We start from the raw sequence: 56,290 nt of genomic DNA, 5'->3' as shown, positions 1-56,290 counted from the left end.
CCGCGAAAGCCGCTTCAGAAGCACCGCCGAAGCCACCGGCCGCGCCCCCGCCTTGGCGATCCCGTCGGCCACCTCGCGGTCGGTCGACACGACGACCACGGGCCTGCCCGGCGGCTCCGCGCGCACCAGCTGACGGATCAGCTCATCGGCGGTCACACCCGGTTTGGAGAAGAGCACCCGCACCCCGCGCGGTGGCGCGAGCAGCACCGGAGCGGCCAGCTCCGCCCCGTCGAAGACGCAGGTGACCTCGGCCCCCGACTGGAGGGCGAGCTGCGAGAGCGAGCCGAGCAGCCGCAGCCGCTGCTTCTCCAGCGGCATGGTCGGATAGCCGGTCTTGGTGACGTTGTAGCCGTCGACGACGAGATGGGCCTGCGGCAGGGCCAGCAACTGGTCCAGGATCGCCGGGTCGTTCTCGGAGAGCGCGCGGGCGGCGATGTCCTTGGGCGACATCCGGCCGGGCTCGACCGCGTCGACGGTCTCCGCGGGCCGTACGGACACGGGCGGCAGGGCCAGTTCGCGCCGCAGCCCCTGGGCCGACTCCAGGACCGTGTCGAGCAGCAGCCGCAGCCGCATGTCCTCGACGCTGCGTCCCTCGCGCGCCGCCCTGCGGCTGGCCTCCAGAGCGGCCTCGGTCTCGCCGAGCCGCGCCTTGAGCCGGCGCGCCTCGCTCTCCGCGGCGGAGAGCTGGGCCTGCCCCTCGGCGCGGACCGCCTCGGTCTCGGCGGTGGCCTTGCGCAGCGCCGCCTCCCCGCGCTTGACGTCACTGAGCGCACCGCGCAGCTTGCGGTGCATCGATTCGGCTTCCCTGCGCGCCGATTCCAGCTCCGCGCGCAGCCGCTCGGTCTCCGCCTTGGTCTGGCCGCGGGCGGCGGCCAGCTCCGCGCGCAGCCGGTCCAGCTCGGCCCTGGTCTCCTCGTCGGCACGCTCGGCGTCGGCGCGCTGAGCCTCCTCACCGGCGGCGGTGACGAGCTTCACCCAACCGGGGGGACGCAGCACATAGGCCGCGGCGGCCACGTCCAGCGGGTCGGCGGCCGGGGGCGGGGAACCGGCGGCCAGGGCACCGGCCAGCTCGGGCTGCGCCTCCCTGAGGCGTTCGCCGATGCGCTGGCGGAAGAGGGTGTCGCCCTCCAGCGCCGCCGCCATGGCGTTGCCCGCGAACTTCGCGCGCCGGGTCGGCGTGAAGCGGGCGTACTGCCGCAGCTGGGCGGGCAATTCGGCCAGGGTCAGCCCACCGAAGCCGTCCGAGACGATCTGTACGACCCTTCGGCGCACCCCGTCGGGCAGCGGGCGGTCGAGCACCTCAGCGGTGCCGTCGTCCGGCTCCCCGCCTGCGCTCTCCACCATCCGTCACCCCACTAGCTGTGCGGGCCCGCTCCCTCAGGAGTCGGCGCCCGGCCTGTCGACGAGTTCCACCTGATCCACCGCGTTGCACCAGCGGCAGCGCACCGACTCGATGGTCTCACTGACCACCTCGCGTTCTTCGATGTTCGACTCACCGGCCAGGTCAAGATGCACATACTCGACGACCTTCGATGTCCGGGTCACGTCGAAACGCGTGAGATTGCCGCAGAGAGTGCAGCGCCACCGGGTGGTGTCCGTCGGCAGGGGAACCGTCATCGTGGCTGTTCGCTTTCGTCGGTGGCCGTGGTACGTACGCGGTCTTCCGTGATGCGCATTGCCCGTAACCCTAAGGCCTGTAAGGGGCGCCATGCGGCGGCGTCCGTCGCGGCATGGCGGTCTGTACGAGTACCGTCCGTTACGTCATGCTCTGTCCATGATCAAAGCATGGGGTCCGAAGGCGGCCCGGCTGCTCAGGGGCCGGTCCGCCCCGGTGACGTACGGACTGATCGCCGTCTGCTGTCTGGTCTTCGTGATCTCGCCGGTCTCCGGGTTCAATCCCGCCTACGGCACCGGTGACCGGCTGCTCGCCGCGCAACAGGCCTACTTCGAGCGCTGGGGCGTGGTGCCCACCGAGCTGTTCAGCGGCGCCCCGCGCGCCGCGCTCGGCCCGTTCACCGCGCTGTTCGTGCACGGCAGCTGGGTGCATCTGCTGGGGAACATGCTGTTCCTGTACGTCTTCGGGGCGATGGTCGAGGAACGGATGGGGCACCTCCCGTACGCGCTCTTCTACGTCAGCTGCGGGTATCTCGCCCTCCTCGCCTACGCCGCGGCGCACGCGGGGTCCGGTCAGACGCTCGTCGGGGCCTCGGGGGCGATCTCCGCCGTCCTCGGCGCCTTCCTCTATCTCTTCCCGAAGGCACGCGTCACCAGCCTCTTCCCGTTCCTCTTCTTCCTGCCGCTGCGCTTTCCCGCCTGGGTGGTGCTGCCGTTCTGGGTGACGCTCCAGTGGCTCGCGGCGGGGCAGGGCGGCAAGGGGACCGGGGTGGCGTATCTGGCGCACCTGGTGGGCTTCTCGCTCGGGTTCCTCTACGCCTGGGGATGGTCCGTACGGAGGACTAGAGTGAAGGCCACAGCAGTACCGGCCACCGAGGGAGACAGCCAGCCGTGATCACCGCGATCGTGCTCATCAAGACCAGCGTGGACCGGATTCCGGAGATCGCCGAGTCGATCGCCGCGCTCGACTCGGTCAGCGAGGTCTTCTCCGTGACCGGCACCTACGACCTGATCGCGATGGTCCGCGTGCCGCGCCACGACGACCTCGCGGACGTCATCCCCGGGAAGATCAGCAAGATCCCCGGCGTGGAGGCGACCGACACGCACGTCGCGTTCCGCACGTACTCGCAGCACGACCTGGAGGCCGCGTTCGCGATCGGCCTCGACTCGTAGCCGCGCGGACTCTCCGAGGGTCCGCGAGCGGCTACGAGCCGCCCGGGCTCAGACGGCGGCGTCGGTGTCCGGTACGCAACGCCCGTCCTCGGTGCGGTAGTTCCAGCGCGCGCCGTCCGCCACCAGCTCCTTGACGGCGCGTACGAAACGCTCGACGTGCTCGTCGGGGGTGCCCGCGCCGAAGCTCACGCGGATCGCGTTGAGCGACTTCTCGCCGGGCGCGGCCTCGGGGGCGCCGCACTCGCCGGGCTCGCCGGACTCGCTGCCGAGCAGGGTGCGCACGAGCGGGTGGGCGCAGAACAGGCCGTCGCGTACGCCGATGCCGTACTCGGCGGAGAGCGCCGCCGCGAAGTGCGAGCTGTTCCAGCCGTCCACGACGAAGGAGATGACGCCCACGCGCGGCGCGTCGTCGCCGAACAGCGAGAGCACCCGGACGGCGGGCACCTCGGCGAGCCCCTCGCGCACCGTGCGGATCAGGTACTGCTCGCGGGCCACCAGCTCGTCGAAGCCCGCCTCGGTGAGCGCCTTGCAGGCCGAGGCGATGGAGTAGACGCCGATGACGTTCGGCGAACCGGCCTCGTGCCGGGCCGCGCTGTCGTGCCACTCCACGTCCACGCCGCCGCCCGCTTCCCTGGGGCGTCGCGTCACCTTCCGCGAGGCGCCGCCGCCCGCGAGGTAGGGCTCGGCCGCGCGCAACCAGTCAAAGCGGCCCGCGAGGACGCCCGAGCCGAAGGGCGCGTACAGCTTGTGCCCGGAGAACGCGACCCAGTCGACGTCCAACTCCCTTACGGAGACGGGGTGGTGGGGGGCGAGCTGCGCGGCGTCGAGCACGATCCGGGCGCCGTGGGCGTGCGCGGCGGCGGCCAGCTCGCGCACCGGCCACAACTCACCGGTGACGTTGGAGGCGCCGGTGACGCACACGAGGGCGGGCCCGTGGGGGTCGCGGTCGGCCAGGGCGCGCTCCAGGGTCTGGACGGCCTCGCCGGGGGTGCGCGGCGCGTCGAGGTAGGTGACGCGGGCGCCCCGCCACGGCAGCAGCGAGGCGTGGTGCTCGGTCTCGAAGACGAAGACCTGGCAGTCGGCGGGCAGGGCGGATGCCAGCAGGTTCAGCGAATCGGTGGTGGAGCGGGTGAAGACGACCTGGTCGTCCTCGCGGCAGTCGAGGAACTCGGCGACGGCGGTACGGGAGTTCTCGAAGAGGTCGGTCGACAGCTGCGAGAGGTACCCGGCGCCGCGGTGCACGCTGCCGTAGTACGGCGCGTACGCGGCCACGTCGTCCCACACCCGCTGGAGCGCCGGCGCGCTCGCCGCGTAGTCGAGCGCGGCGTACGTCACCTCGCCGCCGGTGACCAGCGGCACGGTGACGTCCCGGCCGAGGACGGCCAGCGGGGCGCAGACGGACGAATCGGCGGCGGCGACGACGGAAACAGACATGGCGAACTCCCGTGAGAGGCAGGCGAATTCACCGCGCCGGAGCTGCTTCAGAGCTGCGTCGGAGCTGCGTCGGAGCTGCGTCGACGGCGCGGGAGAAAAATGGAGAAGGGTGTGCGGAGGCGGGGCTGAAGAGCCCTGTCACATTCGCTTGCTCACGAGACTGCTCCCTTGAGGACCAGGACCCCCAGGGCTGTGACATCCACCGATGTCCAGGGGTCCGCGCTTGCCATACGCCTTGCTGCGTACGACCTGGTCTTCACCCGGGGCACCCCGCCACGGACGGAGGGTTGCCGGACAGCGGGCCGGGGCCGTAGTCGCTGTCACTCATGACCTGTCCAGCATCCTGCCACACGATCTTCGACGCGCAAGGCGCAGTCCAGAATCCGGACTGCGCCTTGCGTCACACGGGTGAGCGGGAAGCGGGCGGGAGGGTCAGCGGTTGCTGGCCGCCACCCACCGTTCCAGGGCCTTCTTCGCGGCCCCGGAGTCGATCCCCGCGGCCGCCTTCTCCATGCCGGCGCGGATCTGCTCCGCCAGTGGGGCGTCGGTCGGTTCGAGGGCGACCAGCGCCGCCGCCGAGTTCAGCAGCACGGCGTCCCGCACCGGCCCCCTCTCGCCGTCGAGCAGCCGCCGGGCGACCTCCGCGTTGTACGAGGCGTCCGCGCCGCGCAGCGCCTCGACGGGCACCAGGTCGATGCCGACGTCGCGGGGGTCGAAGGCCTCCTCGCGCACCGCCCCGTCCCGTACGACCCACACCCGTGAGGTGGCCGTCGTCGTCAGCTCGTCGAGTCCGTCGTCACCGCGGAAGACCAGCGCCGACGAGCCGCGCTCGGCGAGCACCCCGGCGACGATCGGCGCGACGCGCGCGTCGGCGACCCCGGTGGCCTGGGCCCGCACCTTGGCGGGGTTGGTGAGCGGACCGAGGAAGTTGAAGGTCGTGCGGATCCCCAGCTCCCTGCGGGCGGGGGCCACATGGCGCAGCGCCGGATGGAACTTCACCGCGAAGCAGAACGTGATGCCCGCTTCCTCGGCCACCTCGACGACCCGCTGGGGCGAGAGGTCCAGGTTGACGCCGAGCTTCTCCAGTACGTCGGAGGCGCCGGACGCGCTGGAGGCGGCGCGGTTGCCGTGCTTGACGACCTTCGCGCCCGCGCCCGCGACGACGATCGCGGACATGGTCGAGATGTTGACGGTCTTCGCGCCGTCGCCGCCCGTGCCGACGATGTCGACGCTGGGCCCCGGCACGTCGATGACCCGGGCGTGCGCGTACATCGCGCGTACGAGACCGGAGATCTCCTCGACGGTCTCCCCCTTGGCCCGCAGCGCGACCGCGAACCCGGCGATCTGCGCGTCGGTGGCCTCGCCGCGCATGATGCGGTCCATGGCCCAGGCCGTGTCGTCGGCGCTCTGGTCGCGCCCGTCGAGCAGGCCGTTCAGCACGTCGGGCCAGGAACGGCCCGCCGCGGTAGTGCCTCCTGCGGGGGTCACAGCGCTCATGGCCGCTCCTGGTGTTCGTCCGTCGGACAGGGAAGAGAGGAACCCGACACGTCGGGTGGGTCCACCCTATCCAGCCGCCGGGACGGCAAAGAGCCCCGTCCATGAACTGGACGGGGCTCTCGCCGTGGCGACCTGGTCAGAGCTTCAGGTGATCAGTGGTGGCCGTGGCCGCTGGTGATCTCCTTGTACTCCTCGGCGGTGGGCTTGGGGATCTGGTTGTCCTCCCCGTAGTAGCCCTTGGAGAGCTTGGCCCGGAGCTTCTGCGTACCGGACACCTTGCGCTCGACACCGTTCTCGTCGACCGTCGGGCCGATCTCGACCGGCGCGTACTGCTCGTGCGCGGTGAGCGTGTGCAGCTGCCCCTGGTCGAGCGGCTCGTGGACCTCGATGAACTCACCGTGCGGCAGGCGCTTGATGATGCCCGACTCGCGGCCGTGCAGCACCTTGTCCTTGTCGCGGCGCTGGAGACCCAGGCAGATCCGCTTGGTGGCGATGAAGGCGATGACCGGTCCGACGAAGAAGAAGATCCGGACGAACCAGGTGATCGCGTTCAGCGACAGGTGGAAGTGCGTGGCCCACAGGTCGTTGCCGCCACCGACGAGCATGACCATGTACGCGGTGATCCAGGCGACACCGAAGGCCGTACGGGTCGGGGCGTTGCGCGGGCGGTCCAGGATGTGGTGCTCGCGCTTGTCCCCGGTGACCCAGGACTCGATGAACGGGTAGACCGCGATCGCCGCGAGGACCAGCGGGAAGATGACCAGCGGGATGAAGACGCCCAGGACGAGCGTGTGACCCCAGAGGTTGATCTCCCAGCCCGGCATGACACGGATCAGGCCCTCGGCGAAGCCCATGTACCAGTCGGGCTGGGCGCCGGTCGACACCTGGTCCGGGCGGTACGGGCCGATGGCCCAGATCGGGTTGATCGAGGCGATCGCCGCGATGGCCGCGATGACACCGAAGACCAGGAAGAAGAAGCCTCCGGCCTTGGCCATGTACACGGGCAGCAGCGGCATGCCGACGACGTTCTTGTTGCTCTTGCCGGGGCCCGCGAACTGCGTGTGCTTGTGGTAGAAGACCAGGATCAGGTGCGCCACCATCAGGCCGAGCATGATGCCGGGCAGCAGCAGGATGTGGACCGAGTAGAACCGGGCCACGAAGTCGCCGCCGGGGAACTCGCCGCCGAACAGGAACATCGACAGGTACGTGCCGACGACCGGGACGGACAGGATCGCGCCCTGCATGAAGCGGACACCGGTGCCGGAGAGCAGGTCGTCCGGGAGCGAGTAACCGGTGAAGCCGGTGAACATGCCGAGGACGAACAGCAGGAAGCCGAACAGCCAGTTGACCTCACGCGGCTTGCGGAAGGCGCCCGTGAAGAACACGCGCATCATGTGCACGAACATGCCGGCGAGGAAGATCAGCGCCGCCCAGTGGTGGATCTGCCGGATCAGCAGACCACCGCGCACATCGAAGGAGATGTGCATGGTCGAGTTGAACGCCTCGGACATCAGCTGTCCCTGGAGCGGGACGTAGCTGCCGTGGTACTCCACCTCGTTCATCGACGGGTGGAAGAACAGCGTCAGGTACACACCCGTGAGGATGATGATGATGAAGCTGTACATGCAGATCTCACCGAGCATGAAGGACCAGTGGTCCGGGAAGATCTTGCGCATGTTGGCCTTGGCCAGGGAGTAGATCCCAAGGCGGCCGTCGGCCCAGTCGGCCACCCGCTCGCCGGCGGGTGCCTTCTTCTTGTTGTCGCTGCTCATCAGGTCAGCCCCTCTCGAAGAAGGCAGGACCGACGGGCTCTTCGAAGTCGCCGAGCGCCTGAAGATAGCCCTCCTCGTTCACGCCGATCCGCAGCTGCGGCAGGGCGTGACCAGCGGGGCCGAAGATCACTCGGGCGCCGTCGGAGAGGTCGAAGGTGGACTGGTGGCACGGGCAGAGGACGTGGTGCGTCTGCTGCTCGTACAGGGAGATCGGGCAGCCCACGTGGGTGCAGATCTTGGAGTACGCGACGACGCCCTCGTGCGACCACTCCAGCTCGCGCTTGTCCTTGATGTTCTCCGGCTGGATCCGGACGATCATCAGGGCGGCCTTGGCGATCTGGGTCTGGAAGTCGTGGTCGTGCTCCGACATGCCCTCGGGCATGGCGAACGTCAGCGAACCGACCTGCACGTCCGAGGGGCGCAGCGGCTCGTGCGTGTTCATGTTGACGAGCTTCTTGCCCTTGGCCCACTTGGTGTGCCGGAGCTTGTCCTCGGGCAGCGGACCGAGGTCGCGCAGGAGGACGACGCCGGAGAGCGGAACCAGCGCGAGCGCGCCGAACATCGTGTTGCGGATCAGCTTGCGCCGGCCGAACTGCGACTCCTCGGCACCGGCCTTGAAGTCGGCCATGACCTTGGCCCTGACCTCGGGCTCGGCCTCGATCGGGTGACGCTCGTCGGCGACCTCCACGTCGGACATCAGGGTGCGGGCCCAGTGGACCGCGCCCGCGCCGATGCAGAAGAGCGCCAGGCCGAGGGTGAGCCCCAGGGCGAAGTTCAGGCCGCTGATGTGCCCGATCGGCCAGACGAAGATGCTCTTGTCCGCCGGGATGGTGACGAACGAGGCGATGAAGCCGACCGTGGCGAGCATGGACAGCGTGAACATGAACGCGATCGCACGCTCGGAGCGCTTCGCGGCCCGCTCGTCGATGTCCTGGATGCGGTGCTGGTGGGGCGGAAGGCCCGGGTCGGCGAACGGGTTCTCGTCCGCGACCGCGACCGAACCGTGCTCGGGCTCGGTCACCTGCTTGCTGGGCAGGTTCTCTTCTGGAATCTCTTGGCTACTCATGACTTCTTGGCCTTTGCGGTCCGAGCGGCGACCCACACGGCGACCGCGATCAGCGAGCCGAGACCGAAGATCCAGCCGAAGAGGCCTTCACTGACCGGGCCCAGTCCACCCAGCTTGAGACCCCCAGGGCTCTGGGTCTTCTCGCCGTTGACCGCGTCGAGGTACGCGATGATCTCCTTCTTCTCCTTCTCCGGCATCGTGGTGTCGGGGAAGGACGGCATGTTCTGCGGGCCGGTCTGCATGGCCTCGTAGATGTGCTTCGGAGAGACACCTTCGAGCGACGGCGCGAACTTGCCGTGCGTCAGCGCGCCACCTTCACCGGTGAAGTTGTGGCACTGGGCGCAGTTGGTGCGGAACAGCTCGCCACCCTTGGCGATGTCCGCCCCGTCCGGGCTGTACTGCTTCTCGGTGGGGACCGAGGGACCGGCACCCAGCGACGAGATGTACGCCGCCAGCTGGTCGATCTGGGCCTGGTTGTAGATGACCTTCTTCTTGGGCGCCTGGGCGCCCTGCTGCTGGAGCGGCATGCGCCCGGTGCCGACCTGGAAGTCGACCGCCGCGGCGCCCACGCCCACCAGGCTCGGACCGTCGGAGGAGCCCTGACCGCCGGTTCCGTGGCAGCTGGAGCAGCCCACGGCGTAGAGCTTCTTGCCCTCGTCGATGGCGAGGGACTGGGCGGTTTCGTCGGCTTGCGCCTTGTCCGCCGGCGCGAACGCGGCGTACAGCCCCCCGGTGGCCGCCAGCGCGAGGAGTAGGACGACGACCGCCGCCAGCGGATGGCGTCGTCGTGCGGAGAGCTTTTTCACGGATTACCCCGGTGTCAGGATCTTCTGCGTCGATGCTTCTGGAATGTGTCGGTACGTCGCGTGAGCGACCCCCGCCGATTACTTGATCATGTAGATCGTGGCGAAGAGGCCGATCCAGACCACATCGACGAAGTGCCAGTAGTAGGACACGACGATGGCTGCGGTCGCCTGTTCATGGGTGAACTTCCTGGCCGCGTAGGTGCGGCCGAGGACCAGCAGGAAGGCGATCAGGCCGCCTGTCACATGCAGTCCGTGGAAGCCGGTGGTCAGGTAGAAGACCGAGCCGTACGGGTCGGAGGAGAGCGAGAGCCCGTCCTTCTTGACCAGCTCGGTGTACTCGTACACCTGACCGCCGATGAAGATCGCACCCATGATGAAGGTGACGATGAACCACATCCGGAGCTTCTTCACGTCGCCACGCTCAGCGGCGAAGACGCCGAGCTGACACGTGAGGGAGGAGAGCACCAGGATGGTGGTGTTCGTCGCCGAGAACGGGAAGTTAAGGGCCGAGGCCATTTCCTTCCAGTGATCAGGACCTGTCACCGATCGCAGGGTGAAGTACATCGCGAAGAGGGCCGCGAAGAACATCAGCTCGGAACTCAGCCAGATGATGGTTCCGACGCTGGTGAGGTTCGGTCGATTGACCGGCGGGTGCGCGTGCCCGGTATCTACTGTCGTTGCTGTCGCCACGACCGACATTATGTCGGTCGCTTATCCCGCCCTCACCCCGGGGGGTGCCGTTCGGAGTGTCTGCGGGGTGTGTCCTGCCCGTATGGCCCATCGGAGGCCTGTCCGAAGCGCTGTTGACGGGGTGTCGGGAGGAGTAGCATCCGCGCATCGGTTCCCGATCCCATGACGGCACAGCTCAGCTCAGCCCAGCTCGATGATCTGGAGGAACAATGCAGCCGACCGCCACGGTGCTGGTCTACAGCGACAACGCGAGCACCCGCGAGCAAGTCCGGTTGGCCACCGGGCGCAGGCCGGCGACGGACGTTCCCGAGGTCGAGTTCATCGAGTGCGCCACGCTGCCCGCCGTGCTCAAGCACCTGGACCAGGGCGGCGTCGACGTCTGTGTGCTCGACGGCGAGGCGAAGCCCGCGGGCGGTATGGGGGTGTGCCGGCAGATCAAGGACGAGATCTTCCAGGCGCCGCCCGTGCTGCTGCTCATCGGGCGCCCTCAGGACGCCTGGCTGGCCACCTGGAGCCGCGCGGAAGCGGCGGTGACCCTTCCGGTCGAGCCGGTGGAGTTCGCGGACGCGCTGGCCGCTCTGCTGCGCAGCAGGCGGGCCGTGGAGGCCTGACAGGCCCCCGCTCGGCCCCGCTCGCTCGGCGAAGGGTCTCGCGCCTCGGCGTGGGGCCCTCTGTGCTGTCTCCTGCGCCGCCGCTAGACCTGCGGGCGCAGTCGGGCCGCGTCGACCGCCGAGGGGCCTTCCTTGGTGCCGGAGAGCAGCGCGCTGCCCTTGCGCCAGTTCTGCCAGCTCATGTTCCAGTCGCCGAGGCCGTTGCCGAACGTCGGCATGTCCTCGCCGTAGCTGTTGACGACCTTCACGAGGTCGCCCTGGCGCACGGTCTCGTAGAACCAGGCGGCGTTCCCCGTGCTCATGCCGGTGCAGCCGTGGCTGGTGTTGGCGTTGCCCTGGGAGCCGGTCGACCAGGGCGCGGCGTGCACGTACTCACCGGAGTCGGTGACCCGCGTCGCGTAGTAGACCTGCTTGTCGTAGAAGTCCGAGGCGCCGATGCTGGCGCTGGTCATGCGTACGGAGTACTCCTTGCCGAGCACGACCTTGACGCCGTTGCGGGTGGAGTAGCCGGGTTTGCCCGTGGTCACCGGGATCGAGTTGATCTGCTCGCCGTTGCGGTAGACCGTCATCCAGTGGGACGAGGCGTCCGTCACGGCCTCGATCCGGTCCCCGGTGGTGAGCTTCAGCGGCTTGGTCTCGGTGCCCCACAGCCGGTCCCCCACCTTGATGCCTTCGAGGTTGCTGGAGACGTTGATGGTGGCGTGGGCGGGCCAGTACTCCTTGGGGCGGTAGTGCAGCGTCTCGCTGTCCACCCAGTGCCAGGCACCCTCGGCCGCGGGCACCGATCTCACCTTCAGGGCGCGTTCGACGGTGGCCCTGGCCGCCTTGTCCTTCACCGGGGTACTGAGCGTGGCCGTGACGGGCTGTCCGACGCCGTACTTGCCCGCCTCGGGGCCGAAGGTGACCTGTAGTCGCTTCTTCTCGGCGGGGACTTCGGTGTCGAAGGTCAGCACCTTGCGGCCGGGCGAGCCATCCTCGTCCTCGGTGCTCACCCGCACCGTGTACTGGGCGCCGGCCGCCAGTGGCGCGGTGCTGTGCCAGCGGGCGCCGTCGGCGGACAGCTCGCCCGCCACGTACCGCCCCAGCGCGTCGGTGGCCGTGACGTCGGTGATACGTCCGTCCTTGCCCTGGGCGGTCACTTCCAGGGGCTTGTCCGGGTCCGCCTTCTTGCTGCCCGCAGGGCTGTTGAAGGCGATCTGGCCGGCCGCGTCGTACGGCTTCGCCGAGAGCGGGTGGCCGTCGGGGCTGCCGCACGCCGTGGCGCCCGCACCGAGGGCGGCCACCAGCGTCGTGCAGCTCAGTACCGTGCGCATTCGCGGTGAGTGGCTCATGAACACACGGTATGGAGGTTCATTCCGTCCGGCGCGGTGAGTGACCCGTCCGGGGGCCGAGCGCGACACGCCGAGAGGCCCGGACACTCCGTCAGGAGCGCCCGGGCCTCTCGGCGCGGTGTCGGAACTACAGACTCACTGGGTCTGGTTCTCGCCGCGGTAGTACTCGAAGACCCAGCCCCACAGGCCGATGAGCAGAAGGGGGGCCGAGAAGTACAGCAGCCACCAGCCGATGGCGATGCTCATGAAGGCGAGCGCGCCACCGACGGCGAGCGAGAGCGGCTGCCAGCTGTGCGGGCTGAAGAAGCCCACCTCGCCGGCCTCGTCCGCGACGTCGGCCTCCTTGTTGTCCTGTGCGGAGGCGTCGACCCGCCGGGCCGTGAAGGCCAGGTAGTAGCCGATCATGATGCACAGGCCGAAGGCCAGGAAGAGCGCCGTGGTGCCGGCGGGCTCCTTCGACCACACGCCATAGACGATCGCCATGGCGAGGACGAAGACGCTCAGCCAGATGAACATCTTGCCCTGGATCTTCACTTCGCGGCCTCCTTGTCGCCACCGAACATCTTGGTGTCCTTCTGCCCGGCGTTCTCGAGCTGGCCGAGCGCGGCGATGTCCGGGTGGTGCAGGTCGAAGGCCGGCGATTCACTGCGGATGCGCGGCAGGGTGAGGAAGTTGTGCCGCGGCGGCGGGCAGGACGTCGCCCACTCCAGCGAACGGCCGTAGCCCCACGGGTCGTCGACCTCGATCTTCTTGCCGTACTTGGCCGTCTTCCAGATGTTGTAGAAGAACGGCAGGATCGACAGGCCGAGCAGGAACGAGCAGATCGTCGAGATCGTGTTCAGCGCGGTGAAGCCGTCGGCGTGCAGGTAATCCGCGTACCGGCGCGGCATGCCCTCGGCGCCCAGCCAGTGCTGCACCAGGAACGTGCCGTGGAAGCCCACGAAGAGCGTCCAGAACGTGATCTTGCCGAGGCGCTCGTCCAGCATCTTGCCGGTGAACTTCGGCCACCAGAAGTGGAAGCCGGAGAACATCGCGAAGACCACGGTGCCGAAGACGACGTAGTGGAAGTGCGCGACCACGAAGTACGAGTCCGAGACGTGGAAGTCCATCGGCGGCGAGGCCAGGATGACGCCCGTCAGACCACCGAAGGTGAAGGTGATCAGGAAGCCGACGGCCCACAGCATCGGGGTCTCGAAACTCAAGGACCCCTTCCACATCGTGCCGATCCAGTTGAAGAACTTCACACCGGTTGGCACCGCGATGAGGAATGTCATGAACGAGAAGAACGGCAGGAGGACGCCGCCCGTGACGTACATGTGGTGCGCCCACACCGTCACGGAGAGACCCGCGATGGCGATCGTCGCGCCGATCAGGCCCATGTAGCCGAACATCGGCTTGCGGGAGAAGACCGGGATGACCTCGGAAATGATTCCGAAGAATGGCAGCGCGATGATGTACACCTCTGGATGGCCGAAGAACCAGAAGAGGTGTTGCCAGAGCAATGCGCCGCCATTGGCCGCGTCGAAGATATGGGCACCGAATTTACGGTCCGCCTCCAGGGCGAACAGCGCGGCGGCCAGAACCGGGAAGGCGAGCAGCACCAGCACCGCGGTCAGCAGCACGTTCCACACGAAGATCGGCATGCGGAACATGGTCATGCCGGGCGCGCGCATGCAGATGATCGTGGTGATGAAGTTGACCGAGCCGAGGATCGTGCCGAAGCCGGAGAAGGCCAGACCCATGATCCACATGTCGGCGCCGATGCCCGGGGAGCGGACGGCGTCCGAGAGCGGGCTGTAGGCGAACCAGCCGAAGTCGGCCGCGCCGTTCGGCGTGAGGAAACCGCCGACCGCGATGAGCGAGCCGAACAGGTAGAGCCAGTAGGCGAACATGTTCAGCCGCGGGAAGGCGACGTCGGGCGCGCCGATCTGGAGCGGCATGATCCAGTTCGCGAAACCGGCGAACAGCGGCGTCGCGAACATCAGCAGCATGATCGTGCCGTGCATCGTGAACGCCTGGTTGAACTGCTCGTTCGACATGATCTGCGTACCCGGGCGGGCGAGTTCGGCGCGCATGAAGAGCGCCATCACTCCGCCGATGCAGAAGAACGCGAACGACGTGACCAGATAGAGCGTGCCGATCGTCTTGTGGTCAGTGGTGGTCAGCCACTTGATGACGACGTTTCCCGGCTGCTTGCGCCTGACCGGCAGCTCGTTCTCGTACGAGTCTTCTGCTGCCGCGGCACCCTGGGGTTCGTTGAGGATGCTCACAGGTTGTTCGTCTCCCGGTTCTTCTCGTGGGGCGTCTGCTCGATGCCGGCCGGGATGTAACCGGTCTGGTTCTTCTTCGCCAGGTCCTCGAGGTGCTGCTTGTAGCGCTCGGGGGAGACGACCTTGACGTTGAAGAGCATCCGGGAGTGGTCGACGCCGCACAGCTCGGCGCACTTGCCCATGAAGGTGCCCTCCTTGTTCGGAGTCACCTCGAAGGCGTTGGTGTGGCCCGGGATGACGTCCTGCTTCATGAGGAACGGCACCACCCAGAAGGAGTGGATGACGTCACGCGAAGTCAGTACGAAGCGGACCTTCTCGCCCTTGGGGAGCCAGAGGGTCGGACCGGGGTTGCCGTTCTGGGGGTTCCGGTCGCCGGGCGTGCCGACCTCGTAGACGCCGTTGGCCTTGGCCGGGAAGTCCTCGCGGAACCTCTCCGGGATGGCCTCCAGGTCCTTGGAGGTCCTGGCGTTCTCCTTGCCGGCGCCCCGGACGTTCTCGACGTAGTTGAAGCCCCAGCTCCACTGGTAGCCGACCACGTTGATGGTGTGGGCCGGCTTGTCCTCGAGCTTCAGGAGCTTGGACTCGTCACGTGCCGTGAAGTAGAAGAGCACCGAGACGATGATGAGGGGGACTACCGTGTACAGCGCCTCGATGGGCATGTTGTACCGGGTCTGAAGAGGTACTTCCACCTTGGTGCGGCTGCGCCGGTGGAAGATGACGCTCCACAGGATCAGACCCCAGACCAGCACGCCCGTGGCGAGCGCTGCCGCCCACGAGCCCTGCCAGAGGGAGAGAATCCGCGGAGCCTCTTCCGTTACCGGGGTGGGCATTCCAAGGCGGGGGAAATCCTTGTATGTGCAACCGGTGGCGGTCGCCAGGATCAGGCCCGCAGTCAGCACCTGCGGCAGCTTCCGCCGCATCGGGCGCCGCGACGAGCGGTCGGAGCCGTTGGGACTCACGTAGCGCCTTCCCGAGAGTCTCGCCCGCGCGGTCGGCTGCGGCCTCCACGCTGGTCGGTCGCCGCCCTGCGTCGGGCAGGGGTTTGGATGTTTATGCGGACCAAACCCTACTGGACGCATTTTGGGGTCGCGCGGGGAGGGTGCCTAACGCGCCGCGGGTCACTCCGAAGGGTGGGGTGGGCGCCCCTTGCCGCTTTCTGACGGGGGGTCGGGGCGCCTACGGGGGTGGTGGAATCTGTCGGTCCGCGGGTGCGGGTCCGGTGGGGGCTGGTGGCGCAGTTCCCCGCGCCCCTTCAGGGCGCTTAGCGTTGACCTGTGTCCTACTTCGATACCGCCTCCTCCGCTCCCCTTCATCCCGTTGCCCGGCAGGCCCTGGTGGCCTCGCTCGATGAGGGGTGGGCCGATCCCGCGCGGCTCTATCGGGAGGGGCGGCGGGCCCGGTTGCTGCTCGACGCGGCGCGGGAGGCCGCCGCCGATGCCGTGGGGTGCCGGGCCGACGAGCTGGTCTTCACCCCGTCCGGCACCCGCGCCGTGCACGCGGGGATCGCGGGCGCGCTGGCCGGGCGCCGCCGCGCCGGACGCCACCTGATCGTGTCAGCGGTCGAACACTCGTCAGTGCTCCATTCGGCCGCGGCCCACGAGGCCGGGGGCGGGACCGTGACCGAGGTGCCGGTGGACCGGGGCGGGGCGGTCGACCCGGAGGCGTACGCCGCGGCGCTCCGGGAGGACACCGCGCTCGCCTGTCTCCAGTCCGCCAACCACGAGGTGGGCACCGAGCAGCCGGTGGCCGAGGTGGCGGCCGCCTGCCGTGCAGCGGGGGTGCCGCTCCTCGTGGACGCGGCGCAGTCGCTGCCGTGGGGGCCGGTCGACGGGGACTGGTCGCTGCTCACCGGGAGTGCCCATAAATGGGGTGGCCCGGCGGGCGTCGGGCTGCTCGCCGTACGCAAGGGGGTCCGCTTCGCGCCGCAAGGGCCCGTCGACGAGCGGGAGTCCGGGCGTGGCGCCGGGTTCGAGAACATTCCGGCGATCGTCGCGGCGGCGGCCTCGCTGCGGGCGGTGCGGGCCGAGGCCGCGCGGGAAGGGGCACGGCTGCGGGAGCTGACCGAGCGGATCAGGGCGCGGGTGCCGGGGTGTGTGCCGGACGTGGAGGTGGTGGGCGATCCGGTGCGGCGGCTTCCGCACCTCGTCACCTTCTCCTGTCTCTATGTCGACGGGGAGACATTGCTGCACGAGCTGGACCGGGCGGGTTTCTCCGTGTCGTCGGGGTCGTCGTGCACCAGTTCGACGCTGACGCCGAGCCATGTCCTCAAGGCGATGGGCGTGCTGAGTGAGGGGAACGTCCGGGTCTCGCTGCCGGTCGGCACGGAGGCCGCCGAGGTGGAGCGGTTCCTCGACGTGCTGCCCGGCGCGGTCGCCGAGGTACGGGAGAAGCTGGGCGCCCCGGTCGCGGCCACGGCGCGCGCGGACGGGGAGTCGCTCGTCGTCGACGCGGTCGGCAAGCGGTGCCCGATCCCCGTCATCGAGCTGGCGAAGGTCATCGGGGACGTCCCGGTCGGCGGGACGGTGACCGTCCTCGCGGACGACGAGGCGGCACGCCTCGACATCCCGGCGTGGTGCGAGATGCGCGGTCAGGAGTACGTGGGTGAGCGGCCGGCGGACCACGGCTCGGCCTATGTGGTCCGCCGGAACTCGTAACCCCTAGACGAGGTGCGTGCGGACCTCGTTGGCGGCCTCGTGGCCGTACGCCTTGGTGAAGCGGTCCATGAAGTTGCTGCGCTGGAGTTCGTACTCCTGGGTGCCGACGGTCTCGATGACGAGGGTGGCGAGCATGCAGCCCACCTGCGCGGCGCGCTCGTGGGAGACGCCCCAGGCGAGGCCGGACAGGAAGCCCGCGCGGAACGCGTCGCCGACGCCGGTCGGCTCGACCTTCGCCTCCTCCTCCGGGACGCCGACCTCGATCGGGTCCTGGCCGACGGACTCGATGCGCACGCCGTTCGCGCCGAGGGTGGTCACGCGGTGGCCGACGCGGGAGAGGATCTCGGCGTCGGTCCAGCCGGTCTTGGACTCGATGAGGCCCTTCTCGTACTCGTTCGAGAAGAGGTACGTGGCGCCGTCCAGGAGGGTGCGGATCTCGTCGCCCCCCATGCGGGCGATCTGCTGCGAGAAGTCCGCGGCGAAGGGGATCTCGCGGGTGCGGCACTCCTCGGTGTGCCGGAGCATCGCCTCGGGGTCGTCGGCGCCGATCAGGACGAGGTCGAGCCCGCCCACGCGGTCCGCGACCGTCTTCAGCTCGATGAGGCGGGCCTCGCTCATCGCGCCCGTGTAGAAGGAGCCGATCTGGTTGTGGTCGGCGTCCGTGGTGCAGACGAAGCGGGCGGTGTGCAGGGTCTCGGAGATCCGCACCGACGCGGTGTCCACGCCGTGTCGGTCGAGCCAGGCGCGGTACTCGTCGAAGTCGGAGCCGGCGGCGCCGACCAGGATCGGGTGGGTGCCGAGCTGCCCCATGCCGAAGGTGATGTTGGCGGCCACACCTCCCCTGCGGACGTCGAGGGCATCGACCAGGAAGGAGAGGGAGACCGTGTGCAGCTGATCGGCGACCAGCTGGTCGGCGAAGCGGCCGGGGAAGGTCATCAGGTGGTCGGTGGCGATGGAGCCGGTGACTGCGATACGCACGGCTGGGTGCTCCTGTGGAGGAGAGGCGAGGGGTTGACAGTTCACGTTACCGGGTCGAACACCCACACTGAAGAGGCAAAACTACCCGATAGTAGGGCTTTGTTCCTCGCCGGTCACATGCTTACGGTGCCGTTATGACCCTTATCTCGAAGGATGTCGTCATGAAGCGCCCCGCCGGTCTGCTCGCCGAGCGCCCGGACTCCCCGGAGACCCTGGCAAGCCTGCGCGGCGACTGCGCCCGCATGGCTCCGCATTGGACGGCGCCCGCCAAGGCCGCCGCCACCCCCGTGCCGCCGTCCCTGATCCACGGCGTCACCGTGCCCTCCTCCTCCGCCCGGCTCATCGACGGAATGTCCGAGTACGGCGACTGAGGGAGACTGACCGCGGGCGCGGGCGCGCGTCGAGGGAACCGTGCGCTCCCCCGCTGCGTCCCATCGCCGTCCCCCGTAAAGGGGAACTGGGATACGACGAAGCCCGCCTGTGGGTTTCCAGGGACAGCAGTGCAGTCGAAGGAGCGATGCGGTGAGCACCGAGCGATCCGTTCATGAGGCGGCCGAGCCGCAGCGACGGCGTGCCCGCCTCGCCGTCGCCTCGGTCGCGGCCACCGTGCTGTTGGTCGGCGGCGGAGGCGCGTACTTCGCCGCGACCGCGGCCGGCGGTGGCGGCGGCCAGGGCAGCGACGGGGCCCCGGCGGGAGACGGCGGCGATCCGCCGCCGCTCGCGCTGGACGGCTATCCGGGCGGCGACCGGCAGGGCGAGGGCACCGACAAGGGTACGGACGGCACGGGCGGCACGAGTGGTATCGCGCCGGGCGAGCCCGACCCGAGCGGCGCCACGTACAAGGCGACCGGCAAGCTGCCCGAGGGCCCGGCGTCGGCCTCCGTCTACCACGCGCGCGGCGAGGTCACCCGTGGCGAGGTCGCCGCGCTGGCCAAGGCGCTCGGCCTCTCGGGGACGCCGACGTCCCGGGACGGCGCCTGGCGGGTGGACGAGGGCAAGGACGGTTCGGGCCCCTCGCTCCAGGTGACCAAGCAGGCGCCCGGCACCTGGACGTACGCCAGGCACGGCGTGGGCGGCACGGACAACTGCCCCAAGGGCAAGCCCTGTTCGAGCACGTCCACCGCGCCGAACGGCGACGCGGACGACGCCGTCGGCGAGAAGGCGGCCAAGGAGGCGGCGGCGCCGCTCCTCAAGGCGCTCGGCCAGGACGACGCGAAGCTGGACGCCCGCCAGCTCATGGGCGCCGTACGGGTGGTGAACGCCGACCCGAAGGTGGACGGCCTGCCGACCTACGGCCGGTCGACCGGCATCCAGGTCGGCTCGGACGGCCAAGTGGTGGGCGGCAGCGGCCAGTTGAAGGCGCCGGACAAGGGTGCCAAGTATCCGGTGATCAGCGCCCGGGAAGCCCTGGACCGGCTGAACTCGACCGGTAGCGGAAGTGTTGGCGTCGGCGGCTGCGCGACCCCGGTGCCGCACGTCGACGACAGCACGAGGACGGAGGGCGGCGGTACGAAGGCGGAGGGTGGCGGCGACGCGAAGCAGGCGCCCTGTGAGCCGTCCGGCAAGGCTCCGAAGCCGCGGACGGTGGCCGTCAGCGGCGCCACGTTCGGGCTCGCGACGCACTTCGTGGGCGGCAAGCAGATCCTCGTACCCTCCTGGCTGTTCGAGGTGAGGCCGGAGGGGGCGCGGGACACCTTCACGGTGACGCACCCGGCGGTCGCCCCCAAGTATCTGACCTCACCGGGCACGCCCACGCCCACCGAGAAGCCGGAGAAGCCCCGCGGCAAGGGTTCGGTGCCCATCGAGTCCTACAGCGCCGACGGGAAGAAGCTGACGGTGCACTTCTGGGGCGGCGTGTGCAGCGAGTACTCCGCGTCCGCGCGTGAGGACGACGACCGCGTGACGGTGACCGTCACGGAGACCAAGCAGAAGGACAAGGTCTGCGTCATGGTGGCCAAGAGGCTCTCGGAGACGGTCGGCCTGGACAAGCCGCTGGGTGAGCGCGAGGTCGTGGACGCCGGCGGCGGGACGGTGAAGCGGAAGTAGCGCCCGGGCGTACGAACACGACGGCGGCGGCTCCCCGAACTCTCGGGGAACCGCCGCCGTCGTACGCGTGTGCCTACAGGCTTACGTGCGCCTACAGGCTTAGCTGAAGGAGTCGCCGCAGGCGCAGGAGCCGGTGGCGTTCGGGTTGTCGATCGTGAAGCCCTGCTTCTCGATGGTGTCGACGAAGTCGATGGAGGCGCCGCCCAGGTAGGGAGCGCTCATCCGGTCGGTGACGACCTTCACGCCGTCGAAGTCCTTGACGACGTCGCCGTCGAGCGTGCGCTCGTCGAAGAACAGCTGGTAGCGCAGGCCCGAGCAGCCGCCGGGCTGGACGGCCACGCGCAGCGCCAGGTCGTCCCGGCCTTCCTGCTCCAGCAGGCCCTTCACCTTGGCCGCGGCGGCGTCCGACAGGAGGATGCCGTCGCTCACGGTGGTGGTCTCGTCCGATACGGACATCTGCTTCTCTCCCGGGTTGTACGGAGACTGCTTGCCGACGGTTGCAACCGGCGGGGCCGCGGATTCATTCCGGGCCGAGCGCTTACGTCTTACCCCTTCATGCTCGCACATGGTTTTCCGTGCGGCGCCGGGCCGGGGCGTCCGCGAATTCGTCACATCGACACTATGGCCATCGTCAAACTGACGTGAAGCGGTTATGATAGATAGCGTCAATTAGACGAAAAGACTCGTCTGCTGAAAAGAAAGGGTGCGTGTCGTGACCACCGCCCAGTCCCCCGTGGACCTCGTTGACCTTGAGGTTCAGCCCACGCCGCTCGCCCTGCTGCTGCTCGGCCGCGAGGCCGACCCCACGAGCGAGCGTGGCGTGGAGTGCCCCGGTGACCTGCCGTCCCCCTCCGACCCGGATCTGGTGGAGCGCGCCCGGGCCGCCAAGGAGAAGCTTGGGGACAAGGTCTTCGTGCTCGGCCACCACTACCAGCGCGACGAGGTCATCCAGTTCGCGGATGTGACCGGTGACTCCTTCAAGCTGGCGCGCGACGCCGCCGCACGGCCCGACGCCGAGTACATCGTGTTCTGCGGTGTGCACTTCATGGCCGAGTCCGCCGACATCCTGACCACCGACGACCAGAAGGTCGTGCTCCCCGACCTGGCCGCCGGCTGCTCGATGGCCGACATGGCCACCGCCGAGCAGGTCGCCGAGTGCTGGGACGTGCTGACCGAGGCGGGCATCGCCGAGCAGGTCGTCCCCGTCTCGTACATGAACTCCTCGGCCGACATCAAGGCGTTCACCGGCAAGCACGGCGGCACGATCTGCACGTCGTCGAACGCCAAGCGCGCGCTGGAGTGGGCCTTCGAGCAGGGCGGTCCCGGCGCGACGAAGGTGCTCTTCCTGCCCGACCAGCACCTGGGCCGCAACACCGCCGTGCGCGACATGGGCTTCTCGCTCGACGACTGCGTGGTCTACAACCCGCACAAGCCGAACGGCGGCCTGACCGTCGAGCAGCTGCGCGACGCGAAGATGATCCTGTGGCGCGGGCACTGCTCGGTGCACGGCCGCTTCTCGCTGGAGTCGGTCGAGGACGTGCGCGCGCGGATACCGGGTGTGAACGTCCTGGTGCACCCGGAGTGCAAGCACGAGGTCGTGGCCGCCGCCGACTACGTGGGCTCCACGGAGCACATCATCAAGACCCTGGAGGCGGCGCCCGCCGGCTCGAAGTGGGCCATCGGCACGGAGCTGAACCTCGTACGCCGTCTGGCGAACCGCTTCGCCGCCGAGGACAAGCAGATCGTCTTCCTCGACAAGACGGTCTGCTTCTGCTCGACCATGAACCGCATCGACCTGCCGCACCTGGTCTGGACGCTGGAGTCGCTGGCCGAGGGCAACCTCGTCAACCAGATCGAGGTGGACCGCGAGACCGAGCAGTTCGCGAAGCTGGCGCTGGAGCGGATGCTGGCGCTTCCGTAGCCTCCTAGGAAGCCTCATAGGGCATGTGCAAGGGGCGCTCGCCATTGGCGGGCGCCCCTTACGGCTTTTCACGTGGTGCGGGTCTGGCCTGCGGTCAGGCCCGCGTGGCCGGTTCCGGGGCGCTCGCGTCGGTGCCCTGCGGCGGGATCCCCGCCTTCTTCGCCCGCTTCGCCTCGCGCTTGGCCCGCCTGCGCTCCTTGCGCAGCTCCACCATCGCGTACAGCGTCGGTACGAGCAGCAGGGTGAGCAGCGTCGAGGTGATCAGTCCGCCTATCACCACCACCGCGAGCGGCTGGGCGATGAAGCCGCCCTGGCCCGTGATGCCGAGGGCCATCGGGAGCAGCGCGAAGATCGTCGCCAGGGCCGTCATGAGGATCGGCCGCAGTCGGTGGCGGCCGCCCTCGATGACCGCCTCGACCGTGCCGTAACCCTGCCTGCGGTACTGGTTGATGAGGTCGATCAGCACGATCGCGTTGGTGACGACGATGCCGATGAGCATCAGCATGCCGATCATCGCGGGGACGCCCATCGGGGTGTCCGTGGCGATCAGCAGGCCGATCGCGCCCGTCGCCGCGAACGGGATGGAGACCAGCAGGATCAGCGGCTGGATCAGCGAGCGGAACGTGGCGACCAGCAGCATGAAGACGATCGCGATCGCCGCCAGCATCGCCAGACCCAGCGACGCGAACGCCTCGTCCTGGTCCTCGGAGACACCGCCGATCGAGGCCGTGGCGCCTGCGGGGAGCTTCAGCGCGTCCAGCTTCTTGGTGAGGTCCGCGCTGACCGCGCCCGTGTTGTCGCCGGTCGGCCTCGCGGTGATCGTCGCGGCGCGCGCGCCGTCGATGCGGGTCATCGAGACCGGGCTGTCGGCCAGCTCGACGTCGGCGATGGCGCCGAGCTTCACGCCGGGGCCGAGCGGCAGCTCCTTCAGCTCGTCCAGCGTCTTCGCCGGCTTCGCCGACTTGATCACGATGTCGCGTTCGGTGTCGTCGAGGACGGCCTTGCCGCTGGTGGTGCCGCGTACCGCCTGGGTGACGGCCTGGCCGAGGGTCGTCGCGTCGAACCCGGCCTCGGCCGTTCTGGCATTGGCCTTGACCGAGATCCTCGGGATGCTCTGCGCCAGGTCGCTCTGCACGTCGGTGACGTCGTCGAGCTTCGCGACCTCGTCGCGCACCTGGTCGGACGCCTTGCGCAGCACCTCGCTGTCGGCGGCCTTCACCACGACGCTCAGATCCTGGTTGCCGAAGCCGTCACCGGCGGCGACGGTGGTCCTGCCGATGCCGGAGAGCTTGCCCAGCTCCTTCTCGACCAGGTCCTGCGTCTCTTCGTACGACGCCTTGTCCTTGAGGGTGAGGGTGTACGAGGCCTGGTTGGTGTCCGTGCCGCCGCCGAAGGCGGCCAGGAAACCGGAGGAGCCGATGGTGACCTGGTAGTCCTTGATCTCGTCGATGCCGGACAGCATCTTCTCGACCTTCTTCGCCGCGGCGTCGGACGCGGCGAGGCTGGTGCCGGGCTTCAACTCCTGCTTGATGCTCAGGACTTCCTGCTCGCCCTGGTCGAAGAAGTTGGTCTTCAGCAGCGGCGTCATGCCGAACGTGCCGACCAGGATGACGATCGCGATGCCGACGCTGGTGAACCGGCGGCGGGTCGCGAAGCGCAGCACCGGGACGTAGGTCCGCTGGAGCCTGCTGCGGCTCTCCTTCTCCTCGGCCTTGCGGCGGGCCTCCTCCGGGTCGACCCCGCGGATCGCCTTGGGGGGACGCAGGAACCAGTACGAGAGGACCGGCACGACGGTGAGCGAGACGAGCAGCGAGGCGAGGAGCGCCGCCGCGATCGTCAGCGAGAACGCCCCGAACAGCTCGCCCACCATGCCGCCGACCAGGCCGATCGGCAGGAAGACGGCGACCGTGGTGAGCGTCGAGGAGGTCACCGCGCCGGCGACCTCGCGCACGGCCCTGAGGATCGCCTGTTCGCGCTCCTCGCCGTAGTCGAGGTGGCGCTTGATGTTCTCCAGGACCACGATCGAGTCGTCGACGACCCGGCCGATGGCGATGGTCAGCGCGCCCAGTGTGAGCAGGTTGAGCGACAGGTCGCGGGTCCACAGGACGATCAGGGCGAGGACCACCGACAGCGGGATGGAGACCGCCGTGACCAGGGTCGAGCGGAGCGACGCCAGGAAGACCAGGATGACGATGACCGCGAAGACCAGGCCGAGCGCGCCCTCGGTGGTGAGGCCCTCGATGGACTTGGAGACGGCCGGGCCCTGGTCGCTCGCGACCGTGAGGTCGGCGCCGGAACCGAGGTCCTCGCGCAGGTCGGGCAGCTTGTTCCTGACCGCGTCCGAGATGGCGACGGCGCTGCCGTCCTGGTCCATGGTGACGGAGACGGCGAGGCTGGGCTCGCCGTTCGTGCGCGTGATGGAGGCCGCCGTGGACGGCTCCTGCTTGACCTCGGCGACATCGCCGAGGCGCACCGGTTTGCCCGGCCGCTTGCCGGAGTCGGCCTCGGGCGTGACCCTCAGGTCCTCGATCTGCCGGAGCGAGGTGAAGCCGCCGCCGACCTGGACGGTGCGGTTCTTGCCGCCCTCGTCGAAGGAGCCGGCGGGGAGCGTGGCGCCGCCCGCCTGGAGCGCCTTGCCGAGCGCGGCCGGGGTCAGGCCCGCCTTCGTCAGCTTCTTGTCGTCGGGGGTGACGTTGACCTGGAGGTCGCGCACGCCGTCGACGGTGACCTGGCCGACGCCGTCGATGTCCTTCAGGGACGGCACGACGGTGCGGTCGAGCTGGTCGGCGAGGGCCTGCTGGTCCTTGTCGGAGGTGACGGAGAGGACGACGGTCGGGATGTCGTCGGTGGAGCCTGCGACGACCTGCGGGTCGACGTCGTCGGGGAGTTCGGCCCGCGCGCGGTTCACGGCCTGCTGGACATCGGCGACGAGCTGCTCGGAGCCGTCTCCGTAGTCGAACTGGGCCATGATCACGGCGTTGCCCTCGCTCGCCGTGGAGGTGATGCCGGTGATGCCGTCGACCGTGTCGATGCTGTTCTCGAGCGGCTCGACGACCTGCTTCTCGACCACATCGGGGGACGCGCCCTGGTAGGGGGCGATCACGGACACCATGGGTAATTCGATGGTGGGCAACAGCTGCTGTTTGAGCTGCGGGATAGCGATCGCTCCGAAGACGAGCGCGATGATCGACATCAGTCCGATCAGCGCCCGTTGGGCGAGGCTGAACCTGGACAGCCAGGACATGGTGGTCTCTCTCTGTGGCGTGAGCGGCGGGGAGCAGTCCTGGGCCGGGCCCGGAGCCCGGCCGGACTGGCCGGGGAATTGGGGGTCCCCGGCAAGCGGTGGTACGCCCCTCTCACCCTGAGCCATGCGCGAGGCGCGACGCCTCACTCTCAGGACCATTTCCTTATGCCGCCCATACTGCGGGTGCAGTACGCCGCCCCCGAGGTCACTCCACCCTTGGACGGACCAGGCCCGACTCGTAGGCTATGACGACGAGTTGGGCCCGGTCGCGAGCCCCGAGCTTCGCCATCGCGCGGTTCACATGGGTCTTCACGGTGAGCGGGCTGACCTCGAGGTGCTCGGCGATCTCGTCGTTCGAGTAACCGCCCGCGACCTGGACAAGCACTTCGCGTTCCCGGCTGGTGAGCGCGTCGAGCCGCTCGCCGCGCAGCGGGGTCTCGCCGTCCGAACCCTCGCCCTGGGCAAGGAACTTGGCGATCAGCCCCTTGGTCGCCACCGGGGAGAGCAGTGCCTCGCCCGCCGCCGCGACGCGGATGGCGCCGAGCAGTTCTTCGGGCTCCGCGCCCTTGCCGAGGAATCCGGAGGCGCCCGCGCGCAGCGACTGCACCACGTACTCGTCGACCTCGAAGGTCGTCAGCATCACCACGCGTACGTGGGTCAGGGCGGGGTCGGCGCTGATCATGCGGGTGGCCGCCAGGCCGTCCGTGCCGGGCATGCGGATGTCCATCAGGACCACGTCGGGGCGCGCGGAGGCGGCGAGCCGCACCGCCTCCGCGCCGTCGGACGCCTCGCCGACGACCTCCATGTCGGGTTCGGAGTCGACGAGCACCCTGAACGCGCTGCGCAGCAACGCCTGGTCGTCGGCGAGCAGTACGCGGATGGTCACGCCGTCCCTCCCTTTGCCGTGGTGACGGGGGCGACGGGCAGGATCGCATGGACGCGGAACCCGCCGCCGTAGCGGGGCCCCGCGGAGCAGTTGCCGCCGAGGGCCGTGACGCGCTCGCGCATGCCGAGCAGGCCGTGGCCGCCGCCGTCGGTGTTGCGCTGCCCTTCGCCGCCGTCGCCGCCGTCACCGCCCTCGCCGTGGCCCGGTCCGCCGTCGATGACGGTGACCTCGACGTTCGGGCCGACGCGGACGACGCTGACCTCGGCCTTGGCGTTGCGTCCCGCGTGCTTCTGCACGTTGGTGAGGGCTTCCTGGATGATCCTGAACGCGGCGAGGTCGACGGCCGCGGGCAGCTCCAGGCCGACCTGGCCGAGGGCGACCTCCACGGGCAGGCCCGCGTTGCGGAAGGTCTCGACGAGTTCGTCGAGCCGGTGCAGGCCGGGCGCGGGTTCGGTGGGCGCCTCGGGGTCGCCGCTCTGGCGCAACAGGCCGACGGTGGCGCGCAGTTCGTTGAGCGCGGAGCGGCTGGCGTCGCGTACGTGCGAGAGGGCTTCCTTCGCCTGGTCGGGCCGCTTGTCCATGACGTGCGCGGCGACGCCCGCCTGCACGTTGACCAGGGCGATGTGGTGGGCGACCACGTCGTGCAGGTCGCGGGCGATGCGCAGCCGTTCCTCGGCGACGCGGCGCCTGGCCTCTTCCTCCCGGGTCCGCTCGGCCCGCTCGGCGCGCTCCCTTATGGCGTCCACGAAGGCGCGGCGGCTGCGCACCGCGTCGCCCGCGGCGGCGGCCATGCCGGTCCAGGCGAAGATGCCGAGGTTCTCCTGGGCGTACCAGGGCAGGGGGCCGGTGAGCATCGCGACGCCGGTGAGGCCCGCGATGGTGACCAGGCCGATCCGCCAGGTCGTGGAGCGGTCGGTGGTGGCGGCCACGGTGAACAGCGCGATGACCGCGCACATCACGACGGGCGCCCGGGGGTTGCCCGTGAGCAGTTCGGTGATGGCGGCGGCGCAGGTGACGGCGAGTACGCACCAGGGGGCGCGGCGGCGCGCGACCAGGGCGAGGGCGCCGAGGGCCATCAGGAGCAGGCTCGGGGCGTCGGGGGTGCGGGTGCCCCAGGTGGGGCCGTGCTCTCCGTAGGGCTCGGCGAAGGAGCCGATGACCATGCAGACGAGGACGACGGCGGCCAGCGCCCCGTCCACCGCCAGCGGGTGTGCTCGGGCCCAGCAGCGGCCTCTACCTAGCGTGGTCACTTCCCGCTCTTCTGTCTGGTTTTTTACCGCGGGGCCGCTGGGGCCTGCCGCTCAGCCCGGGATCAAGCCGTCGTCGCTCAGCATCTCCCGGACCTCGTCCAGGGTCGCGTCCGGGGCGGGGAGGATCAGCTCCGAGGGTTCCAGGGCGTCGTCCGGGAGGGGGTCGCCCAGCTCCCGGACCTTGTCCAGGAGCGCGTGGAGCGTGGTGCGGAAGCCGACGGGGTCGCCGCCCTCCATCTCCTCCAGCAGCTCGTCGTCCAGCTTGTTCAGCTCGGCGAAGTGGCTGTCGGCCAGCTTCACCTGCCCCTCCCCCATGATCCGTACGATCATGTCGTCCTCCTCGGACGTGAGCGGTACCTGTGTGCCGTGTGCGGCGTCACTGCTTGTCGAAGCGCGGGGTGTCCTGCGGCTGCTGCTGCGGGCGGCCCTGGTTCTGGCCGCCCTCGATCGCCTGCTGTCCGCTGCTGGAGCCCCCGGCCAGCTCCGCCTTCATGCGCTGCAACTCCAGCTCTACATCCGTACCACCGGAGAGGCGGTCCAGCTCGGTCTGGATGTCGTCCTTGGCGAGACCGGAGGAGTCGTCGAGGGCACCGGAGGCGAGCAGTTCGTCGATCGCGCCGGCTCGCGCCTGGAGCTGCGCGGTCTTGTCCTCGGCGCGCTGGATCGCCATGCCGACGTCGCCCATCTCCTCGGAGATGCCGGAGAAGGCCTCGCCGATGCGGGTCTGCGCCTGCGCGGCGGTGTACGTGGCCTTGATCGTCTCCTTCTTCGTACGGAAGGCGTCGACCTTGGCCTGGAGGCGCTGGGCCGCGAGGGTGAGCTTCTCCTCCTCGCCCTGGAGCGTCTGGTGCTGCGTCTCCAGGTCGGTCACCTGCTGCTGGAGCGCGGCCCGGCGGGAGAGCGCCTCGCGGGCGAGGTCCTCACGGCCGAGGGCGAGGGCCTTGCGGCCCTGGTCCTCAAGGGTGGAGGACTGCTTGTTGAGCTGGGCCAGCTGTAGTTCGAGGCGCTTGCGGGAGGTGGCCACGTCGGCGACGCCGCGGCGGACCTTCTGTAGCAGCTCCAGCTGTTTCTGGTAGGAGTAATCGAGGGTTTCGCGCGGGTCCTCGGCCCGGTCAAGGGCTTTGTTCGCCTTCGCGCGGAAGATCATCCCCATACGCTTCATGACACCGCTCATGGGCTTCGCGCGCCCCCTTCTGACGGACTTCCAGCTCCAGGTACTGCTCAGAACCCACAGTACGGGCCCTGCATCCATTACCGCACTGTTCGCGTGCGGATGCGCTCATCCCCAAGGACGACTGCGTACGGCACTGATCCGGCGTAAGGAGTAGGTGCACCCCCGTGAGCCGGTCCCGGCCACCGGCGGCGCCCCGCCGCGAACCGGCTGGATACCGCCTGCTACGTCCCCTTAGGCACGTAAATCAAGACGCCCGGTGTTGCCGGATCGTTCCCCGTGACGCTGGGGTCCATGCGCTCGCACCCCGTACCCTTGGATTTTGTGTTCCGTAGCCGATCCAAGGAAGAGAAGGCCCCGGCCGCGCAGGCGCCGGTGACCGACTCCAAGCAGCCCCGTGACCCGCAGGCCCCCAAGGGCCGCCCCACCCCCAAGCGCGCCCTGGCACAGTCGCAGCGCCGCAGCGTGACCAATACGCCGACGACGCGCAAGGAGGCGGCGAAGCGGCAGCGTGACGAGCGCCGCGCCCAGATGGCGAAGCAGCGCGAGGCGCTGGCCAGCGGTGACGAGCGGTTCCTGCCCGCCCGTGACAAGGGCCCCGTGCGCAAGTTCGCTCGCGACTTCGTCGACTCACGCTTTTGCATCGCGGAGTTCTTCCTGCCGCTCGCGGTGATCATCCTCGTCCTGAGCATGGTCCGCGTGCCCCAGTTGCAGAACGTCGCGCTGCTGCTCTGGCTCTTCGTGATCGTGCTGATCATCGTGGACTCCGTCGTCACCGCGTTCCGCCTGAAGAAGCGCCTTGCCGAGCGCTTCCCGGGCGAGAACAGGAAGGGCGCCGTCGCCTACGCCCTGATGCGCACGCTCCAGATGCGCCGGCTGAGGCTGCCGAAGCCGCAGGTCAAGCGCGGAGAGCGGCCCTGAGCGGATTCACCGGCGGGGCCACCGCCTGGCTGGCGAAGCTGGGCGGCCTGCGCAACGCCGTACGCCAGGAGCTGGTGGCCCGCCAGCTCGACGAGCAGATAGCCGCGCGCTTCCCCGTGGGGCAGCGGCTGCGGGTGCTCGACGTCGGGATGGGCCAGGGCACGCAGGCGCTGCGGCTCGCCCGCGCCGGGCACAAGGTGACGGGGATCGAGCAGGACTCCGCGATGATCGCCGCCGCGCGCGAGGCGCTCGCCGAGGAGCCCGAGGGCATCCGGGGCCGGGTGCGGATCGTCGAGGGCGACGGCCACCAGACCGGGGTGCACTTCCTGCCGGGCAGCTTCGACGTCGTGCTCTGCCACGGCGTCCTGATGTACTCCGACGAGCCCGACGCCCTACTGGCGGGTCTTGCCCGGATGCTGGCCCCCGGCGGTCTGCTGTCGCTGCTCGTACGCAACGCGGACGCGCTGGCCATGCGGCCGGGTCTCGGCGGCGACTGGAGCGGCGCGCTGGCCGCCTTCGACTCCGTCACCTACCGCAACCGCCTGGGTCTCGACGTACGGGCCGACCGGCTCGACGCCCTGTCGGCGACGCTCGCGGGCATCGCCGCGCCGCTCCAGGTCTGGTACGGCGTACGGATCTTCACGGACACCGTCGGTGACGGCACGCCGCTCCCCCCGGAGGGGGAACTCGAAGCGCTGCTGGCCGCCGAGGAGCGGGCCGGACGCACCGACCCCTATCGGCGGGTGGCCGCCTTGCTGCATCTGTGCGGGGTGCGGGACTAGCCGGATACGGGACTAGCCGGGTGCGGGAGTAGAACGCGTGCTCGGCGTGACAGGAGGCGGCGGCCGGGGTCCGGGCGCCGCCTCCTGCCATGCCGTGTGCCGCTCAGGCCTGCGCGTCCTCCGCGCCCGCGTGCAGGCTCATCGGGCCGTAGATCTTGTTCGCGTCCTCGAAGAGGCTCACCTGGTCGGCGCCGCCGTCGGCCAGCGACTTCCAGTACTCGCCGACCCAGGACTCGGCGTCCCCCTGCGTGGTGAACTCCTCGGGCTGCACCGCGGGCTGGACCTCTGTCCCGTCCGCCTTCTCGAACCGCCACGTCCATGCCGCCATGTCAGCCTCCCGAAGGTCCCGTGGCGGCATCAGAGCCGCCTGAATCCTCTTGAATCCGCTTGAAGCGTAGCCGGGCGCGCGGCCTCGGACCCGACGCGGGAGGATCTTCGTGTGGAACTGACACTGCTCGGCACCGGCGCCCCCGAGGGACTGCCCCTTCCCGACTGCCCCTGCGCGGCCTGCGCGACCGCCCTCGGTGACGGGGGGCGGGCCGCCACCGCGCTCCTCGTGGACGGCGTCCTGCTGCTCGACCTCACCCCGGGCGCCGCCTTCGCGGCCGCGCGCGCGGGGCACTCGCTCGGCGGTGTGCGCCAGGTCCTGCTCTCCCATCCGCACGACGGGCCCGCCGTGGAGGTCCCCGCCGGGCTTCCGCAGCCGGTACGGGGTGCCGACGGACGGGAGTTGACGCTCCTGACCGGTCACCGGGTGCGCGCGGTGGCGCTGGACGCGCCCGGCTCCGGTTACGAGGTGACCGGGCCGGACGGGGAGCGGCTGCTGTATCTGCCGCCCGGCGGAGCGCCCGCGGGACTCACGGGTCTCTCGGGGCTCACGGAGGGGAACGGCTTCGGCGAGGCGAACGGCGGGCGTGCCGCGTACGAGATGGTCGTCGCCGATGTCCTCGGGCGGCCCGACGCGCTCGCCCGGCTGCGCGCGGCCGGGGCCGTCGGGCCCACCACGGACGTGATCGCCGTCCACATCGGCCACGAGGTGCCGCAGGGCGGTGAGCTGAGGCGCCGTCTGGCGGCGGCGGGCGCGCGGGCGGTGCCGGACGGGACGACGCTCGTCGTCGGTGCCTATGAGGACGTGCCGGACGTGCCGCGCCGCACCCTCGTGCTCGGCGGAGCCCGCTCGGGCAAGTCGGTGGAGGCCGAGCGGCGCCTCGAGGCCTTTCCGGAGGTGCTGTACGTCGCGACGGGCGGGACGAGGAGCGGTGACACGGAGTGGGCGGACCGAGTGAGCCTGCACCGCGAGCGGCGCCCCGGCTCGTGGCGGACGGCGGAGACCTGCGACCTGGTGCCGCTGCTCGCGCAGGAGGGGCCGCCGCTGCTCATCGACTGCCTGTCGCTGTGGCTGACCCATGTCATGGACGAGGTGAACGCCTGGGACGACGCCGAGTGGGCGGGCGGCGGTGAGCGGGAGCTGCGGGGGCGGGTCGCCGGGCTCGCGGAGGCGGTGCGCGCGACCCGGCGCACGGTCGTCGCCGTGTCGAACGAGGTCGGCTCGGGCATCGTGCCCGCGACCGCCTCGGGCCGCCGCTACCGTGACGAACTGGGCCGTCTGAACGCGGCGTTCGCCGCCGAGTGCGAGCACGTCCTGCTGGTCGTGGCGGGCCAGGCGCTGGCGCTGCGCGGCTGACCCCGCCCTCTTCGCTGCGCGTGCGTCAGCCGTCCTCGCCCCTGCGCGCGACGATCCGGTAGGTGTTGGAGAAGCCGGTGCGGGTGAGCAGCGGGGCCAGGATCCTGTCCAGGGCGTGGGTGAGGGCAAGCGCCGGTACGCAGGCCCACCACGCGGCCCGCCGGAGCTTCAGCCGGAGCGGGGGCGCGGGTCTGGCCCGCCAGGGGACGTCGCCCTTGGGGAGGCAGCGGTTGAGGAGGAGGGCCAGCGCGCCGCTCAGGTCGGCCGGTACGTGCGCCGCGCGGCGCTCGACGGCGACGACCGTGAAGCCGAGGTTCTCCAGTTCCACGCGGAGGTTGGCGAGCGGCACGAAGTGCAGCTGCCGGGGCTGGGAGTACGACGGCCACCACTTGCCGAGCAGCCGGGCGTAGCGGCAGCCGGGGTCGGTGGCCTCGATCATCAGATGGCCGCCGGGGCGCAGGACGGTTTTCGCGGCCCTCAGTTCAGCGCGCGGATCGGGGCTTCGCTCCAGCTGGTGGAAGAGGCTCAGGGCGTCGTAGCGGCCGGCGAGGGCGCCCGCGAGGCCGGTGAGGGTGCCGCGGTGCCCCTCCTCGATGCGGCCGCCGCGTACGGCTTGGATGACGCCGCGGCCCGGGTCGAGGCCGTCGAAGGACGTGTACGGGAGGACCTGTTTGGCCAGGGCCGGGAAGCGGGCCCGCCCCGTGCCGACGTCCAGCCAGCACTCGGGTTCGTCGAACTCGCGCAGGGCGCGGGCGCGGGCGAGGTGGCGCCGGTCGGTGGAGGGGGCGCCGAAGAGCGCGTCCGCGGCCTTGCCGCCGAGGCCTTCGCGGATGTCCCTGCGGTAGAAGTCCAGGCCTTCGGGGGTGAGGCGGGGGTTCTGGAAGGAGTGGGCGCAGTTGCCGCACTGGTCGAGCGTGAAGGCGCCCGGCTTGTGCTGGACCAGGTCGGCGGTGCGCAGCCGGATCCGCAGCCGCGGGGAGCCGCACCAGGGGCAGTCGGTGCGGCGGCGTTCGTGGAACCGCGCTGTGCCCCCGGCCAGGGCGGCGAGGTAGGCGGGGCGTCGTTCGGCGATCCGCTGGGCGACGTCCAAGGGGGTACTCCTGAAGTCGGTTTTGACGCGATCAGTCCGGCAATGACGTTATGTGCCCCATGCGCTACATGTCGTAACCGCTCTTCGGGCCGGTCCGCCGGGCGCCCACTTGACGGGGGCGCGGCCCCGGGGCCGTTCGAACACCGGCGCCGCCGCTGCCGGTACTGTTCGGCGAATGAGTTCGCTGAATCTCGACGACTTCACCGACCTGATCGAGCGGCCCGCCGGCGGGGTGCGCCGCGACGCCGAGGAGCGCAGGGCGCGGCAGATCCTGCCGCCCGGCTCCCTGGGCCGCCTCGACGAGCTGGGTGAGTGGCTGTCGGCGGCCCAGTCCGCGGTGCCGGTCCGGCCGGTCGAGCGGCCGCGCGTGGTGCTGTTCGCGGGCGACCACGGGGTCGCCGAGCTGGGCGTCTCGGCGCGGCCCGCGGGGGGCGCCGCCACTCTCGTGCGTTCCGTGCTGGCCGGCGAGAGCCCGGTGGCCGTGCTCGCGCGGCGCATGGAGGTGCCCGTGCGGATCGTCGACATGGCGCTCGACTGCGACCCGGCCGAGCTGCCCGCCGAGGTCGCGGGGCACCGGGTGCGGCGCGGGTCGGGACGTATCGACATCGAGGACGCGCTGAGCGCCGAGGAGGCCGAGCGCGCGGTGCGCGCGGGCATGGCCGTCGCCGACGAGGAGGCGGACTCCGGCACCGATCTGGTCGTGCTCGGCGATGTGAGCGTCGGCGGCACGACGCCCGCCGCGACGCTGATCGCCGCGCTCTGCGGCACCGACGCGTCCGTGGTGACCGGGCGGGGCGGCGAGGCCATCGACGACCTGGCGTGGATGCGCAAGTGCGCTGCGGTGCGGGACGCGCTGCGGCGGGCCCGGCCCGTACTGGGCGATCAGCTGGAGCTGCTCGCGGCGGTGGGCGGCGCCGATCTGGCCGCGATGACCGGGTTCCTGTTGCAGTGCGCGGTGCGGCGTACGCCGGTGATCCTCGACGGCGTCGTGGCGTCGGCGGCGGCGCTGGTGGCCCAGCGGGCGGCCTTCCGGGCGCCCGACTGGTGGCTCGCGGGGCACGACAGCGGGGAGCCCGCGCAGGCCAAGGCGCTTGACCGGATGGCCTTGGAGCCGCTTCTGAACCACGGGGTCAAGGTCGGCGAAGGCGCCGGGGCGCTGCTGGCCCTGCCGCTCGTGCGGGCCGCCGCGGCCCTGTCGGCGGAGCTGCCGGAGCGGGCCGCGGCCCTGTCGGCGGAGCTGCCGGAGCGGGCCGCGGCCGGTGAGGCGCAGCCCGAGGAGTCCGTGGGCGAGCAGCCGGCCGAGTAGCCGACCGGCGGCGGGCGTTGGCCGCGGCGATCTTGCCCATATGATCCCTTTTCATGGGAGATGAGCAGGTCGTCGCCGGGCGACAGAAACCCCGCACCGTCACAGAGCGCCGCGCCGCCGGTTTCACCGTCTGGTACCTCCGCGCCGTCACGTTCATCAACTTCCTCAGCGCGGTCTGGGTCTCCCTCGGCCAGGACCTGCGGCAGCACAACACGGAGAACTACTTCACCCCGTACCTGCTGACCGCGGGCTTCGCCTCCGGGGCGTTCACGATGTTCCTGGCGATCACCATGCGGCGCCGCAAGCGGGCCGCGTGGATCCTCAACCTCGTCCTCAGCGGGCTCTTCCTGGTGCTCTTCGCCTTCGCGATGGTCTTCCCCGAGATCCGCCGGTACGCGCAGAACTGGATCTCCCTCGTCCTGACCGCCGCCTTCGTCGCGGCGCTGGTCGTCGGCCGCCGCGAGTTCTACGCCAAGGGCGACCGCGCCAACCCGAAGCTCGCCTCGGCCGTCGCGGTCGGCGGGCTCCTGGTGACCTCGCTGCTCGCGACGCTGCTCGTCACCGTCACCAACCGCGCCCACGACGACTACCGCTCCGGCTTCCTGGACCGCTGGCGCTACGGCACCCTGCGGCTGATCTCGCTGGCCGCCGACGACCGGCGCTTCGAGGGCATCACCACGCCCGGCTGGGTCAACGTCTCCATCAACGTCCTGAGCGCGCTGCTGCTCTGCGCCGTCCTGTACGCGGCGTTCCGCTCCCGCAAGGCCGTCGACCCGCTCACCGAGGAGGACGAGGAGCGGCTGCGGGCGCTGCTCGACCGGCACGGCGAGCGCGACTCGCTCGGCTACTTCTCGCTGCGCCGCGAGAAGAGCGTCGTCTGGTCCCCGACCGGCAAGGCGGCGGTCGCCTACCGCGTCGTCAGCGGGGTCTCGCTGGCCTCCGGCGATCCGATCGGCGACCCGGAGGCCTGGCCCGGGGCGATCGAGCCGTGGCTCGCCGAGGCCCGCGAGCACGGCTGGATCCCCGCCGTGATGGGCGCGAGCGAGGAGGCGGGCACGATCTACGCCCGGCACGGCCTGGACGCCCTGGAGCTGGGCGACGAGGCGATCGTGGAGGTCGCGGCCCGGGGCGAGGCCTCCAAAGAGCACTTCACCCTTGAGGGGCGGGCCATGCGTACCGTCCGCCAGGCGTACAACCGCGTCAAGCGCGCCGGGTACACGGTCCGCGTCCGCCGTCACGAGGACATCCCGGCCGACGAGATGGCGGCCCTCCTGGAACGCGCCGACGACTGGCGCGACGGGGCCACCGAGCGCGGCTTCTCCATGGCGCTCGGGCGGCTCGGCGACCCCGCCGACGGCCGGTGCGTGATGGTCGAATGCACGGACGCCGAGGGCCGGTTGCGGGCGCTGCTCTCCTTCGTGCCGTGGGGGCCCGGCGGGCTCTCCCTGGACCTGATGCGGCGCGACCGCGACTCCGAGAACGGGCTGATGGAGTTCATGGTCATCGAACTCCTCCAGCACGCCCCCGAGATCAAGATCACTCAGGTGTCGCTGAACTTCGCGATGTTCCGGTCGGTCTTCGAACGTGGCTCGCGGCTCGGCGCGGGGCCGGTCCTTCGCCTGTGGCGGTCGCTGCTCAGCTTCTTCTCCCGGTGGTGGCAGATCGAGTCCCTCTACCGCGCCAACGCCAAGTACCGGCCGATCTGGGAACCCCGCTTCCTCCTCTTCGAGAAGAGCGGTGACCTGCCGCGTATCGGTGTCGCCGCCGCCCGCGCGGAGGGCTTCCTCGAAGCGCCGGGACTGCCGAAGTGGCTGCACCGCAAACATCTGGAGTCGAGACGATGAGCACCCTGGCCCGCTGGGCCCGCGCCGAGTGGGGGGCGCTCTTCTCGGCCGTGCGCGACGGGCTCGCCGCCCGGCGGTGGCGGGCGGTGCCGCTGACGCTGACGGCGGTCTGCCTCACCGCGCTCCTCCAGTACGCGCAGAACCAGCCCTGGGGCTACCGGTTCGTCCAGAACATCGGCTGCGTGCGCGCCGATGACCCGCTCTGGCTGGCTCTGCTGCGCACCCCGCTCTCCCTCTTCGTGCCCGCCCTCGACCTGCCCGTGTGGGGCGCGCTCGTACAGATCCTGATCGTGTTCGGGATCGCGGAGATCTGCCTGGGCTGGTGGCGGACGCTCCTCATCGGATACGCGGCCACCCTCGCCGGCACGCTCTACGCGCGCGTGGGCATCGAGTGGGGCCCCGGCAACCCCTTCGGGCTGCCCGCCTCCGACGCGCTGGTCGTCGACACCGGCCCGTCGGCCGCCGTGGTGGGCCTCGCGGTGTACGTGTGCTGGCGCTACCGCGCGTACTTCACGGCGGCGCTGGTGACCGTCCTGATGGTCGTCGAGGTGATCGTCAAGGACAACCTCGCGGGCAAGGAGCACTTGGCCGCGATCGCCGCCGTGCTCGTGCTGTGCGCGATCCGGACGGTACGTCGGCGTCACCCTGGCCGTTACCGGGGCGGGGAAAGGCGCTCCGGGGGGTCCGGTTCCGAGGGCGAGGGGCCCGGCGTGAAGCCGCCGATCCAGTCCTGAAGCCTGCGGCGCGGGCCCGCCCAGCGGCGGTCGTGGTGGAAGGCCCGCAGACCCGCACGCGCGCGTGCCCGGTGCCGGTTGCGGTAGAACCGGCGTGCCCACGCCGATCCGGGCCGGGCGAGACGGACCGCGCCGACCAGGGCGACGAACGGGACGACCATGCCGATCAGGGCGGTCCGCAGCTTGCCCTTGAGGAGCGCGACAACGGCGAACGCGCAGTTGATGCCGATGTTCAGGGCGAACAGGGCGCGGTTCTGCCGCTCGTCGGGCGTCAGGTCGCTGACCCCGAGCGGCGTGAAGCCGGTGAGGACGAGCACCACCAGGGCGGCCGTGAGCATGACGACCTCCACGCTCTTGCGGCCCTCCTCGGTCCAGTAGACGTCGTCGAGGTGCAGGATCAGCGCGAACTCGTCGAGCACGAGGCCGGCGCCGATCCCGAAGAGGACCGCGGCGTACAGCGGCCCGGCGCCGTGCCGTCCGGCGGCCACCGCCCAGAAGCCGCCGACCAGCATCAGGAAGATCCCCGGCACGACGTGGTGGATATGCACCTCGCCCGAACTGATGTTCCGGAAGGGGCCTCTGCCCGCCCTGATCAGGCGCGTGATCGTCCGGGTGACCAGGAACGACCCCACGAAGGAGAGCAGCGCGAGCAGCAGCGGCAGCTTCCCGGGCTCGACGATGTTCCGGTACCACCAGTCGCTCACGCGGTCCACCAGTCCTTCATGCGGCCATCCTCTGTCCCCCGCGAGCGTTCCGCAGGGCGGGGCGTCCCGCCGGGGTAGCCTTCCGCGGTGCCCAGAACCTCCCCCGCCGACGGCATACGTTTCGCCTTCGGCACCCTCACCGCGCTCCCCGTCCGGGTCACCCGCTGGGACCGCGAAGCCGCACGCGGCGGCATGCAGTGCGCCCCCCTCGCCGGTCTGGTGGTGGGCCTGTGCGCGGCAGGTGCCGGCGGCGTCCTGACGGCGCTCGGCGCGGGCCCCCTCCTCGCCGCCACCGCGACCGCCGCGACCCCGGCCGCGCTCACCCGCGGCCTGCACCTGGACGGCCTCGCGGACACCGCCGACGGCCTCGGCAGCGCCAAGCCCGCCGAGGACGCGCTGCGCATCATGAAGCAGTCCGACATCGGCCCCTTCGGCGTCATCACCCTGCTCTTCGTCCTGCTCGCCCAGGTCGCCGTGCTCTTCCAGCTGTACGAGAGGTCGTGGACGGAAGGCGCGCTCGGCGCCGTCGTCTCGGCCACCGCCGCCCGTCTCGCGCTCACCCTGGCCGCCCGCGCCGGGGTGCCCCCCGCCCGCCCCGAAGGGCTCGGCGCGGCGGTCGCCGGGGTCGTCCCGCGCGGCCGGGCGCTGCTCGTCACGGTGCTCGTCGTGTGCGGGGCCGCGGCGGCGGGCGCGCCGCTCGGGGCGTCCGGCGTGGTGCGGGCCGCGGTCGCCGTCGTCCTCGCGCTCGGCGCCGCCGAGGTGCTGCTCCGGCACTGCGTACGACGGTTCGGCGGGGTCACCGGGGATGTCTTCGGCGGCCTCGCGGAGACGGCGGCGACCGCCGCTCTCGTGGTGCTCGCGCTCGGCTGACGCCCGGGTCGGCCGAAACCCCGGCGTTCTCGACACCCCTCGCGCACAGACAGTGAGGCGCACCGCAGCGCTCACGGGCGTAGGCTCGCGACGGGCTCACCACCCCGCAGCCCGTCGAAACCCCACCGAAAGAGGACCTCACCACCGTGACTGCTCTGACTCTCAGCACCGCCGCCGCGACCGGCCTGCGTGCCGACGCGATCGTCGTCGGTGTCGCGAAGGGCTCTGGCTCCAAGGGGGCTCTGGTCGTCGCCCCCGGCGCCGAGTCCGTGGACAAGGCGTACGACGGCAAGCTCGCGTCCGTCCTGGAGACCCTCGGCGCCTCGGGCGGCGAGGGCGAGGTGACGAAGCTGCCCGCGCCCTCGGGTGTCAAGGCACCGGTCGTCGTCGCGGTCGGCCTCGGCGAGGTCCCGGAGAAGGACGAGACGTACGGCACGGACGCGCTGCGCCGCGCCGCGGGTGTCGCCGCGCGCGCCCTGACCGGCACGAAGAAGGCCGCGTTCGCGCTGCCCGTGGAGGACGCGGACGACATCTGCGCCCTCGGTGAGGGCGCGCTGCTCGGCGCGTACTCCTTCGTCGCGTACAAGGACCAGGGCGACGCCAAGGACGCCAAGAAGAACGGCAAGGGCGCCAAGGCGCCGCTCGCCGAGGTCGTCCTGCTCGGCGGCAAGCCCCGCGACAAGGCGTACAAGGCCGCGCTGGAGCGCGCCACCGCCGTCGGCGAGGAGCTGAACCGCGCCCGCGACCTCGTCAACACCCCGCCGAACGACCTCGACCCCGAGGCCTTCGCGGCGGTCGCCACCGCGGCCGCCAAGGAGCACGGCATCAAGATCCAGGTGCTCGACGAGAAGGCGCTCGTCAAGGGCGGCTTCGGCGGCATCCTCGGCGTCGGCGCGGGCTCGGACGCCCCGCCGCGCCTGGTGAAGCTCTCGTACACGCACTCCAAGGCGAAGAAGCACCTCGCCTACGTCGGCAAGGGCATCACGTACGACTCGGGCGGCATCTCGCTCAAGCCCGCCGGTCACAACGAGACGATGAAGTGCGACATGGCCGGTGCCGCGGCCGTCTTCGCCGCCGTCGTCGCCGCCGCGCGCCTCGGCCTCGAGGTGAACATCACCGGCTGGCTGGCGCTGGCCGAGAACATGCCGTCCGGCTCCGCCACCCGCCCGGGCGACGTCCTGCGCATGTACGGCGGCAAGACCGTCGAGGTCCTGAACACCGACGCCGAGGGCAGGCTCGTCCTGGCCGACGCGATCACCAAGGCCTCGGAGGAGAAGCCCGACGCGATCGTCGACGTGGCGACCCTGACCGGCGCCATGATGGTGGCGCTCGGCAACCGCACCTTCGGCATCATGGCCAACGACGACGCCTTCCGTACGTCGGTCCACGAGATCGCCGAGGAGGTCGGCGAGCCGTCCTGGCCGATGCCGCTCCCCGCCGACATGCGCAAGGGCATGGACTCCCCCACCGCCGACATGGCCAACATCGGCGAGCGGATGGGCGGCGGCCTGGTGGCCGGCCTCTTCCTCCAGGAGTTCGTCGGCGAGGGCATCATCTGGGCGCACCTGGACGTCGCGGGCCCCGCCTACCACGAGGGCGCCCCCTTCGGCTACACCCCCAAGGGCGGCACCGGCACCGCGGTCCGCACCCTGGTCCGGCTCGCGGAGCGCACCGCCGCGGGCGACCTGGGCTGATTCGCGTACGTCGTGTCGGGGCTCCGGACGTTCCCCGCGTCCGGGGCCCCGAATGATTTCGCCCTCGACGAAATCCGTACATTCGTACGCAGCAGAACCGCTGGAGACGGCCGATCGACCGTCTCACAGCCCGGCCCGGCGTCCCGTCTCCCGTCGACAAGTGCGAAGATGGGTTCTCGGCAGGACAGGGCCCCCACCAAAGGGCCGAAACAAGAGCGGCCGAATACCAGCCGACCGACCGGTCGTCCCCCGCGCAACGGGGTCCGGCGTACGGCGCACATGCATGGAGGACGTGACGTGGCGAACGACGCCAGCACCGTTTTCGACCTAGTGATCCTCGGCGGCGGTAGCGGCGGTTACGCCGCGGCCCTGCGCGGAGCGCAGCTGGGCCTGGACGTCGCCCTGATCGAGAAGAACAAGCTCGGCGGCACCTGCCTGCACAACGGCTGCATCCCCACGAAGGCGCTGCTGCACGCCGGCGAGATCGCCGACCAGGCGCGCGAGGCCGACCAGTTCGGCGTGAAGGCCACCTTCGAGGGCATCGACATGGCGGCCGTCCACAAGTACAAGGACGACGTGATCTCGGGCCTCTACAAGGGCCTCCAGGGCCTCGTGGCCTCCCGCAAGGTGACGTACATCGAGGGCGAGGGCAAGCTCTCCTCGCCGACCTCGGTGGATGTGAACGGCCAGCGCGTCCAGGGCCGTCACGTGCTCCTCGCGACCGGCTCCGTGCCGAAGTCGCTGCCGGGCCTGGAGATCGACGGCAACCGCATCATCTCCTCGGACCACGGGCTGACCCTGGACCGCGTCCCGAAGTCCGCGATCATCCTGGGCGGCGGCGTCATCGGCGTCGAGTTCGCCTCGGCGTGGAAGTCCTTCGGGGCCGACGTCACGGTCATCGAGGGCCTCAAGCACCTCGTGCCGGTCGAGGACGAGAACAGCTCCAAGCTTCTTGAGCGCGCGTTCCGCAAGCGCGGCATCAAGTTCAACCTCGGCACCTTCTTCGAGAAGGCGGAGTACACGCAGGACGGCGTCCGCGTGACCCTCGCCGACGGCAAGACCTTCGAGGCCGAGGTCCTCCTGGTCGCCATCGGCCGCGGCCCGGTCTCGCAGGGCCTCGGTTACGAGGAGCAGGGCGTCGCCATGGACCGCGGCTACGTCCTCGTCGACGAGTACATGCAGACCAACGTCCCGACCATCTCGGCCGTGGGCGACCTGGTGCCGACCCTCCAGCTCGCGCACGTCGGCTTCGCCGAGGGCATGCTGGTGGCGGAGCGCCTGGCCGGACTCAAGCCGGTCCCGGTCGACTACGACGGCGTGCCCCGGGTGACGTACTGCCACCCCGAGGTCGCCTCCGTGGGCATCACCGAGGCCAAGGCCAAGGAGATCTACGGCGCGGACAAGGTCGTCGCCCTCAAGTACAACCTCGCGGGCAACGGCAAGAGCAAGATCCTCAAGACCGCGGGCGAGATCAAGCTCGTCCAGGTCAAGGACGGTGCCGTGGTCGGCGTCCACATGGTCGGCGACCGCATGGGTGAGCAGGTCGGCGAAGCCCAGCTGATCTACAACTGGGAGGCGCTGCCGGCCGAGGTCGCCCAGCTCGTCCACGCCCACCCGACGCAGAACGAGGCGCTCGGCGAGGCCCACCTGGCACTGGCCGGCAAGCCGCTGCACTCCCACGACTGACCTTCTCGCGACCCAGACTTCCTTCCCCAAGCTCTCGGCTTCGCTCGAGCAGGGGAGACCCCATTTTCGTAAGGAGCAACTGAAACCATGGCGGTTTCCGTATCCCTTCCGGCGCTCGGCGAGAGCGTCACCGAGGGCACTGTCACCCGTTGGCTGAAGGCCGAGGGCGAGCGCGTCGAGGCCGACGAGCCGCTGCTCGAGGTCTCGACCGACAAGGTCGACACCGAGATCCCCTCCCCGGCCGCCGGCATCCTGGCGTCCATCAAGGTCGCCGAGGACGAGACCGTCGAGGTCGGCGCCGAGCTGGCCGTCATCGACGACGGCTCGGGCGACGCGGGCGGCTCCTCCGCCCCGGCGCAGGAGGAGGCCCCGGCCGCCCCCGCGCAGCAGGAGGCCCCCAAGCAGCAGGAGGCCCCCAAGCAGGAGGAGGCCCCCCAGCAGGAGGCTCCTCAGCAGCAGGCCCCGGCCCAGTCCGGCGGCGGCGCCGCCGAGGGCACCGAGGTCACCCTGCCCGCGCTCGGCGAGTCCGTCACCGAGGGCACCGTCACCCGTTGGCTGAAGGAGGTCGGCGAGGAGGTCGCGGCCGACGAGCCCCTCCTTGAGGTCTCGACGGACAAGGTCGACACCGAGATCCCCTCGCCCGTCGCGGGCGTTCTCCTGGAGATCGTCGTCGGCGAGGACGAGACCGCCGAGGTGGGCGCCAAGCTCGCCGTCGTCGGTGCGCCCGGTGCCGCCCCGGCCGCGAAGCAAGAGGAGGCCCCGGCCGCCCCCGCGCAGCAGGAGGCCCCCAAGCAGGAGGCTCCCAAGCAGGAGGCCCCGAAGCAGGAGGCCGCCCCGGCCCCCGCGCAGCCCGCCGCGCAGGCGCCCGCCGCCCCGGCCCAGCCCGCGGCCCAGGCCCCGGCCCCGGCTCAACCCGCGGCCCCGGCCCAGTCGGCTCCCGCCGCGCCCGCCGCCCCGGCGCAGTCCACCCCGGCCGACGACGGCGCCTACGTGACCCCGCTGGTCCGTAAGCTCGCGTCCGAGAACGGCGTGAACCTCTCCGAGGTCAAGGGCACCGGCGTGGGCGGCCGTATCCGCAAGCAGGACGTCATCGCCGCCGCCGAGGCCAAGAAGTCGGCCCCCGCGCCGGCCGCCACCGCCCCGGCCGCCTCGAAGGCCCCGGCCCTGGAGGCCTCCCCCCTCCGCGGCCAGACGGTCAAGATGACCCGCATGCGCAAGGTCATCGGCGACAACATGATGAAGGCCCTGCACTCGCAGGCCCAGCTGACCTCGGTCGTCGAGGTCGACATCACCAAGCTGATGAAGCTGCGCGCCAAGGCGAAGGACTCCTTCGCGGCTCGTGAGGGCGTCAAGCTCTCCCCGATGCCGTTCTTCGTCAAGGCCGCCGCCCAGGCGCTGAAGGCCCACCCGGTCATCAACGCCCGGATCAACGACGACGAAGGCACCATCACGTACTTCGACTCGGAGAACATCGGCATCGCCGTGGACGCCGAGAAGGGTCTGATGACGCCGGTCATCAAGGGCGCGGGCGACCTGAACATCGCCGGTATCTCCAAGAAGACCGCCGAGCTGGCCGGCAAGGCCCGTGGCGGTGGCCTCACCCCGGACGACATGTCCGGCGCCACCTTCACGATCTCCAACACCGGTTCGCGCGGCGCCCTGTTCGACACGGTCATCGTGCCGCCGAACCAGGCCGCCATCCTCGGCATCGGCGCCACCGTCAAGCGTCCGGTCGTCATCAACCACCCCGACCTCGGCGAGACCATCGCCGTGCGGGACATGACGTACCTGTCGCTCTCCTACGACCACCGTCTGGTGGACGGCGCCGACGCCGCCCGCTACCTGACCGCGGTCAAGGCGATCCTGGAGGCCGGCGAGTTCGAGGTGGAACTCGGCCTGTAGTCGCAGCGCGCGAGCGTCTGTAACACTCGTCTCATCAGCGCGTACGCCCTCGTCCGGAGTCCTCCGGGCGGGGGCGTCGCCGTATTGTCTAGGGGTCACACGCCCTTGGGGCCCGCAGCCCCCGCCGGAGGAGCTCTCATGACCGCGCCCGTCGTTCACTCGCTGCGCGAACAGATCCGCGAGCACATCGTGGAGGGGATCGTCAGCGGGCGCTGGAAGCCGGGCGAGCGCATCGTGGAGCGACGGATCGCCGTGGAGCTGGAGGTCTCCCAGACCCCGGTGCGGGAGGCGCTGCGCGAACTGGAGACGCTGCGGCTGATCGAGTCCGCGCCCAACAAGGGCGTACGCGTACGGAATCTGACGGCGGCGGACCTGGAGGAGAGCTATCCCGTGCGGGCGGGTCTTGAGGCGATCGCCGCGGAGCTGGCGGCGGAGCGGCTCGCCGAGGACTGCTCGGCGCTCGAACCGCACGTCGCCGCCCTCTACGAGGCGGACCGGGCGTCCGACGGCACCGGGCAGGTGCGGCACACCGTCGCCTTCCACCGGGAGCTGGTGCGGGCCGCCGACAACTCCGTCCTCCTGCACACCTGGGAGGGCCTCGGTATCGAGGTCTTCACCGCGCTGTCCATCCGCTGGCTGGGCACGGTCCAGCAGTCGTACGCGGAGGAGCACGAGGCCCTCGTCTCGGCGTTCCGGCGGCGTGATCCCGCCATCGCGGAGCTGGTGAAGGCGCACGTGCTGGGCTGCGCGCCGCGGGCCTGAGGCTGCGTACCGCTGGCCCGAGGGCTGCGCTCATCCGTCGGCGCGCGCTCGCAGACGTGCTCCGACCTGCGTAAACCCTTCAAATCGAAGGCACCGCGTGCCCGTTTTCCTGGCACCGAATGCCGACTTTCGTATTCTGGGGAAGTTTTTCGCTCAACGCTTTGATCGATCATCGATCACGGGCTTACAGTCGTCGGTGGCCCTGTGGCGGAGCCACACAAACGATTCCGCACCAGAGCTTTACGCCCTGTCCTGCCAAAGACATCGGGCACCCCCACCCCTTACCGAACAGGGGACCCCCTCCGACTCAGGAAGGCGGCGCAATGACCGACCCCTCCGCAATCCAGCCGAGCGAGCTAGACCAGCTCCCGGACCGCGACCCCGAGGAGACCGCCGAATGGCAGGCCTCCCTGGACGCCGTTACGCAGGCGGCCGGGCCGCACCGTGCCGCGTACCTGATGCGCCGCACGCTGGAGCGCGCCGAGGGCGCGGGCCTGGCGCTGCCGAAGCTCCTTGAGACCGACTACGTCAACACCATCCCCACCTCCGCCGAGCCGTCCATCGACGGCGACGAGGAGATGGAGCGGAAGATCACCGCGTGGAACCGCTGGAACGCGGCCGCGATGGTCACCCGCGGCGCCAAGCACGGCGTCGGCGGCCACATCGCGACCTTCGCGTCCGCGGCCTGGCTGTACGAGACCGGCTTCAACCACTTCTTCAAGGGCAAGGAGTCCGGCGAGGCCGCGGGCTCCGGCGACCAGCTCTACATCCAGGGCCACGCCTCCCCCGGCATCTACGCCCGCGCCTTCCTCGACGGCCGGCTGAACGAGGCGCAGCTCGACAACTTCCGGCAGGAGGCGGGCGGCAACGGCCTGCCCTCCTACCCGCACCCGCGCCGCCTCCCCTGGCTGTGGGAGTTCCCGACGGTGTCGATGGGCCTCGGCCCGCTCTCCGCGATCTACCAGGCGCGCTTCAACCGCTACCTGACCAACCGCGGCATCAAGGACGTCTCCTCCTCGCACGTGTGGGCGTTCCTCGGTGACGGCGAGATGGACGAGCCCGAGTCGACGGCGGCCCTCGCACTGGCCGCGCGTGAGGGCCTCGACAACCTCACGTACGTCATCAACTGCAACCTCCAGCGCCTCGACGGCCCCGTCCGCGCCAACTTCCGCGTGGTGCAGGAGCTGGAGGCCCAGTTCCGCGGCGCCGGCTGGAACGTCATCAAGGTCCTGTGGGGCAACGCCTGGGACGAGCTGTTCCAGCTCGACACCACGGGCGCCCTGGTCCGTCGCCTGCGCGAGGTGCCGGACGCGCAGTTCCAGACGTACGCGACGCGCGACGCCGCCTACATCCGCGAGCACTTCTTCGGCTCCGAGCCCGCGCTCGTCGAGCTGGGCAAGCTGCTCAGCGACGACAAGATCAGCGAGTGCTTCCACCTCTCGCGCGGCGGCCACGAGGCCCGCAAGGTCTACGCCGCCTACCGCGCGGCGCTCACCCACAAGGGCGCGCCGACCGTGATCCTCGCGCAGACGGTCAAGGGCTTCACCCTCGGCAAGGGCTTCGAGTCCAAGAACGCCAACCACCAGATGAAGAAGCTGACGGTGGACGAGTTCAAGGACATGCGCGACCTGCTGGGTCTGCCGATCCCGGACAGCGCGTTCGTCGACGGCCAGGTGCCCTACGGCCACCCGGGCGCCGACTCCCCCGAGGTCCGCTACCTCCAGGAGCGCCGCGCGGCCCTCGGCGGCCCGGCCCCGGCCCGCCGCACCCAGCCGCTGGCCCCGCTGCCCGCCGCCGCGGACAAGACGTTCGCCGCCTTCGACAAGGGCTCCGGCTCGCAGTCGGTGGCGACGACCATGGCGTTCGTACGGCTGGTCAAGGACCTCGTACGCGACAAGGAGACCGGCAAGCGCTGGGTGCCGATCGTCCCCGACGAGGCGCGCACCTTCGGCATGGAGTCGCTCTTCCCGTCCCTCGGCATCTACTCCCCCAAGGGCCAGACGTACGAGCCGGTCGACCGCGACCAGCTGATGTACTACAAGGAGGCCAAGGACGGCCAGATCCTCAACGAGGGGATCACCGAGGCCGGTTCCATGGCGGACTTCATCGCCGCGTCCACGTCGTACGCGACGCACGGCGAAGCGATGATCCCCTTCTACATCTTCTACTCGATGTTCGGCTGGCAGCGCACCGCCGACCAGATGTGGCAGCTCGGCGACCAGCTCGGCCGCGGCTTCCTCGTGGGCGCCACGGCCGGTCGTACGACGCTGACGGGCGAGGGCCTCCAGCACGCCGACGGCCACTCGCCGGTGATCGCCGCGACCAACCCGGCCGCGCTGACGTACGACCCGGCGTTCGCCTACGAGATCGCGGCGATCGTCAAGGACGGTCTGCGCCGCATGTACGGCGAGGCGGCCCCCGGCGAGGACCCGAACGTCTTCTACTACCTCACCGTCTACAACGAGCCGATGCCGCAGCCCGCGAAGCCCGCGGGTGTCGACGAGGGCATCCTGCGCGGCCTCTACCGCTTCAACACGGCGGAGTCGGCCGGGCTCTCCCCCGCTGCCAACCCCGCGCGCATCCAGCTGCTCGGCTCCGGCACGGCCATCCACTGGACCCTGAAGGCCCAGCAGATGCTCGCCGAGGAGTGGGGCGTGGCCGCCGACGTGTGGTCCGCGACGTCCTGGACCGAGCTGCGGCGTGACGCCCTGGAGGCGGACGAGGCGCTGCTGCGCGGCGAGGAGCGCATCCCCTACGTGCGCCAGGCGCTGGAGGGCGCTCAGGGCCCCGTGCTCGCCGTCTCCGACTACATGCGTCAGGTCCCCGACCAGATCGCCCAGTGGGTCGAGCAGGACTACTCCTCGCTCGGCGCGGACGGCTTCGGCCTCTCCGACACGCGGGACGCGGCACGCCGCCACTTCGGTGTCGACGCCGAGTCGATCGTCGTCGCGGCGCTCGCGCAGCTCGCCCGCCGGGGCGAGGTGCCCGCCTCCGCGGTGAAGGAGGCCCGGGCCAAGTACGGCCTGTAGGCCTCGCCGGGTATGTAGGTGCGGGCCCCTGCCACTGGCGGGGGCCCGCACTCGTGTGTGACGGCATCATGGGGTCATGCGCGCTGCCCGCCTCATCAAGATGGTGCTTCTGCTCCAGTCACGGCCCTCCATGACCGCCGCCGAGCTGGCCGCCGAGCTGGAGGTCTCCGAGCGCACCATCACGAGGGACGCGCAGGCCCTGTCGGAGGCGGGCGTGCCCGTCTACGCCGACCGCGGCCGGACCGGCGGCTACCGCCTCATCGGCGGCTACCGCACCCGTCTGACGGGCCTGGGCCGCAGCGAGGCGGAGGCCCTGTTCCTGTCCGGGGTGCCGGGCGCGCTGCGCGAGATGGGGCTGGAGGACGCCGCGTCGGCGGCCCGCCTGAAGGTGTCGGCGGCGCTCATGCCCTCCCTCAGGGACGCCTCGCAGAACGCCTCGCAGCGCTTCCACCTGGACGCGCCCGGCTGGTTCAAGGAGACGCCCGCGCCGGAGCTGCTGCCGGCCGTCGCGGACGCGGTGTGGGACGACCGCCGGGTCACCGCCCGCTACCGCCGCGAGGAGGCCGAGGTGGAGCGGGAGTTGGAGCCGTACGGGCTCGTACTCAAGGCGGGCGTCTGGTACTTGTGCGCGCGGGTGCCCGACTCCGGGGCGCACCGGGTGTACCGCATCGACCGGTTCACCGCGGTGGCCGCGGGCGAGGAACGCTTCGTACGCGATGAGGAGTTCGACCTGCCGGCCTTCTGGGAGGAGCGGGCGGAGCAGTTCGCGCGGGCGATCCTGCGGGCGGAGGTCGTCGTGCGGCTCACCGAGGCGGGGGTGCGGCAGTTGCCGTACGCCACCGACCGCGCGGTCGCGCGCGAGGCGATGGAGACGGCGGGTGAGCCCGACGCGGCGGGCCGGGTGACGGTCGCTCTGCCCGTGGAGAACGAGGACGTGGCGTACACCCAGCTCATGGCGCTGGGCCCGGAGGCGGAGGTCCTGGAGCCCGCCGGGCTGCGCCGCCGCTTCGCGGACGCGGCGGCGCGCTCGGCGGCGCTCTACCGGTAGCCGGTGACGTCCGCGACCTCGCTCTCCTGGTCGACCTCCGTCAGATACCGCCAGGCGTCGGGGGCCGAGCCGTCCACGTCCGTGAAGCCGTACTCCTTGGCGAGGCCGCCGCTGGAGAGCGACTTGCCGTTGTGGCGCGCGACCTCGGGGTCGGTGGCGAGGGCGACGAGCGCGCGGCCCACGAAGGCGGGCGTCTCGGAGATCGCGAAGTGCGGGTTCTGCTCGCAGCCCGCGCGCCAGTTGTCCTCCGTCACCTTGAAGTAGGTGTCGAGCATGGCCTCGGAGCGCAGCCAGCCGGGGGTGAGGCAGAGCGCCGTACAGCCGTACTCCTCGACCTCCTCGGCGAGGTCGCGTGCCATGCGCAGCGGCGCCGCCTTGGCGAGGTCGTAGTAGAAGGGCTTGCGGTAGTTCGGGCCGTTGTACTCGGCCGTGCCGTCGGTGACCTCGACGACCAGGCCGCCGGGGTTCTTGACGAGCAGCGGGAGTGCGAACCGGCTGGTGATGATGTGGGTCTCGATGCCGAGGCGCAGGATGCGCAGGCCCTTGTCGAGGTCGTGCTCCCACATCTTCTTGTCCCACTCGACGTGGAGGTCGCCGCCCCAGATGTCGTTGACGAGGATGTCGAGGCGGCCCCGCTCGCGGTCGATCCGTTCGACGAGCGCCTCGACCTGGGCGGGCTCCAGGTGGTCGGTGGGGACGGCGACGCCTTTGCCGCCCGCCGCGTCGACCAGTTCGGCCGTCTCCTCGATGGTCTCGGTGGTCCGGCCGATCTCACTGGTGTGCGCGCGGGTGGTCCGTCCCGTCACGTAGACGGTGGCCCCGGCGCGGCCCAGTTCGACGGCCATGGCGCGGCCCGCGCCCCGGGTGGCGCCCGCGACAAGGGCGGTCTTCTCCCGGAGGGGCTGGGCTGTTTCGCTCACCTGCTGTGTGGTGTGGGTCATGTTCTTGAGGTTTCCAGCAAAAGGCGACAACCTCTGTCGGTCTTGTCGGTTCTTGTAGGGCGTGTGCGTCATAACGAGACAGCCGCATTCCGGCGCACTCCGCGTGCGCCCCCACCCCCCAGGACCGATGCTGGACCCGTGATGGACGAGACGGAGTTCTGGGAGATCGTGGACAGTACCCGCGAGGCCGCCGGCGGCGACCCCGAGGACCACGCCGAGCTGCTCGTCGAGAGACTGCTCCAGTCCGACCCGGACGCCGTCCTCGACTTCGCCCGCCATTTCGAGGCCCGCTACAACCGCGCGTACCGCTGGGACCTGTGGGGCGCCGCCTGGGTGCTGCTCGGCGGCGCGAGCGACGACGCCTTCGACTACTTCCGGTGCTGGCTGATCGGGCAGGGCCGGGAGGTCTTCGAGGGCGCGGTGCACGATCCCGACGCGCTCGCCGACCTCCTCGACGACTTCGACGAGGAGCTGGACGGCGACGGGGAGGAACTCGGTTACGCCGCCGACGAGGCGTACGAGCAGCTCACCGGTCTGGTCGCACCCGACCTCGGCATCCTGCCCGCCCCGCCGGAACCGGAGGGTACGCCGGTCGACTTCGAGGACGACGCGGTGATGGCGCAGCTCTATCCGAAGCTGTGGAGCCGTTTCATGGCCGACTGAGGTCCTCTCCCCGCTCGTTCTCACAAGGTCCCGGCGCGAACACCATCATCGTCACGTCGTCCCGCACCGTCCCCGCGTGGCGCACGACGTCGGCCCACACCCGCTCCGTGAGGCCCGCCGGGTCGTCCAGGACCGCCGGGTCGGCCTTGACCATCTCGGTGAGCCGCTCGGCCAGGGGGTAGAACGCGCCGGACGCGTCCCGTGCCTCGCTCACCCCGTCGGTCAGGCCGAGCAGCCGGTCCCCGGCGAGCAGCGGCACCGTCAGCTGTTCGGGCGGGGCCAGGCCCGCGATGCCGAGGCCGAGCGGGGGGTTCGACACCACCGCCAGCTCGGTGACCTCGGGGCCGCGCAGCAGCAGCGGCGGCGGATGGCCGCAGGAGACGACGCGTACGACGCAGGAGTCGTCGGGGAATTCGAGGAGTACGGCCGTGGCGAACAGTTCGGCGTGCTCGTCGCCCTCGGAGTCCACGACGAGCCTGCGGTCGAGGCGGGCCGCGACGCCCTCCAGGTCGGGCTGGTCGAGGACGGCCTCGCGGAAGGCGCCGAGCAGCGCGGCGACCGTGCCGACGGCCGCGAGCCCGTGGCCCTGCACATCGCCGATCAGGGCGCGTACGACGCCCGGTCCCCTGCGTACGTCGAAGAAGTCACCGCCGACCAGCGACTCGTGCTGCGCCGCCTGGTACAGGCCCGCGCACCGCACCCGGCCGACCCGTTCCGGCAGCGGCGGCAGGACCGCGAACTGGGCCGCTTCGGCGACCGTGCGGACCGTGACCAGCTGGGCCTCGCGGCGGCTGCGTACCCACGCGAAGACCACGCTGAGCAGGGCGATGAAGGTGATCGTCAGCTCGTCGCTGCTGCCGGCGTGGCCGAGTCCGAAGTCCGGAAGGGAGAGCAGCGCGACCACGACACCGCCGAGCAGGGCGGTGGCGGCGGGCCCGTACGACAGCGCGGCGAGCGGCGGGACGGCCGCGACCAGGAAGGTCAGGTCGAGCGATTTGGGGGTCATCAGCTGGACGAGGACGATCACCACGAGCAGCAGCGGCGGGGGCCAGCGGACCCACGGGGGAGGCGGTGTGCCACGCAGCAGCCAGTCGCGCTCCTCCGCCTCACGCCGTCTGGCCGCAGCCCTGATCATCTCTTCACGCTCCTACGCGCGCGGGGACATCGCACGCCGGGCCGGTCCGTCGGGTGCGGGGCCCCGCAGGCCCGGGGGTGCCGGTGGGGTTGTCGGAGGGGTTGTCGGAGAGGTCTGCCGGAGGGGCCCGTCAGAGGGGGCGGCCCATGAGGATGTCGTCGACGTACTCGCCGTTCAGCAGGAACTCTCCGGGCAGTACGCCCTCGATCACGAAGCCCTCGGTCTCGTAGAGCTTGCGGGCCGGGGTGTTGTGCCCGAGGACCCGCAGTGTGATGCGGAGCGCGCCCTGGCGGCGTGCCTCGTCCATGGCCGCCCTCATCAGCCGTCGGCCGACTCCCTGGCCGCGCGCCTCATCGGCGACGACGAAGCCCTGGATCTGGCGTACGTGCGCGTTGACGAGCAGCGGGGTGGGGAAACCGAGCTTCACATAGCCGACGAGCCGCCCGTCCGACTCGGCGACGAGGTGGTCGCGGGGGCCGAAGCGGTCGTTGAAGAAGGGCTCGTAGGGCGGCTCGGGGCGGGGCTGGACCGCGTGCAGCGTGGACCACGTGGCGCGGTCGAGCCGGGCGAGGGCGTCGTCGTCCTCGGGCAGCGCGGTGCGTATGTGCAGGTCCGTCATGGCGCCACTGTACGGCGACCGCGCGAGGCCGCCGGATCATTTCACCGGCGGGCGACGCCCCGCGGCGGGCCGGCCCTCATCCGCGCGTTCCGGGGCAGGATGGGTCCATGGAACCCACGCAGCCGAAGCGTTCCCCGCAGCCCTTCCGGGTGGCCGTCGCCGGTGCCTCCGGGCTCATCGGCACGGCGCTCGCGCGCTCCCTCGCCGAGGACGGCCACGAGGTCGTCCGGCTGGTGCGGCGGGCGCCCCGCGCCCCGGGAGAGGTGCGCTGGGACCCCAAGAAGGGGTACGTCGACACGGCCGGGCTCGCGGGCTGCTCGGCGGTCGTCAACCTCGCGGGCGCGGGCATCGGCGACCACCGCTGGACGGACGCCTACAAGCGGGAACTGCGCGACAGCCGCGTCCTCGGCACCACCGCGCTGGCCGCCGCGGCCGCCTCGCTCGACGAACCGCCGCGCGTGTTCCTGAACGCCAGCGCGATCGGCTACTACGGGGACACCGGTCGGCGGGCCGTGGACGAGAGTGCCCCCGCGGGCGAGGGTTTCCTGCCCGCCCTGTGCGTGGAGTGGGAGGCGGCGACCGCCGCCGCCGAAGAGGCGGGCATCCGCACGGTCATCGCCCGCAACGGCCTCGTGGTGGGCCGCGAGGGCGGCGCCTGGGGCCGCCTCTTCCCGCTCTTCAAGGCGGGGCTCGGCGGCCGTCTCGGCGACGGCAGGCAGTACTGGAGCTATATCTCCCTGCACGACGAGGTGGCCGCGCTGCGCCATCTCCTGGAGACGGAGACGTTGTCGGGCCCGTTCAACCTCACGGCACCCGACCCGCTGACCAATCGCGAGGTGACGGCCGCGATGGGCCGGGTCCTGAAGCGGCCGACGCTCCTTGCGGCCCCCGCGCCCGCGCTGCGGGTGGTGCTCGGGGAGATGGCGGGCGATGTCCTCGGCAGCCAGCGGGTGCTGCCGAGGCGCCTCCTGGAGTCCGGCTTCGTCTTCGCCTTCCCCGGCATCGAGGAGTCGATCCGGGCGGCGCTGAGGTAAGCGGAGCCGCGCGGAGGTAAGCGGAGCCGCGCCGAGGAACGCGCGCCGAGGGGTGAGGCGTGTTGTCGGGGGAAGCCCGCCGATCGGATCTGTTCGCGTGCGACCGCTGTGCGACCGTGCCCTGTCCATGCGCGACTGTCATTGACCGGAACCGCTCCTACCCTCGTGCCGAACTCGGGGATTCCGGCGCCCCGTCGGGGGCATCAGCTCCCCACCAGCCGCGCGACCTCTAGGAGGGGCACGTGCTAGAGCCTGCGCACCATGCGGATGTCGTCATCGTGGGGGCCGGGGCCGCGGGGCTCTCGGCCGCGCATCGGCTGACCAGCGCCGGTGTAACGACCGTTGTCCTGGAAGCCGCTCCTTACGTCGGCGGCCGGATGTCGACCGAGAAGGTCGACGGGTTCCGGCTCGACAGGATCGGGCAGTTGCTCACCACCTCGTATCCGGAACTGCGCCGCACCCCGGGCCTCGACTCGCTCGTCCTGCGTCCCTTCGCGCCCGGCCTGCTGGTGCACAGCGACGGCCGCCACCACCGGGCGGCGGAGCCCGTACCCGGACGGAGCGCGAGGAGCGCACTCACCGCAGCGCGCGCCCTCGCGAGCGCCCCCCGGGTGCCGCGGGCCGCGCGGGCCACCCCCGGCCCGGCCTCCCGCCCCGCGCCCCTCGGCGGCCCCCTCGACCAGGCCCGGCTCGGCGCCGCGCTCGCCCGCCTCGCGACGACCCCCGTGGAGCGGTTGCTCGCCCGCCCCGAACTCCCCGCGGCGCGCGCCCTGTCCGCGCGCGGGCTGCCCTCCCGCACCATCGACGGCTTTCTGCGCCCCCTGCTCTCCGCACTGCTCTGCGATCCCGGCCTCACCACCTCCAGCCGGTGCGCGGACCTCGCCCTGCACGCCTTCGCGCGCGGCCGGCTCTGCGTAGCGGAGGGCGGCGCCGAGGTCCTGCCCGAGCTGCTCGCCGCCTCGCTGCCGCCGGGCACGGTCCGCACAGGCGTCCGTGCCACGGCGGTCTCCACCACGTCCGTCACCACCGCCGAGCACGGCGAGATCGCCTGCCGCGCCGTGCTCCTCGCCACCGACGCGCGCGCCGCCGCCCACCTCCTCCCCGGCCTGCGGGTGCCGCCCTTCCACGAGCTGACGGTGTTCCACCACACCGCCCCCGAGCCGCCGCTCGACGGGCCCGCGCTGCTCCTGGACGCCGACCGCGCGGGCCCCGTCGCCCACACGACCGTGATGAGCCGGGTCGACCCGTCCCGCGCCCCCACCGGCCGCGTCCTCGTCTCCTCGACCGTGCTGGGCCCGCCGCCGGACGAGCGGACCGTCCGCGCGCACCTCCGCACGCTGTACGGCACACCGACCGACCGCTGGGAACTCCTCGCCGTCCACCACACCCGCGAGGCCGTGCCCGCGATGCCGCCGCCGCACGACCCGCGCCGCCCGGTGCGCCTGCTCTCGGGGCTCTACGTCTGCGGGGACCACCGGGACACCAGCACCGTGCAGGGCGCGCTGCACTCGGGGCGGCGGGCGGCGCACGCCGTGCTCGCGGACTTCGGGATCGCCGCCCCGGAGTGCGCCCAGGAGTCACTGCCGACCGCGGCCTGACCCCGGACCCGGCCCGGCCCCGCCCTGCCCGGAGGGCGCGCACCCTCCGGGCTCCCGACCGGCTCCCCCGGAAGCCCCCGCGCCCCCCACGCGGGGGCTTCTCCCCTCGCGAGCCCCCGGTCACCCCAGCGCGGCGACCTTGTCGCGGTACCCGCGGACCGGTGCGGCGTCCCGGTACGGTTCCAGGCGGCGCTCGAATTCGCGTACGTACTCGTGGGCGCGGGCCGACCGCATCTCGCCCGCCGCCTGTGCCGCCTCCGCGCCCAGCTGGCAGGCCTGTTCCAGCTCGCCGAGGCCGAGCCGCGCGGTGGCGAGCACCACCCGGCTGAAGAGGCGGCTGCGCGCGAAAGCGGGTGCGCGCAGTTGCAACGAGCGCTCGGCGTGCTGGGCGGCGACGCGGTACTGCTGGAGGTCGCGGTAGCAGTGCCCCAGCTCGTCCGCCAGCTGCGCCTCGTCGAAGAACCGCCCCCAGTAGGGCACCTCGTCCCCCGGCCGCGCCGCTTCGAGTGCGCGTTCGGCCCGCTGGAGCGAGGCGGTGCAGGCCCGCGCCTCACCGAGCACCCCGTGCCCGCGCGCCTCCGCGGCGTACAGCAGGGACTGCACGACGGGCGGCGCCGAGGAGCCGACGCCCTGCTGGGCGACCCGCGCGAGCTGGACGGCCTCGCGCCCGTGCCCGAGGTAGACGGCCTGGCGGCTCATGGTGACCAGGACGTAGGAGCCGTACGCCCGGTCGCCCGCCGCCTGCGAGAGGCGCAACGCCTGTACGTAGTACCGCTGGGCGAGCCCGTGGGCCGCGATGTCGTACGACGTCCAGCCCGCGAGCCGGGTCAGGTCGGCGGCGGCCGCGAAGAGGCGCCGCCCGGCCTGCTCGCCGTAGGTGCCGCGCAGCATCGGCTCGGCCTCGTGTTCCAGATAGCGCACGAGGGCCTGCCGGGCGTGCCCGCCCCCGTAGGCGTTGTCGAGGGCGCGGAACAGCTCGCCGACGGAGCGCAGGGCCGCGATGTCGCCGTTGGTGACGCGTTGACCCGGGCTCCGGTCGGACTCTCTGCGCTGACGGGGCACGGCGGGGCGGCCCTGGGCGGGCACGCGCGCGTGCCCGGGGTCGGTCTCGCCGCGCCCGACGCGCTCGTCGGCCCGGCCGATCAGCCAGTCCCTGCTGGGCACGACGAGCCCGGCCGGGGTGAAGGCGATCTTCCGTAGCTCCGCGTGGCTGCCGGAGTCCTTGCGCCACAGGCCGCCGACGATGTCGACGGCCTCCTCGGGGGTGGCCGCGAATTCGAGCCCGGCGTACACCGGCGCGCACGCGTCGAGGCCGAGGTCCTGGGCGGACAGGCGCCGCCCGAGCCTCCTGGTGAAGACCTCGGCGATCAGCGCGGGCGTGGTGCCTCTGGGCTGCTGGCCGCGCAGCCACCGGGTCACGGATGTCTTGTCGTAGCGCAGGTCGAGACCGTGCTCGAGACCGAGCTGGTCGACGCGGCGGGCGAGGCCCGCATTGGAGAATCCGGCTTCCGAGATGAGCGCGGCTAGCTGGCGGTTGGGAGTGCGCTGCGGGGGTCGTTCCGTCATCGGCTGTGCGGTCTCCTGCCTTCCGGGCCTGCCTTTGAGCAGCCCTTATGGCCTCGTGAACGGCGCGAATGTAACGGCCATCACAGCCCGCGGATGCACCTTCCCCCGGTGTTCATCCGATCGTGTGAGGAACCGGGCCGGGGTTGCCCGGCCGGTGGGCCCGTACAGTGGCTGGGGCGCGATATGTGCACGGTGAATGTTCAGGGAGGCAGCTGCCGTGAGTGAGTTTCGGTTCGTCCGGATGGGCTTCGGTCCCGACGCCGT

At 71.1% G+C, this 56,290-nt stretch carries 50 protein-coding genes and 1 riboswitch (2 of these 51 only partly in view); of the genes, 24 read left to right on the top strand and 26 right to left on the bottom strand.

The window, feature by feature from the left end; all coding sequences use genetic code 11:
• Both IG54_RS0122030 and IG54_RS0122025 read right to left on the bottom strand, forming a co-directional pair.
• Positions 1-1,344 carry the 5' portion of an NYN domain-containing protein gene (locus tag IG54_RS0122030; protein ID WP_030787032.1) on the bottom strand. Its footprint begins 6 nt before the window's first position, so 1,344 of the gene's 1,350 nt are visible here — the first part of the coding sequence; its start codon is at positions 1,342-1,344; its stop codon lies off the left edge, out of view.
• A 33-nt stretch (positions 1,345-1,377) separates the two neighbouring features.
• Positions 1,378-1,617, bottom strand: a complete 240-nt coding sequence (locus tag IG54_RS0122025; protein ID WP_030787028.1) for a hypothetical protein — start codon at positions 1,615-1,617, stop codon at positions 1,378-1,380.
• A gap of 157 nt (positions 1,618-1,774) precedes the next feature.
• Between IG54_RS0122025 and IG54_RS0122020 the strand changes: the two genes are divergently transcribed.
• Positions 1,775-2,509 carry a rhomboid family intramembrane serine protease gene (locus IG54_RS0122020; RefSeq protein WP_030787025.1) on the top strand — a complete coding sequence of 245 codons (735 nt, stop codon included), beginning with the start codon at positions 1,775-1,777 and terminating at the stop codon, positions 2,507-2,509.
• Positions 2,506-2,787, top strand: a complete 282-nt coding sequence (locus IG54_RS0122015; RefSeq protein ID WP_030787022.1) for an Lrp/AsnC family transcriptional regulator — start codon at positions 2,506-2,508, stop codon at positions 2,785-2,787. The genes IG54_RS0122020 and IG54_RS0122015 overlap by 4 nt, the downstream gene beginning before the upstream one ends.
• 48 nt (positions 2,788-2,835) lie before the next feature.
• Here the strand turns inward: IG54_RS0122015 and IG54_RS0122010 are convergent, their stop codons facing one another.
• From IG54_RS0122010 to IG54_RS0121985, 6 genes are all read right to left on the bottom strand, one after another.
• Positions 2,836-4,221 (bottom strand): aminotransferase class V-fold PLP-dependent enzyme, encoded by a 1,386-nt coding sequence (locus IG54_RS0122010; RefSeq protein ID WP_030787019.1) that lies wholly within the window; start codon positions 4,219-4,221, stop codon positions 2,836-2,838.
• 214 nt (positions 4,222-4,435) lie between these two features.
• Positions 4,436-4,553, bottom strand: a riboswitch (SAM riboswitch).
• 100 nt (positions 4,554-4,653) lie between these two features.
• Positions 4,654-5,718: an anthranilate phosphoribosyltransferase gene (gene trpD / locus IG54_RS0122005; protein ID WP_030787016.1), complete on the bottom strand. Its 1,065-nt coding sequence runs from the start codon at positions 5,716-5,718 to the stop codon at positions 4,654-4,656.
• A 152-nt stretch (positions 5,719-5,870) separates the two neighbouring features.
• Complete coding sequence (locus IG54_RS0122000; protein ID WP_030787013.1) at positions 5,871-7,490, bottom strand: cytochrome b; 1,620 nt, start codon at positions 7,488-7,490, stop codon at positions 5,871-5,873.
• A 4-nt stretch (positions 7,491-7,494) separates the two neighbouring features.
• Entirely contained in the window at positions 7,495-8,556 is a 1,062-nt protein-coding gene (locus tag IG54_RS0121995) for a ubiquinol-cytochrome c reductase iron-sulfur subunit (protein ID WP_030787010.1), read from the bottom strand.
• Positions 8,553-9,362 (bottom strand): c-type cytochrome, encoded by an 810-nt coding sequence (locus IG54_RS0121990; RefSeq protein ID WP_030787007.1) that lies wholly within the window; start codon positions 9,360-9,362, stop codon positions 8,553-8,555. Before IG54_RS0121990 ends, IG54_RS0121995 begins: the two co-directional genes overlap by 4 nt.
• Positions 9,363-9,440: 78 nt before the next feature.
• Positions 9,441-10,061: a cytochrome c oxidase subunit 3 gene (locus IG54_RS0121985; RefSeq protein ID WP_030787003.1), complete on the bottom strand. Its 621-nt coding sequence runs from the start codon at positions 10,059-10,061 to the stop codon at positions 9,441-9,443.
• Positions 10,062-10,261: 200 nt separating this feature from the next.
• On the opposite strand from IG54_RS0121985, the gene IG54_RS0121980 reads away from it, so the two are divergent.
• Positions 10,262-10,663, top strand: coding sequence for a hypothetical protein (locus IG54_RS0121980; protein WP_030787000.1), 402 nt, complete (start codon positions 10,262-10,264; stop codon positions 10,661-10,663).
• 83 nt (positions 10,664-10,746) lie between these two features.
• Here IG54_RS0121980 and IG54_RS0121975 read toward each other — a convergent pair whose 3' ends face one another.
• From IG54_RS0121975 to coxB, 4 genes are all read right to left on the bottom strand, one after another.
• Complete coding sequence (locus tag IG54_RS0121975; RefSeq protein WP_030786997.1) at positions 10,747-11,994, bottom strand: L,D-transpeptidase; 1,248 nt, start codon at positions 11,992-11,994, stop codon at positions 10,747-10,749.
• 135 nt (positions 11,995-12,129) lie between these two features.
• Positions 12,130-12,528 (bottom strand): cytochrome c oxidase subunit 4, encoded by a 399-nt coding sequence (locus IG54_RS0121970; protein ID WP_030786995.1) that lies wholly within the window; start codon positions 12,526-12,528, stop codon positions 12,130-12,132.
• Positions 12,525-14,264 carry a cytochrome c oxidase subunit I gene (gene ctaD / locus IG54_RS0121965; protein WP_030786992.1) on the bottom strand — a complete coding sequence of 580 codons (1,740 nt, stop codon included), beginning with the start codon at positions 14,262-14,264 and terminating at the stop codon, positions 12,525-12,527. The genes IG54_RS0121970 and ctaD overlap by 4 nt, the downstream gene beginning before the upstream one ends.
• Entirely contained in the window at positions 14,261-15,223 is a 963-nt protein-coding gene (gene coxB, locus IG54_RS0121960; protein WP_030786989.1) for a cytochrome c oxidase subunit II, read from the bottom strand. Before coxB ends, ctaD begins: the two co-directional genes overlap by 4 nt.
• A 315-nt stretch (positions 15,224-15,538) precedes the next feature.
• On the opposite strand from coxB, the gene IG54_RS0121955 reads away from it, so the two are divergent.
• Complete coding sequence (locus IG54_RS0121955; protein ID WP_030786981.1) at positions 15,539-16,918, top strand: cysteine desulfurase/sulfurtransferase TusA family protein; 1,380 nt, start codon at positions 15,539-15,541, stop codon at positions 16,916-16,918.
• Positions 16,919-16,921: 3 nt separating this feature from the next.
• On the opposite strand, the gene IG54_RS0121950 is transcribed toward IG54_RS0121955, so the two are convergent.
• Complete coding sequence (locus tag IG54_RS0121950) at positions 16,922-17,896, bottom strand: carbohydrate kinase family protein (protein ID WP_030786978.1); 975 nt, start codon at positions 17,894-17,896, stop codon at positions 16,922-16,924.
• Positions 17,897-18,057: 161 nt separating this feature from the next.
• On the opposite strand from IG54_RS0121950, the gene IG54_RS0121945 reads away from it, so the two are divergent.
• Together IG54_RS0121945 and IG54_RS0121940 are read left to right on the top strand one after the other, a co-directional pair.
• On the top strand, positions 18,058-18,267 hold the full coding sequence (locus IG54_RS0121945) for a hypothetical protein (RefSeq protein WP_051819791.1): 210 nt from the start codon (positions 18,058-18,060) through the stop codon (positions 18,265-18,267).
• A 151-nt stretch (positions 18,268-18,418) separates the two neighbouring features.
• On the top strand, positions 18,419-19,942 hold the full coding sequence (locus IG54_RS0121940) for a hypothetical protein (RefSeq protein ID WP_030786963.1): 1,524 nt from the start codon (positions 18,419-18,421) through the stop codon (positions 19,940-19,942).
• Between the two features lie 99 nt (positions 19,943-20,041).
• Here IG54_RS0121940 and IG54_RS0121935 read toward each other — a convergent pair whose 3' ends face one another.
• The gene (locus IG54_RS0121935; RefSeq protein WP_030786960.1) at positions 20,042-20,398 is read right to left on the bottom strand and encodes a HesB/IscA family protein; all 357 of its coding nucleotides are present in this window, start codon (positions 20,396-20,398) and stop codon (positions 20,042-20,044) included.
• 247 nt (positions 20,399-20,645) lie between these two features.
• Here IG54_RS0121935 and nadA point away from each other — a divergent pair, with 247 nt between their 5' ends.
• Positions 20,646-21,863 carry a quinolinate synthase NadA gene (gene nadA, locus IG54_RS0121930; RefSeq protein ID WP_420712271.1) on the top strand — a complete coding sequence of 406 codons (1,218 nt, stop codon included), beginning with the start codon at positions 20,646-20,648 and terminating at the stop codon, positions 21,861-21,863.
• A gap of 94 nt (positions 21,864-21,957) precedes the next feature.
• Here nadA and IG54_RS0121925 read toward each other — a convergent pair whose 3' ends face one another.
• From IG54_RS0121925 to IG54_RS0121905, 5 genes are all read right to left on the bottom strand, one after another.
• On the bottom strand, positions 21,958-25,107 hold the full coding sequence (locus IG54_RS0121925; RefSeq protein ID WP_030786956.1) for an efflux RND transporter permease subunit: 3,150 nt from the start codon (positions 25,105-25,107) through the stop codon (positions 21,958-21,960).
• A gap of 205 nt (positions 25,108-25,312) precedes the next feature.
• Positions 25,313-25,993: a response regulator gene (locus IG54_RS0121920; RefSeq protein ID WP_030786954.1), complete on the bottom strand. Its 681-nt coding sequence runs from the start codon at positions 25,991-25,993 to the stop codon at positions 25,313-25,315.
• Positions 25,990-27,243, bottom strand: coding sequence for a sensor histidine kinase (locus IG54_RS0121915; protein ID WP_030786952.1), 1,254 nt, complete (start codon positions 27,241-27,243; stop codon positions 25,990-25,992). Before IG54_RS0121915 ends, IG54_RS0121920 begins: the two co-directional genes overlap by 4 nt.
• 51 nt (positions 27,244-27,294) lie before the next feature.
• On the bottom strand, positions 27,295-27,573 hold the full coding sequence (pspAA, locus tag IG54_RS0121910) for a PspA-associated protein PspAA (RefSeq protein ID WP_030786949.1): 279 nt from the start codon (positions 27,571-27,573) through the stop codon (positions 27,295-27,297).
• Between the two features lie 46 nt (positions 27,574-27,619).
• Complete coding sequence (locus IG54_RS0121905) at positions 27,620-28,417, bottom strand: PspA/IM30 family protein (protein WP_030786946.1); 798 nt, start codon at positions 28,415-28,417, stop codon at positions 27,620-27,622.
• 291 nt (positions 28,418-28,708) lie between these two features.
• Here IG54_RS0121905 and IG54_RS0121900 point away from each other — a divergent pair, with 291 nt between their 5' ends.
• Positions 28,709-29,335: a DUF3043 domain-containing protein gene (locus IG54_RS0121900; protein WP_078594368.1), complete on the top strand. Its 627-nt coding sequence runs from the start codon at positions 28,709-28,711 to the stop codon at positions 29,333-29,335.
• Between the two features lie 74 nt (positions 29,336-29,409).
• Positions 29,410-30,117, top strand: coding sequence for a class I SAM-dependent methyltransferase (locus IG54_RS0121895; RefSeq protein WP_030786938.1), 708 nt, complete (start codon positions 29,410-29,412; stop codon positions 30,115-30,117).
• A 103-nt stretch (positions 30,118-30,220) separates the two neighbouring features.
• On the opposite strand, the gene IG54_RS0121890 is transcribed toward IG54_RS0121895, so the two are convergent.
• Positions 30,221-30,445, bottom strand: coding sequence for a hypothetical protein (locus IG54_RS0121890; RefSeq protein ID WP_030786935.1), 225 nt, complete (start codon positions 30,443-30,445; stop codon positions 30,221-30,223).
• Between the two features lie 111 nt (positions 30,446-30,556).
• Here IG54_RS0121890 and IG54_RS0121885 point away from each other — a divergent pair, with 111 nt between their 5' ends.
• On the top strand, positions 30,557-31,801 hold the full coding sequence (locus IG54_RS0121885) for a bifunctional adenosylcobinamide kinase/adenosylcobinamide-phosphate guanylyltransferase (RefSeq protein ID WP_030786933.1): 1,245 nt from the start codon (positions 30,557-30,559) through the stop codon (positions 31,799-31,801).
• Between the two features lie 25 nt (positions 31,802-31,826).
• Here the strand turns inward: IG54_RS0121885 and IG54_RS0121880 are convergent, their stop codons facing one another.
• Complete coding sequence (locus IG54_RS0121880) at positions 31,827-32,891, bottom strand: class I SAM-dependent methyltransferase (protein WP_030786931.1); 1,065 nt, start codon at positions 32,889-32,891, stop codon at positions 31,827-31,829.
• Positions 32,892-33,066: 175 nt separating this feature from the next.
• Here IG54_RS0121880 and cobT point away from each other — a divergent pair, with 175 nt between their 5' ends.
• From cobT to IG54_RS42115, 3 genes are read left to right on the top strand one after another with little or no spacing between them, the layout of a single operon-like run.
• Complete coding sequence (cobT, locus tag IG54_RS0121875) at positions 33,067-34,197, top strand: nicotinate-nucleotide--dimethylbenzimidazole phosphoribosyltransferase (RefSeq protein WP_030786928.1); 1,131 nt, start codon at positions 33,067-33,069, stop codon at positions 34,195-34,197.
• A 53-nt stretch (positions 34,198-34,250) separates the two neighbouring features.
• Complete coding sequence (locus tag IG54_RS0121870) at positions 34,251-36,041, top strand: phosphatidylglycerol lysyltransferase domain-containing protein (protein WP_030786926.1); 1,791 nt, start codon at positions 34,251-34,253, stop codon at positions 36,039-36,041.
• Positions 36,038-36,775: a hypothetical protein gene (locus IG54_RS42115; RefSeq protein ID WP_030786925.1), complete on the top strand. Its 738-nt coding sequence runs from the start codon at positions 36,038-36,040 to the stop codon at positions 36,773-36,775. The genes IG54_RS0121870 and IG54_RS42115 overlap by 4 nt, the downstream gene beginning before the upstream one ends.
• Here IG54_RS42115 and IG54_RS0121860 read toward each other — a convergent pair.
• Positions 36,694-37,479 (bottom strand): hypothetical protein, encoded by a 786-nt coding sequence (locus IG54_RS0121860; protein WP_030786922.1) that lies wholly within the window; start codon positions 37,477-37,479, stop codon positions 36,694-36,696. The genes IG54_RS42115 and IG54_RS0121860 overlap by 82 nt on opposite strands.
• A gap of 87 nt (positions 37,480-37,566) precedes the next feature.
• Between IG54_RS0121860 and IG54_RS0121855 the strand changes: the two genes are divergently transcribed.
• The 7 genes from IG54_RS0121855 to IG54_RS0121825 all read left to right on the top strand — a co-directional run bounded on the left by IG54_RS0121855 (position 37,567) and on the right by IG54_RS0121825 (position 48,470).
• Complete coding sequence (locus IG54_RS0121855) at positions 37,567-38,349, top strand: adenosylcobinamide-GDP ribazoletransferase (protein WP_030786920.1); 783 nt, start codon at positions 37,567-37,569, stop codon at positions 38,347-38,349.
• 146 nt (positions 38,350-38,495) lie between these two features.
• Positions 38,496-40,043 carry a leucyl aminopeptidase gene (locus IG54_RS0121850; protein ID WP_030786917.1) on the top strand — a complete coding sequence of 516 codons (1,548 nt, stop codon included), beginning with the start codon at positions 38,496-38,498 and terminating at the stop codon, positions 40,041-40,043.
• A gap of 297 nt (positions 40,044-40,340) precedes the next feature.
• Positions 40,341-41,729, top strand: a complete 1,389-nt coding sequence (gene lpdA / locus IG54_RS0121845) for a dihydrolipoyl dehydrogenase (RefSeq protein ID WP_030786914.1) — start codon at positions 40,341-40,343, stop codon at positions 41,727-41,729.
• 87 nt (positions 41,730-41,816) lie between these two features.
• A complete protein-coding gene (sucB, locus tag IG54_RS0121840; protein WP_030786912.1) occupies positions 41,817-43,631 on the top strand; it encodes a 2-oxoglutarate dehydrogenase, E2 component, dihydrolipoamide succinyltransferase in 1,815 nt (604 codons plus the stop codon).
• 138 nt (positions 43,632-43,769) lie between these two features.
• Positions 43,770-44,393 (top strand): GntR family transcriptional regulator, encoded by a 624-nt coding sequence (locus IG54_RS0121835; protein ID WP_030786908.1) that lies wholly within the window; start codon positions 43,770-43,772, stop codon positions 44,391-44,393.
• 323 nt (positions 44,394-44,716) lie between these two features.
• A complete protein-coding gene (gene aceE, locus IG54_RS0121830; protein WP_030786906.1) occupies positions 44,717-47,422 on the top strand; it encodes a pyruvate dehydrogenase (acetyl-transferring), homodimeric type in 2,706 nt (901 codons plus the stop codon).
• Positions 47,423-47,498: 76 nt separating this feature from the next.
• Positions 47,499-48,470, top strand: a complete 972-nt coding sequence (locus IG54_RS0121825; protein WP_030786904.1) for a helix-turn-helix transcriptional regulator — start codon at positions 47,499-47,501, stop codon at positions 48,468-48,470.
• On the opposite strand, the gene IG54_RS0121820 is transcribed toward IG54_RS0121825, so the two are convergent.
• The gene (locus tag IG54_RS0121820; protein WP_199809573.1) at positions 48,461-49,411 is read right to left on the bottom strand and encodes an SDR family oxidoreductase; all 951 of its coding nucleotides are present in this window, start codon (positions 49,409-49,411) and stop codon (positions 48,461-48,463) included. The two genes, IG54_RS0121825 and IG54_RS0121820, sit on opposite strands and share 10 nt — an antisense overlap.
• Before the next feature lie 141 nt (positions 49,412-49,552).
• Here IG54_RS0121820 and IG54_RS0121815 point away from each other — a divergent pair, with 141 nt between their 5' ends.
• Positions 49,553-50,074 (top strand): DUF4240 domain-containing protein, encoded by a 522-nt coding sequence (locus tag IG54_RS0121815; RefSeq protein ID WP_030786900.1) that lies wholly within the window; start codon positions 49,553-49,555, stop codon positions 50,072-50,074.
• Here the strand turns inward: IG54_RS0121815 and IG54_RS0121810 are convergent.
• Entirely contained in the window at positions 50,061-51,209 is a 1,149-nt protein-coding gene (locus IG54_RS0121810) for a PP2C family protein-serine/threonine phosphatase (RefSeq protein ID WP_030786898.1), read from the bottom strand. The genes IG54_RS0121815 and IG54_RS0121810 overlap by 14 nt on opposite strands.
• A 130-nt stretch (positions 51,210-51,339) precedes the next feature.
• On the bottom strand, positions 51,340-51,828 hold the full coding sequence (locus IG54_RS0121805; protein ID WP_030786896.1) for a GNAT family N-acetyltransferase: 489 nt from the start codon (positions 51,826-51,828) through the stop codon (positions 51,340-51,342).
• Between the two features lie 107 nt (positions 51,829-51,935).
• Between IG54_RS0121805 and IG54_RS0121800 the strand changes: the two genes are divergently transcribed.
• The gene (locus tag IG54_RS0121800) at positions 51,936-52,862 is read left to right on the top strand and encodes a TIGR01777 family oxidoreductase (RefSeq protein WP_051819789.1); all 927 of its coding nucleotides are present in this window, start codon (positions 51,936-51,938) and stop codon (positions 52,860-52,862) included.
• 242 nt (positions 52,863-53,104) lie between these two features.
• Positions 53,105-54,460 carry an NAD(P)/FAD-dependent oxidoreductase gene (locus IG54_RS0121795; protein WP_030786890.1) on the top strand — a complete coding sequence of 452 codons (1,356 nt, stop codon included), beginning with the start codon at positions 53,105-53,107 and terminating at the stop codon, positions 54,458-54,460.
• Positions 54,461-54,580: 120 nt separating this feature from the next.
• Here the strand turns inward: IG54_RS0121795 and IG54_RS0121790 are convergent, their stop codons facing one another.
• Positions 54,581-56,026 (bottom strand): hypothetical protein, encoded by a 1,446-nt coding sequence (locus IG54_RS0121790; RefSeq protein ID WP_030786887.1) that lies wholly within the window; start codon positions 56,024-56,026, stop codon positions 54,581-54,583.
• Positions 56,027-56,243: 217 nt separating this feature from the next.
• Between IG54_RS0121790 and lipB the strand changes: the two genes are divergently transcribed.
• Positions 56,244-56,290, top strand: partial view of a lipoyl(octanoyl) transferase LipB gene (lipB, locus tag IG54_RS0121785; RefSeq protein WP_030786885.1) — the 5' portion only. 751 nt of this gene lie beyond the right edge of the window; 47 of the gene's 798 nt are visible here — the first part of the coding sequence; it begins with the start codon at positions 56,244-56,246; its stop codon lies off the right edge, out of view.

This window comes from Streptomyces sp. NRRL S-920, assembly GCF_000717945.1.
Taxonomy (GTDB): Bacteria; Actinomycetota; Actinomycetes; order Streptomycetales; family Streptomycetaceae; genus Streptomyces; species Streptomyces alboniger.
The sequence above is the reverse complement of the archived record's forward strand: the minus strand, read 5'-3'. Positions and strand labels throughout refer to the sequence as shown.

What these genes read in the sequence shown, in the direction of transcription:
- IG54_RS0122025 (WP_030787028.1), bottom strand. Translation starts at nt 1,617, where the DNA reads ATGACGGTTCCCCTGCCGACGGACACCACCCGGTGGCGCTGCACTCTC.
- IG54_RS0122020 (WP_030787025.1), top strand. Translation starts at nt 1,775, where the DNA reads ATGATCAAAGCATGGGGTCCGAAGGCGGCCCGGCTGCTCAGGGGCCGG.
- IG54_RS0122010 (WP_030787019.1), bottom strand. Translation starts at nt 4,221, where the DNA reads ATGTCTGTTTCCGTCGTCGCCGCCGCCGATTCGTCCGTCTGCGCCCCG.
- trpD (WP_030787016.1), bottom strand. Translation starts at nt 5,718, where the DNA reads ATGAGCGCTGTGACCCCCGCAGGAGGCACTACCGCGGCGGGCCGTTCC.
- IG54_RS0122000 (WP_030787013.1), bottom strand. Translation starts at nt 7,490, where the DNA reads ATGAGCAGCGACAACAAGAAGAAGGCACCCGCCGGCGAGCGGGTGGCC.
- IG54_RS0121995 (WP_030787010.1), bottom strand. Translation starts at nt 8,556, where the DNA reads ATGAGTAGCCAAGAGATTCCAGAAGAGAACCTGCCCAGCAAGCAGGTG.
- IG54_RS0121985 (WP_030787003.1), bottom strand. Translation starts at nt 10,061, where the DNA reads ATGTCGGTCGTGGCGACAGCAACGACAGTAGATACCGGGCACGCGCAC.
- IG54_RS0121980 (WP_030787000.1), top strand. Translation starts at nt 10,262, where the DNA reads ATGCAGCCGACCGCCACGGTGCTGGTCTACAGCGACAACGCGAGCACC.
- IG54_RS0121975 (WP_030786997.1), bottom strand. Translation starts at nt 11,994, where the DNA reads ATGAGCCACTCACCGCGAATGCGCACGGTACTGAGCTGCACGACGCTG.
- IG54_RS0121945 (WP_051819791.1), top strand. Translation starts at nt 18,058, where the DNA reads ATGAAGCGCCCCGCCGGTCTGCTCGCCGAGCGCCCGGACTCCCCGGAG.
- IG54_RS0121935 (WP_030786960.1), bottom strand. Translation starts at nt 20,398, where the DNA reads ATGTCCGTATCGGACGAGACCACCACCGTGAGCGACGGCATCCTCCTG.
- IG54_RS0121925 (WP_030786956.1), bottom strand. Translation starts at nt 25,107, where the DNA reads ATGTCCTGGCTGTCCAGGTTCAGCCTCGCCCAACGGGCGCTGATCGGA.
- pspAA (WP_030786949.1), bottom strand. Translation starts at nt 27,573, where the DNA reads ATGATCGTACGGATCATGGGGGAGGGGCAGGTGAAGCTGGCCGACAGC.
- IG54_RS0121905 (WP_030786946.1), bottom strand. Translation starts at nt 28,417, where the DNA reads ATGAGCGGTGTCATGAAGCGTATGGGGATGATCTTCCGCGCGAAGGCG.
- IG54_RS0121900 (WP_078594368.1), top strand. Translation starts at nt 28,709, where the DNA reads ATGCGCTCGCACCCCGTACCCTTGGATTTTGTGTTCCGTAGCCGATCC.
- IG54_RS0121890 (WP_030786935.1), bottom strand. Translation starts at nt 30,445, where the DNA reads ATGGCGGCATGGACGTGGCGGTTCGAGAAGGCGGACGGGACAGAGGTC.
- cobT (WP_030786928.1), top strand. Translation starts at nt 33,067, where the DNA reads ATGAGTTCGCTGAATCTCGACGACTTCACCGACCTGATCGAGCGGCCC.
- IG54_RS0121870 (WP_030786926.1), top strand. Translation starts at nt 34,251, where the DNA reads ATGGGAGATGAGCAGGTCGTCGCCGGGCGACAGAAACCCCGCACCGTC.
- IG54_RS42115 (WP_030786925.1), top strand. Translation starts at nt 36,038, where the DNA reads ATGAGCACCCTGGCCCGCTGGGCCCGCGCCGAGTGGGGGGCGCTCTTC.
- sucB (WP_030786912.1), top strand. Translation starts at nt 41,817, where the DNA reads ATGGCGGTTTCCGTATCCCTTCCGGCGCTCGGCGAGAGCGTCACCGAG.
- IG54_RS0121835 (WP_030786908.1), top strand. Translation starts at nt 43,770, where the DNA reads ATGACCGCGCCCGTCGTTCACTCGCTGCGCGAACAGATCCGCGAGCAC.
- aceE (WP_030786906.1), top strand. Translation starts at nt 44,717, where the DNA reads ATGACCGACCCCTCCGCAATCCAGCCGAGCGAGCTAGACCAGCTCCCG.
- IG54_RS0121825 (WP_030786904.1), top strand. Translation starts at nt 47,499, where the DNA reads ATGCGCGCTGCCCGCCTCATCAAGATGGTGCTTCTGCTCCAGTCACGG.
- IG54_RS0121820 (WP_199809573.1), bottom strand. Translation starts at nt 49,411, where the DNA reads ATGACCCACACCACACAGCAGGTGAGCGAAACAGCCCAGCCCCTCCGG.
- IG54_RS0121815 (WP_030786900.1), top strand. Translation starts at nt 49,553, where the DNA reads ATGGACGAGACGGAGTTCTGGGAGATCGTGGACAGTACCCGCGAGGCC.
- IG54_RS0121810 (WP_030786898.1), bottom strand. Translation starts at nt 51,209, where the DNA reads ATGATCAGGGCTGCGGCCAGACGGCGTGAGGCGGAGGAGCGCGACTGG.
- IG54_RS0121805 (WP_030786896.1), bottom strand. Translation starts at nt 51,828, where the DNA reads ATGACGGACCTGCACATACGCACCGCGCTGCCCGAGGACGACGACGCC.
- IG54_RS0121800 (WP_051819789.1), top strand. Translation starts at nt 51,936, where the DNA reads ATGGAACCCACGCAGCCGAAGCGTTCCCCGCAGCCCTTCCGGGTGGCC.
- IG54_RS0121790 (WP_030786887.1), bottom strand. Translation starts at nt 56,026, where the DNA reads ATGACGGAACGACCCCCGCAGCGCACTCCCAACCGCCAGCTAGCCGCG.